The following is a 57,671-nucleotide window of genomic DNA, read 5'->3' as shown; positions in this document are numbered from 1 at the left end:
CTTCAGCACGGTTAATCAAACTTTGAATACTACTATATAAAACTTCAATATTATCGAGCTTAGTTTTTTCTTGTGCTGGCGTTGCCGCAGTTTCTTTAACATAGTCAATGTAACCTGCTTCTAGCATCATTTGGCGAATAATGGGTACAGGTTCATCGTCTTCAATTAGGTTACGGGTAAAGGTATTAATAAAGTCTGCAAACTCTGCAAGCTGTGTGGTGGCTTTTTTCGGAATTGCCATGGTTAAGCGTTGATCGCCTGCAGCTGCCAGTAAAGATAAATTACTTTCTTGTGCAAATAGACCTAACTTTTCAAGTGTTACAGGCCCAATCGCACGTTTTGGCGTATTAATAATACGTAAGAATGCACTGTCATCTTCAGGGTTAATAATGAGTCGTAAATAACTCATAAGATCTTTAATTTCGGCACGTCCAAAGAATGACTGACCGCCTGAAAGTTTATACGGAATTTGCATTTGACGAAGTTGTGTTTCTAGAACACGTGCTTGGAAATTTCCACGATACAAAATCGCATAATCTTTCCAGCTTTTACCATTCATCAATTTATGCGTAATTAGGTCTTTTACTACACGTTCTGCTTCATCGTCATCATTACGACAAGTAATAACACGAATCACCTCACCATGACCTTTATCTGACCATAATTTTTTGTCAAATAAATGCGGATTATTTCCAATAACCGTATTGGCTGCTCTTAAAATACGACTAGTTGAACGATAGTTTTGTTCTAATTTAACAACTTTTAAATTGGGAAAATCGGTCTGCAACAAAGCCATATTTTCAGGCTTTGCACCACGCCATGCGTAAATAGATTGGTCATCATCACCTACGGCAGTAAATTGCCCCATTACCCCTACAAGCAATTTCACCAAAATATATTGAGCTGTGTTGGTATCTTGATACTCATCGACCAAAAGATAACGAACACGATTTTGCCATTTATCTCGAACTTCTGCATTTTCTTGCAATAAACGCGCAGGCATAACAATTAAATCATCAAAATCGACTGCGTTATAAGCACGTAAGTTACGTTCATAAAGTTGATACAAATGCGCAAACTGAACATCTTCCTGAGTTTCACATGTGGTGTGAGCTTGCTCGGGCGGAATAAGATCATTTTTCCAATCTGAAATCATTTTCATTGCTTTCGCAATAAGTTCTTTGCTTTCCGCACCCGACAAATTATCGCGATGCATTAAATCCATCAAAATACGTTTGCAATCATCTGCATCTAAAATAGAAAAGTTATTTTTAAGCGGTGTATTTTTTAGCTCTAATCTGAGCAAATTCAAACCAAAGTTATGGAATGTCGAAACAGATAAACCTTTGGCTTCTTCACGCGTCATCAACTTTGTTACACGCTCTTTCATTTCACGTGCAGCTTTATTGGTAAACGTCATGGCTGTAATGCGATGCGATGGAATACCACAATGTTTAACTAAATATGCAATTTTGCGTGTAATTACAGATGTTTTACCTGAACCCGCCCCTGCAAGTACTAACAAGGGTCCTTGAGTGTATTTCATGGCTTCAAGTTGCTTGTCATTCAATTGACCTGCCAGCGACGACATAGTTTTTCCTCTTTTATATTCGATGTCGATTATAGACATCTCCCCTCAACTTTCATATTGAAAAAATTGAACGATTTATTTTTTATTTCTTGTTCAATAAAAAAACCACCCGAAGGTGGTTTTCTTTTGACTCAATAAAAATTATTGAGTTGCATAAACACTAATTTCTACACGGCGGTTTTGTTCACGGCCTGCAGGAGTAGAGTTGTCAGCGATTGGGTTAGCAGCGCCTTGACCTTGTGCATTAATACGAGTTGTAGAAACACCTTGTGAAGAGATGTAGCTAGCAACAGCTTGTGCACGAGCTTGAGACAATGGAATGTTGATTGAATCGTTACCAGTGTTATCTGTGTAACCAGTTACAAGAATCGCGCTCTTGTTATCTTCAGCCAATACTTGAGCAACTTTGTTTAAAGTTGAATAGAAGTTTGGTTTGATTGCAGATTTGTTTGTATCAAATGTAATGTTGCCCGGCATAATTAGGCCAACAGAACCATCTGGATTACGGCTTACATCAATACCTGAACCTGCAGTCGCTGCACGTAATTTTTTCTCTTTGTTATCAAGATACGCACCACCAACACCACCTAAAACTGCACCAATTGCTGCAGCACGGTTGTTTTGGCTAGAAGTATTTGCATTACCTTTAGAAACACCATAACCCGCTAAAGCGCCAACTACAGCACCAATCGCAGCTTTATCATATTCCACACCACCGATGTTATTACCTGTTGTTTGGCAACCAGAAAGAACCATTGCCCCAACTACTGCTGAAATTGCTAGTGCACGCATTTGCATGACTCCTATGTTAATGTTTTGTTGTCATCAAAAATAATGGAATAATTTTTGTAGTTAGACCATTGATTTTTTGTTAATAATAAGTGGTTTGATTACAATTTGTAATATTTATTTGAATTATTTGACTAAGTTCACCATATTTCCTACATAGTTGAACATTAAAGCTTTTCTATATGGTCAACTCGCTTTATATTTAGCTTAAACACTGCGCAAAAATGGTTTTATCCTAAGGATGAGATATGTCTGCATCATCGCAAAAACAACCTTTATTAAAAAAAATTACAACTGGTCTTACAGTCGGTACGGTTGTTACGGGAAGCACATTCTTCCATGGTCCACCTGTTCTTGCTTTAGGACTTACAAAATTATTTAAAAAATCACGTAAAGTTGATGAAACCAATATTCAAATTACCAATAGCTGGTTAACTGTAAATAATTGGTTAATTGACCACGTATTACCCAATACAGAATGGGATATTTCTGTAGATGACAACTTAGATTTAAACATGCAAGGTCGTTATTTAATGACATGTAATCATCAAAGTTGGGTCGATACAACGGTCAATCAATATTTTGGTTTAACACGTATGCCTTTGACTCGTTTCTTCACAAAATGGGAACTTATTTTCATTCCATTTGTTGGTCAAGCTTTCAAAATTTTAGGCTTCCCAATGATGAAACGTCATTCAAAAGAACAAATTGCAAAGAATCCTGAACTCAAATACAGAGATATTGAAGAAGCTCGAAAATCTTGCGAGCAACTTCTTAGTCAACCATTTACCTTACTCAATTATTTGGAAGGTACGCGCTATACGCCAGAAAAACATGCGCAACAAAAATCTCCATATAAGCATTTACTCAAGCCTAAAGCTGGTGGTTTAGCATTAGCTTTAAATATTTTAGGTAAAGATGTAGATGCCCTTGTTGATATGACTATTATTTACCCAAATGGTGCGCCAGGTTATGGCGAATTTTGGTTAGGAGATGTGCCAAAAATTGCGGTAAATTTACGTAAAATTGATATCCCTGAATGGGTTCATGGCGGAGATTATGAAGATGATCTAGAATATCGAGATCGTTTTCAAAAATGGGTTGATGACTTATGGGCGGAAAAAGACCAACTCATTGAAAAAATGAAACAAAATATTGCATCTGCGGAGTAGTTTTAAACAAAATGAGCATCAATGCGAATAAAAAGCAAATTAAACCAACTTTTAATTTTGTACGACAAGGTTCATGGGGCTGGAAAGTTGCGTTAGCTTATGACGTATTTATGATGTTTCTCATCATTATTAACCTCTTCTGCTTATCTGCAAATGCAATTTTAATGAGTGATTTTGGTGAATGGTTATTTAAAATCATTCAATTACCCGAAATTCTACAGTTTTATAAAAGTGAACTTCGGCCTTGGGTTGTTGTTACAGAAGGTTGGTTTGTTAGCTTTCTCATTATCGAACTTTTTGTTCGTTGGTTTATTGCCATTGTTTTAAAACAGCATCAACGTTGGTTCTTCTTCCCGTTTGTGCATTGGTATGAAATTTTAGCTATTTTACCGCAATTACGTTTTTTACGTTTATTACGTGCAGGTGTTATCGCCTATCAATTACATGATCATGGTTATAAAATTTTCCCTGCAAGTTGGTATAAACAAATTTACTTTTATTATAATTTAGTGATGGAAGAGCTTTCTAGTCGTATCGTTTTAACTGTTTTGAACGGCATTAAAACCGAACTGACAACAAGCACAACACATAAGAAACTCATTGAAAATGTGGTCAATCATCATAGAGAGTTGTTTGCTGTTGCTTTGGCAGATATTCTTCAAGATTCTTTAGGCAAAGAGTTACAGCAACATCGTCAACTTATTGCCAAAGATGTAGGTTTAATTGTAAATAAAGCCATTGAAGATACACCAGAACTTACTCAATTGCTTCGTCTTATTCCAATTGTTGGTGGTCGAATTGAGCAACAAATTCAAAGTATTGGACAGCGTCTAGGAGAAAATATTACACAAGGTTTAATTGATCCTTTTGCAACGAATCAAGCAAATAGTGAATTAACCAGTTATAAATATATCTCTGAACGCATTAGTAAGATACCATTTGAAAATAATACGCATATTGAACAGCTTGTAGAATCTGCCGTATTTGAAAGTTTGGAAGCCATTCAACAACAAGTTAAAGTGAAGCAATGGCAACAAATACTTGAAGAAAGTAAAACAAATAAAAATTGATCAAATGTGAAAAAAATGAAAACCGTGCTAGAGAAATCATTAAAATTGTTCTAGCATTTGCTCCACAAACAAATGTGCTTCGCCCCAAAATAAAGGTCAGAAGATTTAAGGAAAAAATATGGCTGAAATACGGATAAAAGGCAGAATGGTCAATGCAATTCGCATTAGCCTAGACACCAATGATCATGATGCTATCCGCAAGCAACTATCTCCAATGCTTGAAAAAACAGCACCTCAAGGTACGCTGGCTGTTATTGAAAGCTCAGTTGACCAAGAACTCATTGCGCTTATTCAATTATTAATAGACCTAGATTTACAACCAATGGCTGTAACAGAAGGTCCTTTAGCAGAACAAGCTCGTGCAATTCAGTTCCCTGTTCTTCCGCCAGACCGCCAAATGCAACAAGTTAAAGCAACAAAAGAACAAGTAGTTGAAGTAAAAGTAGATACTCCACCCGATCAAGTTCAAGAAGTTGCAATACTACCAACTGTTAAACATATAACGTCATACCATGATGAAATTTTACGTACAGGTCAAAGCCTTGTACAAAATGATGGTGATATCATTCTAAATAGTGGCATTAATAGCGGTTCTGAAGTAATTGCTTCAGGAAATGTACATATTTATGGTAGCGTCCGTGGTAGAGTTATCGCAGGTGCAGGTGGAAACCATGCAGCGCGTATTTTTTGTCACTCACTAGAAGCTGAACTAGTCTCTATTGCAGGAACATATTGTGTTGCAGACGACATTCCACAACATGTGCTAAAAAAAGCAGTTCATATATATTTAAATGATAATCAAGAGCTCGTATTTGACGCCTTGCAATTTTAATGTATAAATAAACACCAAAAAGCCCCAAACAATAGGGGAATTTGAAACCATTACAGGAGTGGATTCGGTGGCGAAAATTGTTGTCGTAACATCAGGCAAAGGTGGCGTAGGTAAAACTACAACTAGCGCATCATTTGCAACAGGCTTAGCTCAACGTGGCCACAAAACAGTTGTTATCGATTTTGACGTAGGTTTACGTAACCTAGATTTAATTATGGGGTGTGAACGTCGTGTAGTTTACGATTTCGTAAACGTATTAAATAACGAAGCTCGCCTACAACAAGCGCTTATTAAAGATAAAGACCTCGAAAATCTATTTATTTTACCCGCGTCACAAACACGTGATAAAGATGCCTTAACAGATGAAGGCGTTGCACGTGTAATGGATGAACTTTCACAAGAATTTGACTACATTATTTGTGATTCACCAGCAGGTATCGAACGTGGTGCAATCTTAGCGATGTATCATGCAGATGAAGCTATTATTGTAACGAATCCAGAAATTTCGTCTGTTCGCGACTCAGATCGTATTATTGGTATGCTTGATAGCAAAACCAAGAAAGTAGAGCAAAATGAAGGGCGTATTCGTAAACATTTATGTATTACACGTTTCAACCCTGAACGTGCAGACAAGCAAGAAATGTTAACAATTGACGATATCTCTAAAGATATTTTACGTATTCCAACACTTGGTGTAATTCCTGAGTGTAAAAGTGTCTTACAAGCATCTAACGAAGGTAAGCCTGTAATCTTATTTACAGAAGATGCTGCTGGACAAGCTTACGATGATTTAGTTGCACGCTTCCTTGGTGAAGATCGCCCTTACCGTCACATTACGGTTAAGCCTAAAGGTTGGTTAGCACGTTTATTTGGAGCATAAGATGGCTGGATTCTGGAGTAAGTTATTTAGTAGCGAAGAAAAACCATCTAGCGCTCAATTGGCGAAAGATCGTTTAAAAGTTATCGTTGCATCTGAACAAGGTCTTGGAAAACGTTTAAGCCAAGACAAAATTGATCAAATGAAAAAAGAAATCATGCAAGTGGTTAACCGCTATGTACGTGGTGTAGATGAACAACACATTCAAATGTCTGTGCGTTCTGAAGCAAACATTGAAATGCTTGAAATGAATATCAATTTACCTGAAGAGCGTTAATTTGATTTTTGATTAGTCAAGCAAATTGAATCAGGGCAAAATATGAGATAGTTTAGGAAATAATAAATTCCACTCTCGGAAAATATTTTGCCCTTTTTTATTGTTTAAAAGATTTCAAGGAGCTAGTAATGGCATTGTCTCAACCAGCAACGTTTAATGAAGAATGGTCAGATGAGCGTGTATTTGCCTATTTAACTCAGCTTCCTCCTGAAGGTGTAAATGCTGATTTTCACGTGTTATATCATGCATTCAAGCACATGCGTCCATTTGACTACACTCGCTTATTAACTCAGTTTGTTGCAGATGGTCGTGACGTAAATGCTACGAATCCTGAAGGTCAGCGTATTCACGACATTATTGCTGAATACCCTCGCCAAAGTGCAGAATTCTTAGAAGTTTTGGCAAAATTTGCTTAAAGACTTTTAAATAAAAAAGACCGCTAATTGCGGTCTTTTTTATTTAATATTTAAAAACTTAAAATTTATTTAGTAAAAATTAGATAGCCACCAAATAGACTAAATAATCCACCAACTAAACCGTCAATCCATCTTGTCGATTTTTGATATGCATTTTTAAAACTTGGTAAGGAAAAAATAAATACCACAAACATGAACCAAACAAAACTTTCTAATGTCACAATAGCCAATAATAAAGTATGTGATTCATTCAACACAGGATTTGCTAAGAACATTGAAAATACACTACCAAAATAAATCACAGCTTTCGGATTTGCTAAATTAGTAAATAAGCCTTGCAAGAAAAATCTCAAATTACTCTGCGGCAACTCAATTTCTTTTAATGGTGACGCTTCATCTTTCTTAGAAAATGCAGATTTGAGTAATTGATAGCCTAACCAGCATAAATAAAGTCCACCCAATACCAATAAAACTTTATGTAACCAAACAAACTTTTCAAGAATATAGTTAAGCCCCAACAAAGCAAATAGTGCCCATAAGAAAATGGCACATGTAATACCTAACACGACAAAAATAGCCTGCTTACGTGAACGACTCACAGCTGTTTGAGAGACAATAAAAAAATCTGGACCAGGACTAACCAAAGCACATAAATGAATAAAAAATAACGTCAATAAAGCCCACAACATTTTATATACTCACAATAAAAAAGCAGTTTGGATGAGCAAACTGCTTTTCGTTTATATTAAATTCAAAATTAAACGATTCAACTCAATAATAGAATTAGACCAAAATATCTCGCTTACCATTTGGCCCCATTGCACTCACAATACCACTTTCTTCCATTTGATCGATGATACGTGCAGCACGGTTATAACCAAGGCTAAATTTACGCTGTAACGACGATGTAGATGCTTTACGGGTTTCTAGTACAAATGAAACACATTGATCATATAAAGCATCTCGGTCTGAACCACCCTCTCCATCTTCAAAACCACGCGATGTTGGTTCTTCATCATAAGGTGTCAAAATCTCATCAATATAGTTTGGATCACCACGCTCACGCCATGCATCACAAATACGGTTGACTTCATCATCTGAAATAAATGCACCGTGTACACGCTCAGGTTCAATTTTACCTGGCCCAAGGAACAACATATCACCATGACCAAGTAAGTCTTCTGCGCCACCGCCATCTAAAATAGTACGCGAATCGAGCTTACTGTTTACACGTAATGCTGCACGTGTTGGAATATTGGCTTTAATTAGACCTGTAACAACATCAACTGTTGGGCGCTGTGTCGCAAGTAATAAATGAATACCCGCAGCACGAGATTTTTGCGCCAAACGTGTGATCATTTCTTCTGCTTTCTTACCCACCTGCATGATCATATCTGCAAATTCATCGGCAACGATTACAATTAAAGGCATTGGCTCTAATCGTGGTGCGCGATTTATTGTTGCAGTGTCATCCGGCTTCCACGTTGGATCAAGTAAATCTTCACCATTGGCAATGGCATCTTCAATTTTACTGTTAAAATCACTTAACTTACGTACTTTCATTAATGACATGAGCTTATAGCGTCGCTCCATCTCATTCACACACCAATTTAATGCATTAACAGCATCTTTCATATCTGTTACAACAGGCGTTAATAAATGCGGAATATCATTGTAGTTCGCAAGTTCGAGCTGTTTAGGGTCGATCATAATTAAACGCAATTGTTCAGGCGTATATTTCAATAACATCGACAATAACATTGCATTCACAGCAACCGATTTACCCGAACCAGTTGTACCTGCAACCAACATATGTGGCGCTTTTGCTAAATCGGCTAATACTGGATTACCCGAAATATCTTTACCCATTGCCATGCTGAGCAATGCATTTGGATCACGATATGCTGGTGTTTCAAGCAATTCAATTAAACGGACCATTTCACGTGTGCTGTTTGGAACCTCAATACCAATATACGGCTTACCCGGAATAACTTCGACAACACGTACCGAAGCCATAGACATAGAACGTGCTAAATCTCGTGAAATATTCGTGACTTTAGATGCTTTCACGCCAGGTGCTAAATCGAGTTCAAAACGAGTAACTACAGGCCCTGGTTGAGCCTCTATCACTTTTGCTTTAACGTTAAATTCTTGAAGTTTAATTTCAAGTAATTCAGATAAACGCGCCAATTGCTCCGCAGTAAAGTTCACCTTTTTATTCGGATCAACTTTATCTAAAATTTCTAAGCCCGGAAGTGTTGGTAAATCACGACGTTTTGCTGCCACTTGCATTGCTCGTGACATTGGTCGACCAAATGAATCTGTTAAAGGTGCATCTAAATCGAAGTCATCTTCTTTAAGTTCAGGTTCTTCAACAGCTACCCCACCTGTCGTGCCCTGCCAAGCTTCACGGAATGCATCTTTATTAGTGCTAATTAACTCTTTTTCATCTTCAGATACCAGCGGTGCTGTTTGCTGTAAATCTGTCTGAATTTGAGCTTTTACAAATGGGCTAGATTGCGCATAACTACTTGTTGTCGTTGTAGATTGTACTGTCGGCTGAACTTCTTTTGTTTCGTCTAACAAGAAATCATCTAAACTATCAAAATCATCAAGTGCAATATGTGTAGTTGCTGCTGTAGAAACCACATTTGAAGCTGTTTGAGTCGCTAAAGATGCAACTGATGCTACAGGAGAACTTACATTTTCCTGAACAATAAAATCTGCACGATTGTCTACATATTTATCTGAATTACTATCTACATGGCTATCCGCATGATTAAATGGCGTATGAACGTCTGTTGCAGTTTTAGCACTTGGAACAGCTGCTAATAACTCATCAAAGATTTCATCATCATCCCAATTAATATTTTGCTTATTCGATGTAGGTTGATACGCATCAACAGGTGTTGTTTGATGTGCTTGAGTTTCATAACCTTGACGAATATCTTGCGATGCTTTTAACAGCTCATTAATATCATTTTTATGCTTTTGTTCTGAGTCATCATGAATCGCACGCCAAACTTCACCAGTTTCAACAACTTTAGGACTTTCTTGTTCTTGCTGATGAGCTTTTTCAAGTTCTCGTTCGAGTTCTAATTCGTCGTCTTTATCAAATTGAGAAGCATATTTTTGATTTTGTTGTTGTTCAAATCGAGATTGATCTTCTCGTTCTTCACGGTCAACCATATCTTCAAATAAGCGATTTGCAGCAGCATCATTCATTACGGTAGATGCAACAGCAATTGGAGCTACAGCAACATTTTCTTGAATTGGCGTTGGTGATGGCACTGTATTTTGATTTTTTTCTTCATTTACTTGAATCGGTTTATGGCTGAAATTGGTTTCAGCTTCAGGTGCATTTCTATAGAACAAATCTTGCATATAAGCAGGAATTGCTTTTATTGTGCTCCATGTTTTATTCCATTTAACGCCAAATGCAAGTGTAAATAAAACAACCCAAAACACTATTAAAAATAAACTCGCACCATAAATGGTTAAAAGCGAAGAAAGGCTTTGACCTAATTCATAACCAATAATACCGCCAGATGCATTTTCAAGCGTATCTGCGGGTACATTCCAGAATAAGTACAAAATACTTGATGTCGATAAAATAATAAAAAATTGTGCCGCATAACGAAATGGCTTATTTAAAAAGCTTCGTGGCCACCACAATTGAATTGCCTCAATAAAAAAGTACAAAGGCACCAATAAACTTGCCCAGCCTAAAAAGCCGAACAACAAATCTGCAAGCCAAGCCCCAACCACACCACTTGCATTCGAAACGGTTTGCGTGTCGCTAGAAACATGCATCCAACCCGGATCAAACGGTGTATAAGTTACTGTTGCAAGGAACAGATAAATCCCAAATGAGATTAAAAATAATGTGATTATAAAGCGTTGTGCATATGCACTCGACACCGCTGTCATAGACTATCCTGTAACCAATTATTCATCGTATTTTTTTTCGCAGACCCAATTCAGATCTACAGATAATTAACTTTATATTATGCACCTGTTCATAAAAAAAAGATGCAAGATAATGTGAGTATGTGTTTAAGATGATTCTATATAGTTCAAATCGATTTATATGATCAATAATATCGACTTTAATCTCACACAACTGTTATACAGTTTCACGTATAATTTCACAAATTTCTAAATAAAAAAGGATGCAACAGATGAGCGCTCGTCACTCACGTTTGGTTATTCTTGGCTCTGGTCCTGCTGGATATAGCGCAGCAGTTTACGCAGCGCGTGCCAATCTTAAACCAACACTTATTGCTGGCTTACAACTTGGTGGTCAATTAACAACGACAACTGAAGTAGATAACTGGCCAGGTGGCGTTGAAGGCTTAACAGGCCCTGCCCTTATGGAGCAAATGCAAGCGCATGCTGAACGTTTTGGTACTGAAATTGTTTATGACCATATCAATGAAGTAGATTTAAGCGTACGTCCTTTTGTACTTAAAGGTGATATGGAAGAGTTCACATGTGATGCGCTTATCATCTGTACAGGTGCTACAGCACAATATTTAGGTCTTGAATCTGAAGCGAAATTCATGGGGCAAGGTGTAAGTGCTTGCGCAACTTGTGATGGTTTCTTCTACAAAAACCAAAAAGTAATGGTTGTGGGCGGTGGTAATACTGCTGTTGAAGAGGCACTTTACCTTTCAAACATTGCATCTCATGTAACACTAGTTCACCGTCGTGACACTTTACGTTCAGAGAAAATTCTACAAGATCATCTTTTTGCAAAAGAAAAAGAAGGCAAAATTAGCATCATTTGGAATCACCAAGTTGAAGAAGTAATTGGCGACAACACAGGTGTAACGACTGTACGTCTTCGATCTACAAAAGATGAATCAACTCAAGATGTAGATGTAACAGGTCTTTTTGTTGCAATTGGTCATAAGCCAAATAGCGAAATGTTTGATGGTCAATTACAACTTCGTGATGGTTACATTCAAGTGCAAAGCGGTACAGCAGGTAATGCAACTCAAACTTCAATTCCTGGTGTATTTGCAGCAGGTGATATTGCAGATAGCATTTACCGCCAAGCAATTACATCAGCGGGTTCAGGTTGTATGGCTGCGCTAGATGCAGAGAAATACCTCGATGCATTAGGTGAATAATCAATTAATTCAGAAATTTAACCACCTTCGGGTGGTTTTATTTTATTCAAAATTCCGCTATAACTCTTAAAATAAAATATTATAAGAGAAATATAATGACAACAAATTGGACAAATGGATATTAAACAGAAGTAAATTACACATATGGTTATTACAAAGAGTTAAGCTCAAACTATCAAATTTTTTGTTTACTACTTAGTGGTATAGACACGCCAGATAACACTCAAGAGCAAAATCATTGTGAATTAGGTTTTGGGCAAGGTGTAAGTGTAAATGTACATACTGCATCAAATTTAGGGACCTTTTACGGTACAGACTTTAATCCTGCACATGCAGCACATGCCAATATTCTTGCTGAAAAAGCAAAAACAAATCATTATTTTTATGATGCTAGTTTTTTAGTTACAACTGCTTGACTGGCTGGGCTGCAAATATGCCTATTCGTGAACTGTTCTATAGCCATTTTAAATTTAATAGTAAAAGTCATAACCCAGTTCAAAAAGTTAAAGACTTATTAGATTTTAGCGAAGCTTTACTCCTTCAAGAGCCAACATTCGCAATTAGAAACCAAAATGCATTACAAAAAGGTGCAAGAACTAAAAAAGCAGAATCCAAATTATTTAATTCACGAATATTTAAACCAAGATTAGCAATGTTTTTCTTTTCAGCAAGTCATTAAAACCTTAGAAGATATTAAATTATCCTATGCAAGTCCTAGCGACCTGAACGTACACCTAGACAATATTAATTTTAGTGACCAACATCAAAATTTTATTAATTCTATTGAACATCCTATTTTTAAAGAACAGTGTCGAGATTACTTTGCAAATATCCAATTTATATGTGATTTATTTGTTCGAGGTAAAAATACGTTAACTCCCCTACAAATTAGGGAAAAGTTAAGAAAAATATCTTTTTTACTTTTAACATCACCAGAGCACATTACAACAACAATTCAAGGATCTCTAGGTCAATTTAATTTAATTCAAGAAATCTACAAACCAATCGGTGAATATTTCCAAAAAAATAACTATCCACCTGTAACGCTAGCCGAAATAGAAAACAATATTACCGAGCTCAACTATAATCAAATTTCAAATGCACTAACCATTTTATGTCATTTAAATATTACTCAACCTTGTTTCAATGAGCCGACCGATCTTATTTTGAAACAATTACAGGACTTTAATTTATATACACTTGAACAAGCAAGTTTCCATCAAAAATACCAAGTATTAGCAAACCGATACTCAGGCATCGGTATTACCGCTGACCATTTCTCTCAATTATTTTATCCTGCACATTTTATTGATAAATTAAAAACAGCAAAACAATTTGCAGAATATGTTTATAAAAACTTGCTTAACTTGAATTTACTCGTCCTCAATGAAAAAGGTGAGCTCGTAAAAGACAAGGCTGAAAGCTTGAAAATCATTCAGAAAAAAGCGCAAACTTTTATCGATTCAGACAAAATTAAAATTGTACAAATCTTAAAGCTTTTTGCTTAATCGTTAACATCATCTACAAGATCGGCTAATATAAAATCTGATTTTGTAGATGATTTCTCTTATGCTTCCACCTTCACAATTTATCTTCCCCAATCCAACTGAAGTCGATCCAGATGGAGAAGGACTAATTTGTATTGGTGCAAATTTATCAGCTTCTACACTTTATGAAGCTTATACACATGGACTATTTCCTTGGTTTTCCGAAGGAGAGCCTATTTGTTGGTGGAGTCCAGAACCTCGCTGTATTATCGATCCTAAACAATATCAGCCGAGTAAATCACTCATTCGAAATATGAAAAAATTTGATTATCAAATTACAGTTAATCATGCTTTTGAAAAAGTGATTCGCTCATGCTCTCTCCCCCGCAGCTACGCAAAGGAAACGTGGATTAGTGAAGATATCATTCAGGCTTATTGTGACCTTTTTAATGTAGGTTATGCTTATAGCATTGAAGTTTGGGATAACACCAAACTTGTAGGTGGACTTTATGGAGTAAACATTGGTTTAGGATGTTTTGGGGAATCAATGTTCAGTACTCAAACTGATGTCTCAAAAATGGCATTTTATGTTCTTATGCTCATTGGTAAAAATAATAATTTACCATGGATAGACTGCCAACTTGTTAATGATCACTTACTTAGCCTTGGTGCAGGTACAATTTCTCGTCAAGATTATTTAAAATCTTTACAAGAAGTTATAAAGCAACCGCAAATAGATTGGCAAACTTATAAAGACAGTGTATTTTCAAGTAAAACAATAGCGCTGAATAATGATTTATTCAAATGATAATTAAGAGGGATCTTTATGAATTCGTATCAACCGAAATCCCTACTCAATGAATTGCAGTACTACATCACACCACCACACGATTGTAGCTACCTCGACAATAAAACTTCTCGCATGGTGTTTTTAGACCCTACGCATAAAATTGATGTTGTCACGCTTTCTGAATTATCTCGCGTTGGCTTTAGACGTAGTGGTGATTTTACATATCGCCCCGAATGTAATTTATGTCGTCAATGCATATCTTCTAGAGTTCCTGCCAAAGAATTTCAAATGAATAGTATTCAAAAAAAGGCCTGGAAAAAAAACCAAGATTTAGATATCAATATTATTTCTACGCATCAAGCTACAGATGAACATTACAAGCTTTATGAAAGATATATCAACGAACGTCATGCAGATGGCGATATGTTTCCACCGACACAAGAACAATTCGAAAAGTTTTTAGTCCTCAGTTGTACTGAAAGTATTTTTATTGAATTTCGCTTAAACGAAAAACTTATTGCTGTTTCTACTTGTGACCAACTTGATGACGGTCTATCTGCTGTTTATACTTTTTTTGAACCATTAGAAAGTAAGCGTTCTTTAGGAACTTTTGCCGTTTTAAAACAAATTGAATATGCAACGAATTTAGGTCTAGATTACGTATACTTAGGCTATTGGGTACCGCATTCGAATAAAATGAATTACAAATCTCAATTCATTCCTTTAGATTTATTATTAGATGGTCAATGGCGACGACTAAATCGCACATTAACCAATGAAGAAATTTTACAACTGGGTAATTCACTTATGACTACATTACCTACAGGTTGGAATCATCCAGTAATTAAATAATTGCTAACAAATGAATTTATTTAAATAATTTAGAAAAATCATCTGTACATGATTTCACCATAATTACGGCATGCTCTTTTGTGCCATCAGTATTTGGATAATAATTTTTACGTAAGTCTATTTGATGAAAACCAGATTTCTCATATAAACCAATTGCCGCCGCATTACTTTCACGCACTTCTAAAAATATCTGCACGGGGTCATTTTTAAGTAATGAGATGGATTCATCTAAAAGCTTATATCCAATCCTCTTTCCTTGCTGACTTGGATGAACAGCCATAAGCAAAAGATTCGCTTCATCTAATACAGGCTGTAAAATACAAAATCCAACAACCTGACCATTTTCTTCATAAACCGTACTTTGATAAGCACTTACAGAATCTTCAAATTGTTTTCTTGTCCAAGGATGGCTTTGTACAAGGTTTTCAATTTGTGTAACCGAATCAACATCTGATTCTTGCATCAAACGAAACATTATTCGTGCTGCTATATTTAAAATAATGAACAAATTATAGAGTTTTTAAAAATGAAAGCGAATATCAAGGCAAAAAAAGCGCCTCAAAGAGGCGCTTTTTTCACACAATCAGCGATTATGCAGTTACTTTAGCAACTACACCAGCACCAACTGTACGACCACCTTCACGGATCGCAAAACGTAGACCTGGGTCCATTGCGATTGGGTGGATTAATTCTACTGCCATTTCTACGTTGTCACCAGGCATAACCATTTCAACGCCTTCTTGAAGAGAGATAGCGCCAGTTACGTCAGTTGTACGGAAGTAGAACTGTGGACGGTAACCGTTAAGGAATGGAGTATGACGACCACCTTCTTCTTTAGAAAGTACGTATACTTCTGCGTCAAATTTAGTATGCGGCTTGATTGCACCTGGTTTAGCAAGTACTTGACCACGTTGAACGTCTTCACGTTTAGTACCACGAAGAAGAACACCACAGTTCTCGCCCGCACGACCTTCGTCAAGAAGTTTACGGAACATTTCTACGCCAGTTACAGTTGTTTTAACTGTATCTTTAATACCAACGATTTCAACTTCTTCACCAACACGTACAATACCAGTCTCAACACGGCCAGTTACTACTGTACCACGACCTGAGATAGAGAATACATCTTCGATTGGCATAAGGAATGGAAGATCGATAGCACGTTCTGGCTCTGGAATGTAAGAATCTAGAGCTTCAACAAGAGCTACTACAGCTGGTTCGCCGTATTGACCTTGGTCACCGTTAAGTGCAGCTAAAGCTGAACCACGGATGATTGGAGTATCATCGCCAGGGAAGTTGTAAGCAGAAAGAAGTTCACGAACTTCCATTTCTACTAATTCAAGTAATTCTTCGTCATCTACAAGGTCGCATTTGTTTAAGAATACAACGATGTAAGGTACGCCTACTTGGCGAGAAAGAAGGATGTGTTCACGAGTTTGTGGCATTGGACCATCAGTCGCAGCACATACAAGGATCGCGCCATCCATTTGAGCAGCACCAGTAATCATGTTTTTAACATAATCGGCGTGACCTGGACAGTCTACGTGTGCGTAGTGACGAATTACTGAATCATATTCTACGTGTGAAGTATTAATTGTAATACCACGTGCTTTTTCTTCAGGTGCAGAGTCAATTGCAGCGTAGTCTTTCGCTTCGCCACCAAAAGTTTTTGCACATACAGTTGCAATTGCAGCTGTTAAAGTTGTTTTACCATGGTCGACGTGACCAATTGTGCCCACGTTAACGTGTGGCTTATTACGTTCAAACTTAGCCTTAGCCATGAGATCTTCCTTTTTAAACAACTCATGGGGATTAGCCCATGAGCATTTGGTTTTAACTATGAATTAGTTTGGGCTTATAGTAATCGAAAGATTACTCGTCGTCACCTTTTTTACCGCCAGCTTGGAATTTAGAAATGATGCCTTCAGCCACGTTACGTGGAGTTTCAGCATATTTAGCAAATTCCATAGAGTAAGTTGCACGACCTTGAGACATAGAACGCATATGAGTTGCGTAACCAAACATCTCAGCAAGTGGAACTTCAGCACGGATTGCTTTAGTACCACCAGGAAGATCGTCCATACCTTGAACCATACCACGACGACGGTTTAAGTCACCCATGATATCGCCCATGTAGTCTTCTGGAGTTTCTACTTCAACTTTCATGATAGGCTCAAGAAGGATAGGATCCGCTTTCATGAAACCATCACGGAAGGCATAAGAACCCGCCATTTTGAACGATAATTCGTCAGAATCGACATCATGGTAAGAACCATCGAATAAAGTCGCTTTAATGCCAACTACTGGGTAGCCAGCCAAAACGCCATTCTTCATACGTTCTTGAATACCTTTGTCAACTGCGCCGAAGAATTCTTTAGGTACAACACCACCTACAACTTCTTCAACGAATTCGTAATCTTTTTCTGATTCTGGATCCATTGGCTCTAAACGTACATATACGTGACCAAATTTACCTTTACCACCAGTTTGACGAACGAATTTACCTTCTTGCTCAACAGACTTTTTGATCGTTTCACGGTAAGAAACCATTGGTTTACCAATGTTTGCTTCAACACCGAATTCACGCTTCATACGGTCAACAATGATGTCAAGGTGAAGCTCACCCATACCAGCAATAATTGTTTGACCTGACTCTTCGTCAGTACGTACGCGGAATGATGGATCTTCTTTCGCCAAACGACCTAAAGCAACTGACATTTTTTCTTGGTCAGCTTTAGTTTTAGGTTCAACTGCAAGTGCAATTACTGGCTCAGGGAATTCCATACGCTCTAGTGTGATTACGTGGTTTTCATCACATAAAGTATCACCAGTAGTAGTATCTTTAAGACCTACACACGCAGCGATATCACCAGCACGGATTTCTTCGATATCTTTACGGTCGTTAGCATGCATCTGTACGATACGGCCAACACGCTCACGCTTCATTTTAACTGGGTTATAACACGGGCTACCCGCTTTAAGAACACCAGAATAAACACGAACGAATGTTAAGTTACCAACGAACTTATCGTTCATGATTTTGAACGCAAGTGCAGAGAAAGGAGCTTCATCAGACGCTTCACGAGAACCTTCAGATTCTTCTTTATCGTCTAAGATACCTTTAATTGCTTCAACGTCAGTTGGCGCAGGTAAGAATTCAATAACAGCATCCAACATACGTTGAACACCTTTGTTTTTGAATGCAGAACCACAAAGCATCGGTTGGATTTCATTCAACAAAGTACGTGAACGAATACCAAATACGATTTCTTCTTTAGTTAACTCACCTTCTTCAAGGTACTTGTCCATGAGCTCTTCTGATGCTTCTGCAGCAGCTTCGATCATGTTAGTACGCCATTCGTTAGCAGTATCAACTAAGTCAGCAGGAATGTCGCCATATTCGAATTGCATACCTTGAGATGCTTCATCCCAAATGATTGCTTTCATTTCGATTAGGTCAACAACACCTTGGAAGTTTTCTTCTGCACCAATTGGAACAACGATTGGCACTGGATTACCGCCAAGACGTGTTTTAACTTGTTCAACAGCACGGAAGAAGTTAGCGCCAGTACGGTCCATTTTGTTAACGAACGCAATACGTGGAACTTTATATTTATTAGCTTGACGCCATACAGTTTCAGACTGAGGTTGTACACCACCTACAGCACAGTAAACCATGCACGCACCGTCAAGAACACGCATAGAACGCTCAACTTCAATCGTGAAGTCAACGTGTCCCGGTGTGTCAATTACGTTAATACGGTGTTGTTCGAACTGGTTGCCCATACCTTTCCAGAAGCATGTTACAGCTGCTGAGGTAATAGTAATACCACGTTCTTGCTCTTGTTCCATCCAGTCAGTTGTAGCTGAACCTTCGTGAGTTTCACCTAACTTGTGGCTCTCACCTGTGTAGAACAAAATACGTTCAGACGTAGTTGTTTTACCAGCATCAATGTGCGCTGAGATACCAATGTTACGGTAACGAGAAATTGGGGTTTGACGAGCCATGATTTCTTGCATTCCTAAATTTTGTTGTTTAAAACAGGACGCTTTAAGTTGCTAGCAACTTAAAGCGTTTTAATGACAAATAGGTGACAACCAACCTGTCAACTTCCTGATTAGGGCCTGTTTTATTTGCTTAGAAACGGTAGTGAGAGAATGCTTTGTTGGCTTCAGCCATACGATGCACGTCTTCACGTTTTTTAACCGCTGCGCCTTTACCTTCAGATGCATCAAGCAACTCACCAGCAAGACGTAAAGCCATAGTTTTTTCAGAACGCTTAGCAGCAGCATCTACTAACCAACGCATAGCCAAGGCAGTACGACGGGATGGGCGTACTTCCATAGGAACTTGGTATGTAGCACCACCAACACGGCGTGCTTTTACTTCGACCATAGGACGAACTTTTTCAAGAGTAGTCTCAAAAAATTCAACTGGGTCTACTTTTGATTTTTCTTGAACGCGGTCTAAAGCACCGTAAACGATACTTTCAGCAATAGATTTTTTACCATCTTGCATTACGTGGTTCATGAATTTAGCGATTGTTTGGCTGCTGAACTTAGGATCCGGAAGGATTTCTCGAGCAGCGACTACGCGACGTCTTGGCATTTTAAACTACCTATAAATATGACACTTCAGGTTTATCCAGCATGAGTACAAAGTGTCATGTACAATTCGCTGGCCTTACTACACGTCGCTTGAATTTCACAAAATTAAATGCAGAAATCAGACAAGCGAGACGATAAAGGATTGCGGTATTACGTTCTTAAAATCTAATTCTTTACGAATTATTTCTTAGGACGTTTAGTACCGTATTTAGAACGAGACTGGTTACGATCTTTAACACCAGCGCAGTCTAATGAACCACGAACGGTATGGTAACGCACACCTGGTAAATCTTTAACACGACCACCACGGATAAGAACAACACTGTGCTCTTGTAGGTTATGGCCTTCACCACCGATGTAGCTAGAAACTTCAAAACCTGAAGTTAAGCGAACACGGCAAACTTTACGCATTGCTGAGTTAGGTTTTTTAGGTGTAGTTGTGTAAACACGTGTACAAACACCACGACGTTGTGGACAAGCCTTCAACGCAGGAACTTTTGATTTTTCAATCAAAGTTGTACGACCCTTACGGATCAACTGATTTGTTGTTGCCATTTGGCAATTCTCCCGTTAATTAAAAGCCCCAAAAAATACTACTTTTTGAGGGCATGCAATTGTATGTCATGTTAATGAAATGGTCAATATTCGGCTACATACCAAATATCGACTATTTCTACATTTAAGCAACTTTTGACTTGTTATTTAAACAGATACAATTCGGCCTGATTCTTTGAATTTTTTGTAACCTGATTTTCTCTTACTATTTATGGCTTTTCTTTAGCGACTTTTGCTGTTGATTGACTCACAACAGGGCGCTTTCTTTGTTGTGCCGTTTTAACCGGTGCTCTTTTTTTCACATCTGTTGCAAAACCTTCTGAACCTATCATCTTATTTTGTGGAGTTTTTCGAACAGCGACCTTCTTTACAGGTGTCTGCATTACAGACTCACCTACCAATTCATCTTTATTTTTTAATTCAACTTCTTCAATATCTTTAACGCTAGCATCAACATTAGCTTTAATTTGATCTATTAATTTAGGTTTAATTTGAGCAACCAAAGCCAAAGACTTTTCATATGCTTCTAATGGAGATAAAGCTGAATCTTTTTGCTCTAACAAATATGCACGCGCTTGAGCAAACACAATTTGCGCTTTTTCATTTACCTCTTCAACAAGCTTCCAACTGTACATTGCACCAACAGATGCACTTGCAATAGGTGCAAGTTTAGTCAACATTGAAAATTTCGGAATGCTATTCAACCATTGCCACTTAGCATCACCTTCTTCATTGGTAAGCCATCGCTTTAATGCTTCAATATCGTTACTTGAACCCACAAGCTTTTGTAGTTGATGTACATCATGTGTTTCTAATGTATTTGAAATGGCTTTTATCGCCATCAAAATAGCTTGTTTTTCTGCAATTAAGCCTAAATCAATTTGTTTGAAAATATATTGAACAATTTCTTGCTCAGTTTCTTTATTTAGCTCGAAGCCATAAGAACGTCCAACTTGATAAATCGTTCTTAAAGACATAACTATAGATACTGGAATATCAACAGCAGAACCAATTACACCCGTTGCACCTGTTACAGCACCTTGCACTGATGCAATCCATTTATTTTGTTCTGCCAAAGCACGACTTATTCTTTCTGAACGGCTGACATCTCGTGTTAATTCTTCTAAATGTTGTACGCCTGCTTCATCCAATACAGCATCTACAGAACTTATATTATTGGTAAATGTATTAAGTTGATCGAATAGATAATCTGAAACTTTATCTGAGAACTGAGGAGCGACAAAATTTGCAACACGATCTACTGTTCCGTAATGCTTTCCAAACAATTGTCTTGAAACCTGAGGCACATGAGTACGTAATAATTGTTGTGGATTTTCATATATATTTGCCTCAAACATACTTTTGGTTCGAGCTGAACCCTCTATAACGTTTGATTTATCTAAAGCTAAGTTTTGTTTAGAAATATCATTGGAGGTTGCTTGTTGAATTATATCAATACCAACTTCACTGAGCTTTTTAGCCACTCCAAAAGCATTTGTGAGGAATCCTCTTGATCGTTTATTATCAGAATCGTTCATACTTCCTCACACTCCCAATTATTCGGTTTATTAAGTAAATACTAGGCTTAGTCTAAGTTTATCTCAATATTATTGTGCATCTTTTACTTAAATATACACATATAAGCTTAATCATCAAACAACCCAATAATAGGCATAATATTTGCCATAAGAATTCAAAATTCTTTCTGCTATTATGATCCCATTGAAAATATATTGAGAAGAGCTTCTACAAAGAACTCATACCTCAACATTGTCACCATATAAAGGATCTGTAGATGAAACGTGTTGTAATCACTGGTATGGGTATTAACTCATGCATTGGTAATACATTAGAAGAAGTGAACCACTCTTTACAAAATGGGATTTCAGGAACACGTCTTAATCCAGTCTACCAAGAATTAAACTTCAAAAGCCATGTAAGTGCTGCTGCAGCTCAAGATTTTGATGGTATTGATCGTCGTTTAAAACGCTTCATGGGCGTATGTGCAATGTATGCATATAACTCTGCTCTTGCTGCGGTTGAACAAGCAGGTTTAACTGCTGAACAACTTGGTGGTAATCCTCGTTATGGTATTGCTGGTGGTTCAGGTGGTGGCTCTACTGCTTCTGTAATTGAAATGAATGAGCTTTTAGAAACTAAAGGCGCACGCAAAGTTGGTCCTTTCTTTGTTCCACGTAACATGACCAACACAATTACAGCGAACGTTGGCGTAGCATTTAAACTACAAGGTGTTGCTCACACAATTACAAGTGCTTGTGCAACTTCTGCCGATGCAATTGGTTATGCATACAACCTGATTCAGTTAGGCAAACAAGATTTAATGCTTGCTGGTGGCGGTGAAGAAGATCACTGGTCACAAAGTTTATTGTTTGATGCAATGGGCGCACTTTGCTCTAAATATAACGATTCACCTGAAACAGCTTCTCGTCCATATTCTGCTGACCGTGACGGTTTCGTTATTGCTGGCGGTGGCGGTTTTGTTGTTCTTGAATCTTTAGAACATGCTCAAGCACGTGGTGCAAACATTCTTGCTGAAGTTGTTGGTTATGCAGCTAACTCTGATGGTGCAGATATGGTTGCGCCAAGCGGTGAAGGTGCAACACGTTGTATCCTTATGGCTTTAGAAGAAGCAAAACAACACGGCGTAGAAAAAATTGACTATGTAAACACACATGGTACTTCTACTCCTGCTGGCGATATCACAGAATTAAACGCAATGGGTCGTGCTTTTGGTGAAGGTAATGTTCCTCCGCTAAGCTCTACTAAGTCTATGACGGGTCACAGCTTAGGTGCTGCGGGCGTTCAAGAAGCAATCTATTCTATTCTTATGATGCAAAATGACTTTATTGCACCAAACATCAACGTGACTGAACTTGATGAAGGTACAAAAGGTTATGACATCGTACTTGAAAAACGCGAAGCAAAATTGAATACTGTAATGAGTAACAGTTTTGGCTTTGGCGGCGTAAATGCTTGCCTTATTTTCAAGAAGTGGGATGAATAATCCCTAAAAAGGATATTCAATGGATGCTCCTTCAGATGCTTTCTTATGGGTTAAAGCATTACATATAATTGCCGTGGTATGTTGGTTCGCAGCTTTGTTCTATCTGCCACGCTTATTTGTTTACCATGCAATGAGTGAGGATGTCGTAAGTCATCAACACTTTGAAGTCATGGAACGTAAGTTATACCGTGGCATTATGTGGCCTGCCATGATTGCAACACTCATCACAGCTCACTTTTTAGTGGATTGGGGTGATGCAAGAATGCATTATCACGAAGCATTGTGGTTTTACCTTAAAGTTGCTTTAGTTGGCTTACTGGTGATTTACCATTTAGTTTGTGGTTATTACCGTAAAAAACTCATCAACAACGCGCACTACAAATCACATAAGTTTTGGCGTTACTTCAATGAAATGCCAACTCTGATTTTGTTTGCAGTTGTTATTCTTGTTGTGGTTAAACCCATCTTCTAAAGTTTGCAAAAATTAAATATCATAAAAAAGCCTCCTAAATTGGAGGCTTTTTTACTTTTGCTTTAAATAAAGATTACGAATTTTATTATGTAATGGCCTAGAGTAGTATTTTAAAGTTAGACAGTTGATAAAAAAAAGAGACTTGTTCAATATCCCATCTTTAAACTTATTTAAGGTATTGCCCATTATTACTTAACACAGCCTTCCATCTCCAAATTAAATCAGCCTTCTTATACACAACAATAGTAAATACAAAAAAGCCATGAGCACTTAAATACTCATGGCTTTAAATTTAGCAATTTTGAATAATTACTGATCTAGTTTTTTAACACGTGGCATATAAAGAACTCTATATGTTACTGCTAAAATAACTAACCATAATGGACTAATAATTAAAGCTTTTAATGTATCTGGCTCTAAACTTAAAATAACCAAAGCAAATAACAAGAATGCCAATACAACATAAGACATTGCTACGCCGCCTGGCATTTTGAATTTTGATTTTTCATGTAGCTCAGGTTTTAACTTACGGTAGCGGATATAACACACCATAATTAAGCCCCAAATACTAATAAATAGAATTACACACAATGAACTTGCGAGTGTGAATGCTTCCATTGTATTGGGTACAAAATATTGGAACGCTGCGCCAATCATAATAAATGAGCAAGAGAAATATAAGCCTTTTGCTGGTACTGCACGTCTAGAAAGCTCTGCAAGCTTTTGAGGTGCCTGACCACCACGTGCCAAACCAAATAACATACGGCTTGTAGAAAATACACCACTATTCATAGATGACATTACAGATGAAAGTACAACCAAGTTCATAATAATGGCAGCAGTTGCAATACCAGCATGCAAGAACAGGCTTACAAATGGACTTTGATCTGCTGGAATTTCAACCCAAGGTGTAACTGCCATAATCATAAGCAACGACAGTACATAGAAAAGGATAATACGTGTTGGAATTGCATTTACCGCTTTTGGTAAGTTCTTTTCAGGGTCTTTAGTTTCCGCAGCCATTGTTCCAAGTAGTTCCACACCCACAAAGGCAAACATTGCAATTTGGAAACCCGCTAAGAAGCCCATTGCACCTTTAGGGAACATGCCGCCATGCGACCAAATATTACTAAAGCTTGCAACTGAACCTGTTGGCGCTTGGAAACCAGTGAATACCATGTATCCACCCACAAAAATTAAAGCAATAATGGCTAAAATTTTAATTAAAGCAAACCAAAATTCAATTTCACCAAATAATTTAACCGTTACAAGGTTAATTGCTAAAATGAAAACAACACAGGCAGCACTAATTAAAGCTTGCCCCATTGGGGTAAATACCATATCAGGTGGTAACCAAAAGCCTAAATAGTTAATAATTGCGGCTAAATCTGCAATACCAACAAGTACCCACCCTAACCAATACGACCAACCAATATAGTAACCAGCACCAGGGCCAATTAAATCGGTTGCCATATCAATGAAAGATTTATAGTGTAAATTTGAAAGTAAAATTTCACCTAAAGCACGCATTAAAAAGAAGAACATGAAACCAATAATCATGTAAATAAACAGAATAGATGGACCTGCAAGAGAAATTGTTTTCCCTGAACCCATAAATAATCCTGTTCCAATCGCACCACCAATCGCAATTAACTGTAAATGTCGATTCGATAATTTGCGTTGCAATTCATTTGGTGATGATTTTGTATCATCAAGACCTGTTGTTTTCATAATAAAACATCCATTTAACCGTCTTTTACAAAGCTAGATAACATACTTTGATTTAAGTCCTAAAACCAAACATTTATGTTATTTTTCACGTTTATTCATGAATCATTTTATGAATAAACGTGCGCATGATTCCTTATAAATAATTTTTCAAATTACTTAATTATGCTTGTGCTGCTGTCACTGCAATTTCAATTAACCAATTTGGATTAACCAAATCTGCCTGAATAGTTGCACGTGAAGGTGTTTCATGACCTTTTAACCAATCAATCCAAATTGAATTTACAGTTTGAAAATCACTTAAATTTTTCACAAATAATTGCGCAGACAAAATGCGTGTTTTATCTGTATTCGCAAGTGCCAATAATTCATCAATTGTGTTTAAAATTTCAGTCGTTTGACCCGCAACATCGTTATCTGTGTTTTTAGGTACTTGTCCAGACAAGTACACAACTTTGTTAAATACAACAACTGAACTCATTACTTCGTTTGTGTTAAATCTTTGAATATCTGATTGAGACATTTTTATTTCCTTTTATTGTGATTGCACAAAGTTCACACGTGCCGTCACAGCACACATCAACTCGTATCCAACTGTTCCTGAAGTTGTTGCAACTTCATCAATTGATAAAACAACGCCTTGGGACGAATATCCCCAAAGCACCACCTCACTTCCAATTTGAGCATTTTTTATAGATGTTAAATCGACAACAAGCATATCCATGCTGACACGCCCAATTGTTGTCGTTCGAATAGAATCTACCAATACAGGTGTTCCTGTTGGCGATATACGCTGATATCCATCAGCATAACCACACGCAACAACACCAATTTTCATGTCATGTTCAGCAACAAAGTTTGAGCCATATCCCACGCTATCGCCTGCTTTTATATTTTGTATAGCAATAATTTCGCTTCTTAAACTCATGGTTGGTTTAAGATTCCAATCCTGAATTGTATGCGTTGGATAATCTGGTGAACTGCCGTAAAGCATGATGCCACTACGAACATAATCCGACTGAAGATGATTTGAATGTCTTAATATTGCTGCGCTGTTGCTAATTGAGGTTTTACCCTCAAGCTTTTGAGTAATCGATTCAAAAATATCTTGTTGATATTTCACACCATCTTGCCCAAAACGTTCACCATCTGCATCTGAAAAATGCGTCATGTGGGTAATAGATTGGACAACGTTCAGCTTTGAAAGCCTTTGCCAAATGTGTGGATATTGCTCAGGTGTAAATCCTAAACGATTCATCCCACTGTTCATTTTTAAGAAAATATCGAATTTAGCTTCAGGGTTGAGCTGTGAAAATTGTTCAAGCCATTGAACTTGATGCTCGCTATGAATTGCGAAACTGATTTGATGTTTTTGGCAAAAGTACAAATCATCGAAAGCAAAAACACCTTCAAGCAAAAGCAGTTGACGCGTACATCCTAAAGCACGTAATCGCTTGCCTTCATCTAAATCAATAAATGCGAAACCATCTGCGGCTTGAAAAGCATGATAAACACGCTCAATACCATGCCCATAAGCATTTGCCTTAACAACAGCAAATACTTTGCTGTAAGGCATATTTTTGCGTGCAATATCTAAATTATGTTGCAATGCTTCATGATGAATAATTGCAGTAATTGGACGTGGCATTTTCTCTTCCTTGAGCGACCAAATAAACCTTATGCAACTGAATAGCGCTGTAGCGATAAGCCTTCTGTACTAATTTCAGGTGTTTTATTGAGCACTAAATCACTCATTAATTTTCCTGAACCACATGCCATCGTCCAACCTAATGTGCCGTGACCTGTATTAAGGAATAAATTTTTAAAGCGAGTTGCACCAATAATTGGTGTGCTATCTGGTGTCATTGGACGTAAACCTGTCCAGAAACTTGCATTTTCTAGGTCACCGCCTGGGAATAAATCTCGTGTCACCATTTCTAAAGTTCCACGACGATCTTCATTCAGGTTCAAGTTAAAACCACTCAGTTCCGCCATACCGCCAACACGAATACGCTCATCAAAACGTGTAATCGCAATTTTATAAGTTTCATCTAAAACTGTAGATTGCGGCGCAAAAGCAGAGTCAATAATTGGCACAGTTAACGAGTAACCTTTTACAGGGTATACAGGCAAATCTAAATCGAGCGGTTTTAAGAAATCACGTGAATAACTACCAAAGGCAAGTACGTATTTATCGGCAGTGAGTACTTCACCATTCACCAATACGCCTTTAATTTCATCGCCTTCTACAATGAGTTTTTCAACATTTGAATTAAATTGAAATTTCACACCTATCTCTTTTGCCTTATCTGCTAAAGAGTTTGTGAAAATATAACAGTCGCCTGTTTCATCGTTTGGTAGGTGTAAACCGCCTACTAATTTGTCTTTCGCTTGTGCAAGTGCAGGCTCTACACGTGCTAAACCTTCGCTATCTAATAATTCGAAAGCAACGCCTGTTTCTTTTAATACTTCAATATCTCGCTGAACAGCTTCTAACTGCGCTTCATTACGAAAAACTTGGAGCGTGCCTTTTGAACGGTTTTCATAAGAAATACCAATATCTTCTCGTAACTTTTTTAAGCAATCGCGGCTATATTCTGCAACACGAACCATACGCTCTTTGTTAATTGCATAACGATCGGCGCTACAATTTTTTAGCATTTGCGCCATCCATTGCAATTGCCACATGCTTCCATCAATATTAATAGCTAGTGGTGCATGATGTTGGAACATCCACTTCACGGCTTTAAAAGGAATTCCCGGAGCAGCCCACGGCGTCGAGTATCCAGGAGAAATTTGCCCTGCATTACCAAAGCTGGTTTCTTCTGCTGGTCCTGTTTGACGATCAAGCACAGTAACTTCTGCTCCTTGCTGCGCAAGATAGTACGCACTGGTCACACCAATAACACCACTACCTAAAACAATTACGCGCATTTCGAATCCCTCGAATATCTTTTAGTTGATTTAACTAGTATATTTTTGGTTAGATAGTTAAATTCACTGAATTAAAACCGTTTATCTAGGTAATTTAATATTTTTGTCCTGATTTTTTGAGAATAAAAGGAAATTATTCATGCGCCCCTTAGATAGAACTGATCGACAAATTTTAAATATTCTGCAAAAAGATGGACGAATTGCAATCAGCGAATTGGCATCTCGGGTAAATTTATCAACAACCCCATGTTCAGAACGTGTAAAACGCCTAGAGCGTGAAGGTATTATTATGGGATACCACGCACGCGTGAACCCACAACTCATTGATCGCAATTTATTGGTATTTTTAGAAATTAAGTTATCTGCAAAATCGGGCGATGTTTTCGATCAAGTGGCACGAGATTTAATTGAAATTCCTGAAGTTTTGGAATGTCACTTAATTTCAGGTGAGTTTGATTATCTGGTTAAAGCACGTTTAAAAGAAATGAGTGCTTATAGACGCTTATTAGGTGATTTATTGAAAAAGCTTCCTTCTTCAGCATCTTCACACAGTTATATTGTGATGGAAGAAGTTAAGGAAAGTTTATATTTAGAGATGAGCTAATTTTTTAGCCCATCTCAATAACAATAATATTAGTTAATTGCAGGTAAATGCTTCAGCACATCTGCAAATTGCTGAATACGAGCTTTAGGCTGTGCTCTATCCAACTCATCACTTGACCCATAACCATATTCGACTGCTATTGCTTCAATGCCATTTTTACGCGCGCCTAAAATGTCATATTCACGATCGCCAATCATTAAGCAATGTTCAGCATTCAAATTTTCTTGTTCCAAAATATAAGCAATAAGTTCAGCTTTATTGGTACGCTCGCCTGTTAATTCACTGCCGTAAATGACTTTAAAGTTTTGCGCTAAATTAAAATGTTCTAAAATTTGCTTGGCATAAATTGTTGGTTTTGCAGTTGCTACATATAAAGTATAGCCACACTCATTTAATGTTTTTAATGTTTCAGCAACTGTTGGATAAACCAAATTTTCAAATAAACCTGTTACAGAAAAACGTTCACGATATCCTAATAAAGCTTGTTCAGCTAAATCATTATCTACAGAAATATTTAAAATTTTAGCCAAAGATGCTTTTAATGGCGGGCCAATAATCCAATCAATATTTACGTCATCTGCAATAGGATGCCCAATTTTATTTAATCCATAACGTGCCGAAGTGGTAATACCTACTTTAGGGTCTGTTAAAGTTCCATCTAAATCTATTAATACTGTTTTAATCACGGAGCAAACTCTGCAAGGCTTGGGGTTTATACATTTTCGATATAAAAGACTATCGAGAGTTGAGTCAATTTTACCTATACTACCTCAAATTGAATCATTAAAGGATGAGCGCGTGCGCCCAACAGTACTTTGTTTTTCTGGATTAGACCCTTCTGGCGGTGCAGGCTTACAAGCAGATATTGAAGCTATTGGTCAAAGTGGCGCTCATGCTGCAATTGCATGTACAGCGTTAACCGTTCAAAACTCTCAACAAGTTTTTGGTTTTGAAGCAACATCAAAAGAGCTACTACTTGCTCAAGCCAATGCCATTGTAGGTGATTTACCAATTACGTGTATTAAATCTGGCATGTTAGGCACAACAGATAATATTGCTGCACTTGCAGAATTTTTAACTAAACACGAAGATTTTAAATATGTTTTAGATCCTGTTTTGGTTGCAAATAGCGGTGGCTCTTTGGGCGATCAAGCAACTTTAGTGAAAGCATTTGCACAACTTATTCCTTTAGCTACAGTTCTCACGCCAAATACTGTCGAGCTTAGAGCATTAACAGGCATAGAAGATTTAGAACAAGCAACAGCAAAACTTTTTGAAATGGGTGCATATGCCGTGTTGGTGAAAGGTGGACATGAAGATACACCCGATTACATTCGCAATGCTTTATATATTCAAGGTGAACTCATTTCTGAAACCAAATGCCCTCGTCTAGAAGGTGAATATCACGGTTCAGGATGTTCACTTGCTAGCTTTATTGCAGGACGTTTAGCATTAGGTGACGCATTAAAAGATGCGGTACATCATGCGGAAACGTGGTTATTTGGCGTACTTAAAAAAGCAGAAGTACCTGTTCCAAATGGTCAAAGAATTCCAAAACGTTTTTAATTTTCTACATCTTAGTAAAAAGCCTATTTAATTTAGGCTTTTTTATTGTCACTTCGGCAAATAAGTTCTCTTTCAAAATAAATATAAAATGATCTGAATGTTGTAACTTAACTTCAAATTGATATTATCGTTAAAAAAACCACTGACCAAATTGATTCAATATGCACAAACATCGCATCTTAATTTTACAAATTTACACTTGTGTCAAAAATGGTAAAACACAACCATATAGCAATATTATTCAACAACTTAAATAACCATATATTCGAGCTTTTGCTCTAATTTAAATATTTTCTATCTTTTCCGAATAAGATAAAAGTATAAAAACAATGTCATGTTCAGCCAATGACCTTGATAGTTTCGGCAATTTACCATGTACGAAATTGGCAAAAACAATCTTGTAAATTGCCAAATATATTTTTTTAATGTCATTTAGGTCAAATATACGTGAACGCAAAAGAGTCTGAAGTATTTAACGCGAGCCGAGATACCATTAGTATCCACTTTGTAAATGCTGCCCTGACTGGGGTAAAACGCCTAGGCATGGATGTAGAAACCTTGCTGTCTCACGTTGGCATTGAAGCAGAATTATTACGTCAACCTAAAGCACGTATATCTCCAGAACAATACACACGTTTTGTGAAAATGTTGTGGATGGTGACCCAAGACGAACATGTTGGTTTCGATCTACAACCACGTCGTTTAGGTTCATTTGCGATTATGTGTCAATTGATTATTCACGCAAAAACCTTAGGCGACGCACTTGAGCTTTCAACTCAATTCTATAAATTATTTGGTGATGAAGGCTGTGTAACTGTGGAGCGTGACAAACACGAAGCACGCCTTGTTCCACTCATTCCAAAAGAAAGTGACCCTTACCATTTCATTACAGAAAGTATGTTGATGATTTGGCATGGTCTTGCATCTTGGTTAATTGATCGTCGTATTCCATTAGAGCGCGTACATTTTGGTTATGAACGCCCGAATCATGCAGATGAATACGATGCATTATTCTTCGCTCCTGTTATGCAATTTGATACACCACGTACCGAAATTACCTTTGCGGCAGACTATTTAGATTTACCAATTCGTCAAACAGAAGAAACACTTGAAGAGTTTTTAAAAGCTGCGCCTGCACAACTTCTCGTGAAATTCAAAAATACCAATTCTTTAACTTCACGTATTCGTGATGTATTAAAGAGCCAAATTGGTGAAGAAATGCCAACATTGAATGATGTTGCATCGATGTTGTACTTATCTCCACAAACATTAAGACGTCGTTTAGCTGCTGAAGGCAAAAGCTATCAAGGTGTAAAAGACGCTTTACGCCGAGATGCCGCAATTCATTTATTGTTGAATCCTGCATTAACCCTTGAAGATGTTGCTCAACAAGTGGGCTTTAGTGAAACCAGTACATTCCACCGTGCATTTAAAAAATGGACAGGTGTAACCCCTGGCTTATACCGCCAACTTCACGGTTATCACTAATTTTTAAGAAAAAAAGCCCATGTTAATCATGGGCTTTTTTTTGCTTACAACTTTAATGACCCTATCGTTCTAAATATTGAAGTTCAAAAAATATCCCGTACACTCAAATAATAAAAAGTTGAAAAATCACAAAAAAGGAATTGAGTATGACTGAGGCTTACATCATTGACGCCATTCGTACACCGCGTGGAAAAGGGAAAAAAAATGGCTCACTTTATGAAGTGAAACCTATTTCATTACTCACAACTTTATTAAATGAACTTAAAGATCGGCATCAATTAGATACATCTAAAGTAGATGATATTGTTTTAGGTTGTGTCACACCCATTGGAGATCAAGGTGCTGATATTGCCAAAATAGCAGCCATTGCAGCAGGTTGGGACAATGATGTGGCAGGTGTTCAAATTAACCGTTTTTGTGCTTCAGGTTTAGAGGCTGTTAATTTGGCAGCACAAAAAGTTCGCTCAGGCTGGGAAGACTTAATTGTTGCAGGTGGCGTCGAATCTATGTCGCGTGTACCTATGGGTTCAGATGGTGGCGCATGGGTATTTGACCCTGAAACAAATATCGCAACCAATTTTGTACCACAAGGCATTGGCGCAGACTTAATTGCAAGTATTGATGGTTATACCCGTGAAGATGTCGATGCATTTGCGGAAAAATCACAAAAAAGAGCAGCCTATGCGCAGACACAAGGTTATTTTGATCATTCGATTATTCCTGTAAAAGATAAAGCTGGCGTAACCATTTTAGCCAAAGATGAGTTTATAAAACCAAACACAACTGTAGAAAGTTTAAGTACATTAAAGCCAAGTTTTGCAAGTATGGGGCAAATGGGTTTCGATACGATTGCACTACAAAAGTATCCTGAAGTTGGCGCTATTTCACATGTGCATCATGCAGGAAATTCATCGGGTATTGTAGATGGCGCCGCACTTGTACTTTTGGCATCTGAAAAAGCAGTAAAAGAACAAAATTTAAAACCACGTGCCAAAGTTTTAGCAACTGCGCTTGTTGGAACAGACCCCACTATTATGCTTATAGGGCCTGTGCCTGCTGCAAAAAAAGCCTTAGAAAAAGCAGGTTTAAAACTTAATGATATAGACCTATTTGAAGTCAATGAAGCTTTTGCTGCCGTGGTTTTACGTTTTATTCATGAATTAAACATTGATCCTGCAAAAGTGAATGTGAATGGCGGTGCAATTGCATTAGGGCATCCTTTAGGTGCAACAGGTGCCATGATTTTAGGTACGCTGTTAGATGAATTAGAACGACAAGGTAAAAAGCGGGGTTTAGCAACCTTATGCGTAGGCGGTGGCATGGGTATAGCCACGATTATCGAGTTGGTATAAGGAGAAAAATATGAGCGCTATTCAATTCCAAAAAAATGCAGATAACATCGCTATTTTAACGCTAGATTCTCCTCATCAGTCTGCCAATACCATGAATGCAGATTTTCGTGCTGCCCTCACAGAAACTGTCGAAAAATTACGAGCAGATGAAAGTATCATTGGTATTGTTTTTCAATCTGCGAAAAAGACCTTCTTTGCTGGTGGTGATTTAGACGAACTTATTCAAGCAAAACCAGAACATGCAACAGAATTCTTCAACATGATTGAAGATATGAAAACTAAACTGCGCTATATAGAAACTCGTGGAATTCCTGTTGTTGCTGCCATTAACGGTACAGCTTTAGGCGGTGGTTGGGAATTAGCACTTTGCTGTCATCATCGTATTGCTTTAAATAATTCAGAATCTACTTTTGGCTTACCTGAAGTCACCTTAGGGCTACTTCCTGGTGGTGGCGGTATTGTTCGTATGACACGCCTACTTGGTATTCAAACTGCTCTTCCTTACTTAATGGAAGGCAAGCAATTTGACATTGAAAAAGCAGTTTCATTGGGTCTCATTCATAATACCGCAGAAAATGAAATAGAGCTTTTGGACAAAGCCATTTCTTGGATTAAGAGCAATCCTCAATCTCAACAAGTTTTTGATGTCAAAGGATATAAAATTCCTGACGGAACGCCTGCTTCACCACACATTGCACAAATGCTTTCAATTGTGCCTGCTATGTTAAGAAATAAAACCAAAGGTTGTTATCCTGCACCTGAAGCCATTTTAGCGACAGTTGTTGAAAGTGCTCAGGTAGATGTAGACACAGCGCTTACCATTGAATCACGCGCCTTTACGTATTTAGCAACAGGTCAAGTTTCTAAAAACATGATTGGTACTTTTTGGCATGGTTTAAATGCAATTAAATCGGGTGCGAGTAGACCGCAAAATATTGCTCAATCTAAGACATCTAAAGTTGGGATTTTAGGTGCAGGTATGATGGGAGCAGGCATTGCTTATGTAACAGCAAGCAAAGGAATTGCGGTTGTTCTAAAAGACACTTCTATTGAAAATGCTGAAAAAGGCAAAGCCTACTCACAAAAATTGCTTGATAAAAAAGTCACTCAAGGACAACTTACATCTGAAAAGCGAAATCAAACTCTTAACCTAATTACAGCCACTGCAGATGCAAACGATTTAAGTGGATATGATTTAATTATTGAAGCTGTGTTTGAAAATTCAGAACTCAAAGCCAAAGTCACACAAGAAGCTGAAAACTTTTTAGCCGATGGCGGCATTATGGCATCAAACACATCTACCCTACCTATTTCTGATTTAGCTAAAGCATCTAAAAATGAAGCAAACTTTATAGGACTTCATTTCTTTAGCCCTGTCGATAAAATGAAATTGGTCGAAATTATTAAAGGAAAAAATACATCTGCGGAAACTTTAGCAAAAGCTTTTGATTTTGTTCTGCAAATTGGTAAAACGCCAATTGTGGTCAATGACAGCCGTGGATTTTTTACCAGTCGAGTATTTTTCACATTTGTCGAAGAAGGAATTCGACTCCTTGCTGAAGGTGTTCATCCTGCACGAATTGAAATGGCAGCTTTAAAAGCAGGCATGCCTGTTGGACCACTCGCAATTCAAGATGAAGTTTCACTCACCTTATCGGAACACGTTGCGAATGAAGCACGCAAAGCAAACCAGTATAAAAACGATAGCTTAACAAGTGCTGAAGAAGTCATTCACACCATGATTCATCACTTTAACCGTAAAGGCAAAGCTTCAGGTGCAGGCTTTTATGAATACCCCAAAGATGAAAAAAAACATTTATGGGATGGCCTAAGCCGTTGGAAAAAAGAAGTGGAAATATCCGAACAAGAAATGATTGATCGCTTTTTATTTATTCAAGCTTTGGAAACTTTACGCTGCCTAGAAGAAGGCGTTTTAACCTCTACAATTGATGGAAATATTGGTTCAATTTTTGGAATTGGCTTTCCTGCTTGGACAGGCGGTGCATTACAATTTTTAAATCAATATGGATTAAGCAAAGTACTAACTCGTGCAAGCGTATTAGAAAGTAAATATGGTGTGCGCTTTAAAGCACCACAAATACTTATCGATAAAGTCAAAAATAATGACTTAATTTAATAGCCTTTTACAGTTTATATAGGTGCTTATTGCACCTATTTTAAGCTCAATTTTGAATAGTACATCTGCACTTTGGCACAAATATACAGCCCTAAATTTGTACTTTTATGATATAAGATTACCCAATTAATGAATTTTTCATCTCAATTGGTATTGATTATGTCCGATCAAACATCTCCAGAAAAATCTCCTTGGGGCTGGAAAGCACTTATTTTATTCACCATTGGTGGCATACTATTTTTAGGCTTTTTCTATTTAGCTGTAAGCAACGAACCTGACTATATGCCAAGTCAAAAAGCAAAAGAGAATACTCAACAACATGCTTTTAAAAATGCACCGGCTATGTCTCAAGAAGCTTTAGATAAAGCTCAAGCAGATAAAGCTGAACGTGAAGCAATGTCTGCTGATATGCACAATATGTCTGCTGATGAACATGCTCAAATGTCTGATGCTTCAAGTGCACATGGTCATTAATATTAAGAATGAAGCATCTTAAAAAAGCGAGGCATATTGCCTCGCTTTTTTAATTCTATATAAACTTTATAATCAAAAATAAAAAACAGTGTTCTTATATTGATCCGAAAATTCATGCGAATCCTGCATAAACTAGAACATTAAAAATGCAAAGATTGAGTCATATAATGCAGTTATTTTATTCGAGTGATTTTTCAATAAATTCAACAAAATTCAATTTAAGTAACACATCCAATATTCTAAGAATAATTTGCGGTTTATTTTTAATTCCTGAAGTCTTTGGTAAGTTTAATGGCTTCATGCAGCTCAATCTAAACATCGTCAATTTCTTTGCAAGCGTTGGGCTAAATCCTCCTGAATTTTGGGTTTATAGCGCCGCACTTGGTGAGCTTTTATGTGGATTAGCATTAGTTTTTGGAATATGCACTCGCTATGCTGCACTTGGCGCGGCATTAATTTTATTTGTTGCTGTCATTGCCTTAAATATTGTTCGTGGGCACTTTGCTTGGACATGGTCTATCGGTGGCGATGAATATCTTATTTTTTGGATTATCTGCTGTTGTATTGTGACTTTAAATGATTTTAAAGCATTAAAAGAATAATTTAGATTTTAAAAAAGCGAGATCAATGATCCCGCTTTTTTATAAGATTCACTTTTAAATTACAGACAAATCCATATCAATATGTGGAATTCCACAATCTAAATAAAACTCGCCTTTTTGCTTAAAACCAAGCCCGTTATAAAAAGGAATTGCATGTTCTTGTGCAGATAAATGCAATTTGTTTCGCCCTTGGTTTTTAGCCACCTGAATAATTTCAAGCATGAGTAATTTCCCAATACCCAAACCACGATGCGAACTTAAAACAGCTACACGTCCAATACTGTTATTTTGCAATAATCGTGCTGTTGCAATGGCTTGATGATCATCATAAACAATAAAGTGCAGACTAATAGAATCTTGCCCATCCCACTCATCTTCAGCAGCAATATTTTGCTCTTGTATAAATACACGTGTACGAATCATTTGAGCATCTAATTTCAACTCATCCCAAGAACCTGAAACAATCTTGTAGTTAGATGCATTTGTTTTTGTCATTTTAGTTCCTTAACACTTACAACCAATATCTTGCTGATCCCATTCATCATTCATTAGAAGCTCCAATGAATGCTTTTGAATACCATACATATCTTTTAAAGCTTGTATTTGTGCAAGTACCGCTTGATCTGGCTCAGTATAGTCTTTGCGTTTTGTAGCCAAAATCATTTTATTTTTACTGGTGTGTTCTAACGCAACAAATTCAAAAACTTTCGTTTCATAACCATAAGCCTTCAAAATTAAGGCACGAATAGTGTCCGTTAACATTTCAGCTTGTTGCCCTGCATGAATGCCAAATTGAAGCATCGGTTGTAAAACTAGTGGTGCTTTTAATTGTGGACGCAATTCTTTATGACAACACGGCGCGCACATAATCATTTGTGCATTTAAACGAATGCCTGTGTGAATTGCGAAATCTGTTGCAACATCGCATGCATGAAGTGCAATCATCACATCTAAACGTTCTGGTGCGTAGGTACGTACATCACCTTGGAAAAAATCAAGCTGATTAAATTGAACATCGGAAGCTAATTTTTGGCAGAACTGAACCATTTTTTCATTCAATTCCACCCCCGTAACATGCGGTGTTTGAATGTGCTTTGTCATATAGTCGTATAAAGCAAAAGTTAAATACCCTTTACCTGAACCAAAATCGACTACATGTAATGCATGATCATCCGTTTTAATTTGATCTAAAGCACCTGAAAAAATTTCTACAAATTTATTAATCTGTTTCCACTTTCTCGCCATGCTTGGAATAATTTGCGCTTTAGCATCTGTAATACCTAAGCCCTGTAAAAACAAGCTATCTTGCTCAACAAAACGGTGCTTAGCTCGATCATGCCCTTGCTGTTCACTTACTTTAACGACAGGTTTATTTTTACTGATACTTAACATGACTTTTTTCTTATTTTTCTTCAATTGAAGTTCTTGTTCAGATGTTATTAAATTCGCTTGTTTACACACATTCAAAAGATCAACAATAACATCCATAGCTTGTTTAATTGGAAAGTTTTTAGTGACATCTTGCGTCTTATATTTATATAAACAGCTCAAAAACTGTTCATTTTGCAATAAAATGACTCTTAGGTTTATTTTTTCTAATTGCTCTAACTCACCTTTATATTGGCTAAAAATAAGTCGATCAAAACCTTGTGTTTCAAGAGCTTGCTGAAAGGTTTCTAAAAATTGCTGTTCTTGAACAGAGAGATTTGCCAATTGAGACATGAGTAAAACCTAAAGTAAATTGCAGTTAAAGTGTAAATGTTCTTACACAAAAATGAAAATTGAATTACTATACAGTTGTATATTTAACAATATGGCATAAGCCTATGAATGCGCCACTCGTTCAAGATTACGATAGTTCCGAAGAAAGAATTAATGTCTGGAGCCATGGAATTGGTGCCTTATTTGCCTGTATCGCAACAGCACTCATGATATACAAAGGTAGCTATTTAAGCATAGGTCAATGGATTGGGCTTTGGGTTTATGGTTTCAGTATGATCCTGCTTTTTACAGGCTCTACGCTATACCATATGGCAAAAACACCAGACAAACGCTTTTGGTATAAAAAATTAGACCATACCGCTATCTATTATTTAATTGCGGGAACTTATACTCCTTTTCTAGCAATTGCCATTCCAACAGATAAAGCGAAGTATTTATTAGTCGCATTATGGGTGATTGCGCTTATTGGTACACTATTCAAGTTAATTTTCATTCATCGTTTTCAAAAAATTTCACTCATTGCATATTTGGTCATGGGTTGGCTTGCAGTGCTTGTAATAGATGATATGCAGACGTATTTAACGAAAGATGCGCTCACTTTTTTAATCATTGGTGGATTATCTTATACGATTGGTGCATTGTTTTATGCATTAAAAAGAGTAAGATACACGCACGCTATCTGGCATATTTTTGTATTGATAGGTGCAGGATCACAATTTCTGTCTATCTATCTCTACGTGATTTAATCATCTCATTCTTCATTACAGTGACCCTGAGCGAGTCGAATTGAGACGGTTGCCGTTGTTTTTTTAAGAAATTATGTTTTTCTAAAAAGATTACGCTTTTAAAACTAAGTTCTTTAATTTTAGTAAGTGTAAGGTCTCCAATGTCGTCTTCCAATACTGTTGCTGCTGAGCAACCAACTAATTCAAAGTTTCGTGTACTTACTGCTAGCTTGGTAGGCACAACAATCGAGTTTTTCGATTTCTATATCTATGCTACAGCTGCTGTCATTATTTTCCCATATTTGTTCTTCCCAACTAGCACAGACCCAATGACGGCAACAATTCAATCTCTTGCGACATTCGCAATTGCTTTTATTGCTCGTCCTATTGGTGCAGCATTATTTGGACATTTAGGTGACCGAATTGGTCGTAAAGCAACACTGGTTGCCGCACTATTGACCATGGGTATTTCAACAGTTTGTATTGGTTTACTTCCAACTTATGCTCAAATTGGAATCGCAGCGCCATTGCTTCTTGCATTATGTCGTTTAGGTCAAGGTTTAGGTTTGGGTGGCGAATGGTCTGGTGCTGTACTTTTAGCAACAGAAAATGCACCTGAAGGTAAACGTGCTTGGTACGGTATGTTCCCGCAATTGGGTGCGCCTATCGGCTTTATTCTTGCAACAGGTTCATTCCTTACTCTCGGTTATTTCATGACTGAAGAAGCATTCATGCAATGGGGATGGCGCATTCCATTCATTTCAAGTGCTTTACTTGTAATTGTGGGTTTATGGATTCGTTTAAAACTTCATGAAACACCTGCATTCCAAAAAGTTTTAGATAAACAGAAAGAAGTAAACATTCCGTTTATTCAGGTATTTAAAAAGCATTCTGGCATGCTTGTATTAGGTACGATTGCTGCAATTTGCACTTTTGTTGTGTTCTATCTTACAACCGTATTTGCATTGCAATGGGGTACAACAAAACTAGGTTATAGCCGTGAAGAGTTCTTACAACTTCAATTAGTTGCTACGCTATGTTTTGCTGCATTTATTCCACTTTCTGCTGTATTTGCAGAGAAATTTGGTCGTAAAGCAACATCAATTGGTGTATGTGTTGTTTCTGCTATTTTTGGTCTTTTCTTTGCAGACTTACTAGAATCTGGTAGCACATTCGTTGTGTTCTTATTCTTGTGTATTGGTCTTGCAATTATGGGCTTAACTTATGGTCCTATCGGAACTGTATTATCTGAAATTTTCCCAACTTCAGTACGTTATACAGGTTCTGCGCTTACATTTAACATGGCTGGTATTTTTGGTGCTTCTTTTGCGCCATTAATTGCAACTAAACTTGCAACAGGTTATGGTTTATACGCTGTGGGCTACTACTTAACAGCAGCATCAACTCTTTCACTTTTAGCATTCTTGCTTATTCGTGAAACAAAACATGATGATGTAAACAACCAAGTTTAATTAGCGTGATTGATCATTAAAAAAACCAGCACAATGTGCTGGTTTTTTTATTTCTTTTTCTATATCTAGCTCAATGTAATTCGATAATATCAATTGTAGGTGGTACTCGAAAACGAAATGGCACACCCACCATTCCTGTTCCTACCGTTACAAATACATCTGCATGTTCATGCTGATAAAGCCCTTTCTTATGACCTAATATCGACACTTTTTTCATAATGTAGTCCGTTAACCACGGAAGCTCAACTTGTCCACCATGTGTATGTCCTGAAAGCATCAGTGGACGTGTTGGTAGTTTAGGCACCATATCTACAGTGTCTGGGTTATGTGAAAGAATAATCCAAGGTTTATCTTGTGGTAAGTCAGGCATATAACGCATATCTGTTTTACCTGCCCACAAATCACCTACACCTAATAATCTGAACTCGTCAAAATCTACAATTTGACCTTCAATATCGAGCACATTATTTTGTTCTAATGCCGTTGCTAATAACTGTTGAATTGGTGGTCCAGGATATTGTTCATCATGATTACCATTCACAGAGTAAACAGGTGCTTGAATGCCTTTTAAAACAGCAAGTTCTTCAACTAATTTATTTTCAGGCTCATAAGTCCAATCCCCTGCTACAACCACCAAATCGGGTTGTTCACGGTTAATTTTATCTACAATAAGTTTAAGTTGACGTTCATGTCCTGAAAATAAACCAATATGTAAATCTGCAATAAGTGCAATTTTTACTGGTTTATTTAAAGGTTTATCTGGATTAATTTTATATTGAGTTGTTTGAACCTGAATAAAAAATGGCTCAATAAAACGTGCGTAAATTAAAAGTCCACTCACAAAAACAATAAATATAGTTTCGTGAATTGAGTAATAACCAACAAATCCTGCGTATAAACTAAATACAAAAACTGGAATAAGTAAATAAGATAAATAAAATGCGAGTAAATGCACAAATGCTTTAAATGGATGAATGGTTTCAGTATTTGCCTGACTCAACCATGCTTGAGAAATACCCCAAATCGCAAGCAGACCCATCACGATATAAAAATATATAATCATTGAACTTGGATCCCACATATTTATTCTCTACATTTTCTTGACGTTATTATTACGCCCCATATCTTTATCTTTTCACAGCTGAGAACTATACTCAAACCAATTTTTATCTATTCTATTTTTAGATATAACTTCAAGGATTGTTCACTTGCAAGATCAACAAAATATTCATCAATCGAATTCTAGCTCAGTAGCCAAAATTCTACTTATGAGTACGCTTGTGCTTGGTGTTCCTGCATGTTCAACACTTCCTAAACAAATGCCACAGCCAATTCAAAATGCATTTGATATCAATACATCTACAACATCACTTGCAAAAATAATTGAACCTTTACGTGAAAAAAATATAGGTTTAACGGGCTATCATGTTCTTTATGACCCACTTGAAGCACTTGCTGCCCGTATTCATCTTATTGATCGTGCAGAAAAAAGCTTAGACTTACAATACTATATTTGGGACAACGACAAAATAGGTGCACTTGCATTACACTCTATTATTCAAGCAGCAGATCGAGGTGTAAAAGTTCGATTATTGGTTGATGATAATAATGCAAAAAAAATGGAAGGCATTTATCTTGCGCTCGATCAACACACCAATATTAGTGTAAAACTTTATAACCCATATCGTTTCCGCCACTACCGTGCAATGGACATGGTATTAGATTTAAAACGCATTAATCGACGTATGCATAACAAAAGCTTTATTGTCGATAATCAACTTGCGCTCATTGGCGGACGTAATATGAGTAATCAATATTATAACGTCAGTGATAATTATCAATTTTCCGATGTCGATGTGATTTTAGCAGGGGCTGCATCTGATGAAATTATTCATTCATTTGATGAATATTGGAATGATGATTATGCCTTCCCTGTACGTCAATTGGTTAATCCAAGACATTACACTTTACGTTACGATGGATTAAAACAACAACTTAGTGAACATTATCAACAAGCAACAGTTCAAAATTATTTAAATTTAGCGTATCGCTCTCAAGCTTTTGAAAAATGGCTCAATGAAAATATTCAATTCGATTGGGTAAAAGCCGAAGTTGTAAGTGATTCACCAAGTAAAATTAAATCAAAAGCATCTAAAGAAGAACATTTAAACTTTCAACTACTTAACCGTTTAGATAAACCTACAAAAAGTGTAGATATTATTTCAGCTTATTTTGTTCCTGAAAAAGAGGGGGCTAAAAAACTCAATGAGTTAGCAGAATCTGGCGTGAATGTTCGTGTTTTAACAAATTCATTTAAAGCGAATGATGTTCCTGTTGTTCATGCATTTTACTCAAAATATCGACAAGATCTTTTAGAAAATAATGTTCAGCTTTATGAGTTTATGCACACACCTTCGCAAAATAATTTATATGAAAATACAGAAGAACTTTCTAAGAAAGCAAAAGTTAAATTAAAAGGCTTAAGCCGTTCTAGCTTGCATGCCAAACTTATGGCAATTGATGAAAAGCAAGTTTTTATTGGTTCATTTAATTTCGATCCAAGATCATCTTATTTAAATTCAGAAATTGGTGTTTTGTTAAATAGTCCAAAATTAGCACTTGGCGTGCATCAGACTATGAGTTCAAACTTACCCAAATACGCTTATAAACTAGTTTTAGACTCTAAAAACAATATTAATTGGAAACATACCAAAGAAGATGGTTCGCTCGAAACTTTGCGTAAAGAGCCTAAATTAAAATGGTATAAAAAAGCAGCCTTAAAATTTGTTTCTTGGCTGCCAATTGAAGGATTTATGTAGTTTCTAGTTTGATTCTGGTGAGGTTACAACTTCTTTTTGCAAAGTCGCTAAACCTTCAACCATTTTCTGTTGAACCAATGCTGTTAAAGTTTCAACCGTATGCCCTTCCACAGAAATTGCAGGCAAAGCCATTAAATGTGCAGTTACTTGCGGCATTTCAATCACTTTCTTTACATGCTCTGCAAAACTAATATTACCAATATACGGCGCAACCATATCTTGTTCACCATTTTGGTTTACATAACAAATCACACATGCCTGAACAGGACGCTGTGCTTCAATTGCAGCACCTAAAATTCGACCATGCACTTTTTTAATTCGAGTACCATCTGTTGTGGTTGCTTCTGGAAAAAATAAAACAGGAATATCTTGCTTTAAAAATTCAGCAATTTGTTCTCGAATACGAACAGAATCACCAGAACCACGCTTAATAAATAACGTTCCACCGCCTTTCGCAAGCTTTCCAAGCAACGGCCATTTTTCAATTTCCGCTTTAGCCAAAAAGAAAACTCTAGCACCCGAACCTAACACGGCAATGTCTAACCATGAAACATGATTACTCACCCAAAGTGCAGGTGTACGTGGAATTTCACCATGCACTTTCACTTCAATATTAAATTCACGGCATAACTTTCTACAAAAATACTGCACATAACGCGTATTTTTAGGATTATTCGAATCTTTATATAAACCGTAACGATAAACCAAATAAAAGCCCTGAAGAACAGTGGCTGTACCTGTTATGAGTTTTTTTGAGTAAAGAAAAAATTTAGAAATCGCATTCATATTTAATATTTAATATATTGAAGTTGCAGGATCAATAAGATGCTCGCATTAAACATCATCATTATTTGGCATTATCTTATACTTTTCATAGCCAACTTGCATTGATTATAAAAAACGAACACAAAAATCATATTTATCAATTTTAATTTATTTAACAAATAAAATATTATTATTTTATCGAAATATTAGATCAATGGTGATTTTCATGAATCCTCAAGACAACGATCAAACTCATACCTCAATCAGCTATTCATCTGCACTGCAATTTATTATTGGTGGCTGTATTTTATATTTTGGTGCCATTATTTCTTTTGCACACCTCTTTGTTGTCGCGCTATAAGAAATAGCAAAGCATCGCTATCAGATATACTCTAGAATATAACTTTATTATGTTTGTAGAGATTCGGCTGAGTGATAGATTTAACAGAACATCAAGTTGGTGAGCGAGTTATTCTCGTAAGCGTCATTGTACAAATGCTCAATGACCTTGATGCAGATGAATTTTCTCTTCTCGCAAAATCTGCGGGTGCCGAAATTTTAGAACATATACACGCACAGCGTATTCGACCAGATGCCAAACTTTTTATTGGTTCAGGTAAAGCCGAAGAAATTGCACAGCGTGTTGAAGAGCTCGATGCAAATTTAGTTATTTTTGACCATGCGCTCACTCCTGCTCAAGCACGTAATTTAGAACGAATTATGAAATGCCGAGTTGTGGATAGAACAGAACTTATTCTTGATATTTTCGCGCAACGTGCACGTACTTATGAAGGTCGTTTACAAGTTGAATTAGCTCAGCTTCAACATCTAGCATCTCGTCTTATTCGTAGCCGTGGCGATTTAGACAGTCAAAAAGGTGGTATTGGTTTACGTGGACCAGGTGAAACATTACTAGAAACAGACCGTCGATTGCTTCAATTACGTATGGGGCAACTCAAATCTAAAATTGAAAAAGTAAAACAAACACGTCAACAAGGTCGTTTAGCACGTCAAAAAGCTGCAATTCCTACAGTTTCTTTGGTCGGATACACCAATGCAGGAAAATCGACACTTTTTAATATTTTAGCCAATAGTGATGTTTACGCAGCAGATCAACTTTTTGCCACACTCGATCCAACCTTACGTGCTTTAGAATGGGATGGTATTGGTAAACTTGTACTTGCAGATACTGTTGGTTTTGTACGTAACCTATCTCACTCATTGGTAGATTCATTCAAAGCAACACTTGAAGAAACACTCGAAGCAACATTATTACTGCATGTGATTGATTCAAACAGCCCCGATATGTTGGAACAAATTGAAGCTGTTGAAAAAGTTTTAACTGAAATTGGCGCAGATGTACCTATTATTCGAGTTTATAACAAAATTGATCAATCCCAAGAAGAAGCAAAAATTATTTATGCTAAACCGCATTTACCAGATCGCGTTTATGTTTCAGCGCATAGCGGAAAAGGTTTAGATTTACTCAAACAAGCCGTTCATGAAGCTTTAATGGGACACCTGCAAAGCTTTGAATTAATGCTTAAACCATCTTACGGAAAATTGCGTAACCAACTTTACTCACTCAATGTAATTCAATCTGAACATTATGATGATGAAGGTAATTTACAGCTTCATGTCATTATGGCTCCACAAAAAATTGAACAGCTTATTAAGCAAGCACATTTACCAATTGGTGAAATATTAGGCGAAAAAGCTAAAATTTTTCAAAGAAAGCTCGAAGAGTTTGAAATTCAGGATAGAATCGATTAAAAGTTGATTAATAACGGATTAGAAGTATAAATAAAATGGAATTTATTAAAGGTATTGATTGGACAGCATGGGTGGGAACAATTCTGCTCATTGTTGGATTTCGTGAATCTGCACTTTGGATTACTACTCAATTCAACCATCCAGAACTTGGCAACTTAGTTGGTTTACTTAGTTTGCTTGTTGTTCTTTTCCTATGGCGTACATTTGGAAAACTTCCAACTCGACTAGTCGATACCAATAATAAAATTATGAAAGAAAGTGCATTTGCTTTCTTGCCCATTAGTGCAGGCTCATTACTCATGATGGTGCATATGGGTGACAAAATTCCTGCATTTTTACTGGTGCTATTTATTAGTACCTTAATTCCCCTATGGGTTTACGCAAAAATGGCCAAGCGTTGGTTATAGGAGAATTAAAATGATTGGAATTCTATACGCTTTTATTATTACCTTTATTGCATATATACTTGCTAAACCCTGCAATAAAAAAATCCCTCAAGTACCCGTTATTGTTTTCGGAATGTTCTTCATTATTGGGCTTTTGTTCATTTTTGGTCTGCCTTATGAAAAGTATATGACCAATGCAAACCCACTTTTCAATAATTTATTGGGTTACGTGACTGTTGCACTTGCTATTCCTTTAGCTGCTATGCGCTACGATGACTTACCATTAAAAGGTATTTTAGGCATTTTAATCTTTGCAAGTTTTAGTGCTGTAGCCTTACCTATGGGACTTGCCTACTTATTGCATATGACTAGCCCAGATATTATGGCATTTGCAACTCGTGCTGTAACAACCCCTATTGCCATTAATATTGCCACCCTTTTACAAGCTCCTATTAGCTTAGTCATTCTTATTGTTATTTTATCTGGCGTAATTGGTGCTGCATTTTCACCTCTTATTTTACGACACATTAACGATGAAAGAGCCTCTGGTTTAGCTTTAGGCCTAGCAGCTCACGCTATTGGAACAGCGCAAGCATGGCAACGTGGAAGTGTTGCAGGTCGTTATGCTGCTTTTGGTATGGCAGTTAATGCCGTATTTACAGCAGTTTGGTTGCCTACTTTCATTTTATTCCTTCAAAACTCTTAAGTTTAAATAATTGTTTTAAATTAAGAAAAAACATATTATGAGCCAAATAACTTTCACATAAAAAGGAACATGAAATGAAAGTGCTTGTGCTTGCAACTTCACTTATTTTCTCTGCAATTGGGAATATTGCATTCGCTAAAGACATCTCTGGAATGTGGAAAAATATTGATGATAAAACAGGATCATCAAAAGCAATCTTAGAGATACGCAAAGAGAAAAATGGCTCGTATACTGCCAAAGTTGTAAAAATCACACCTCGCCCAGGTTACAATCCCAAAGATACTTGTGTTAAATGTCCTGCACCTTATACAAATCAACCTATTTTAGGTATGGATATTTTAAAAGGTTTGCAGCATACAAATGATGGTGCTTACACTAACGGTAAAATTATAGACCCTCTTACTGGCAAAATTTATAGCACGAAAGCAAAATTAAGTAGTAGTGGTACTCGCTTAACACTAAGAGGATATGTTGGTGTTTCTGCACTCGGTCGCAGCCAAACATGGCTAAAAGTAGACTAATTATAAAAGCCACTTACACCAGTGGCTTTTTTATGTTGTTTATAATCTTAACTATTGAATATAAAAATAAATTTCACATACATAATCAATTAAATATTACCACTTTATATATTGACTAAATTGTAAACAATGGGCTATTTTGAACATTACAAAATAAAAATTATCTTCTATCAAAAGGAATCTGATATGAAAAGTAAATTGCTTATAGCTAGCACATTTGGTTTATTTTTAAGTGCAAATGCTTTTGCCAACAATATTGCAGGAAAATGGCTTCAAATAGATGATAAAACAGGAACATCGAAAGCAGTTATTGAAATTCGTAAAGATACCAATAACACTTTTACCGCTAAAATTGTAAAAATTACACCACGACCAGGCTATACCCCTCAAGAAAAATGTAAAGATTGCCCCGCACCTTACACCAACCAACCTATATTAGGTATGGATGTATTGAAAGGTCTAAAACTAGTTTCTGAAAACAACTATGATGGTGGAAAAATAATTGATCCACTTACTGGTAAAATTTATAGTGCGAAAGCCCGACTAAACTCGACAGGTAAACGTTTAACCCTACGTGGTTATATGGGTATTTCTGCAATTGGACGTAGTCAAACCTGGATTCGCCAAGATTAATCGTCTATCTATAAAAATACTAAAAGCCACGTAATTACGTGGCTTTTTTATATAAATTTCAATTATAAATTTTCAATACCTTGTATCTTAATTAAAGCACCTTTAGGTGCAGGAACAGCATTTGCTAGATTCGTTTTAATAGACTGGGCTAAATCACCTTTATAAAGTTTAGAACCTTGATGCGTTAATTTTGAATGCCCATCAAGATAAATTTTTCCACCCATTTTTTCCCATAGATAGCAAAAACCATAATCTTCTGACAAATAACGCTTAGATTCTGGATGTACCATCACATCAAAAAAACGATAATGAAGACCTTTGTTTTCATACCCATGTGAGTCACTCACATATTGCAACTCGGGATATTGTTTCATCATCTTTTCAAATACAGAGCGTTTAATCACCATAAAACCCGTTGGCGCTTCGCTTATTTCAATAAAGCCATCTTCATTAACATTTAATACAGCCTCGTTACTATCAGGATCTGTAGATGCATTAATTGGATATTTTTGATAATTATTTTGAAAATCAGAAGCCGTCATTTGGGCAGGTATGCCACTTGTAGGCCAATCTTCTCGTTTTAAAGGATAAGCTCCTGCAGCAACCTCATAATCAGCCATTAACAGCCTGAAAGCTGCATCTGCATCAAACCCAATATCAGAATCAATCCAAAATAAGTGTGTCCATTCTTTATTTGTAAGAAATTCAGCTACAGCATTATTTCTCGCTCTTGTGATTAAACTTTCACCTCTCATCAAATAAAACTGCAAAGGCATGCCAATACTCATGGCTACATTCTGAAAGTTTAATAAAGATATTAAATAGTTGTGAAAATATTTACCGTCATGACTTGGTGTCACAACAAGTGGGTAACAGTTTTTTAAATCTTCTAGTTCTAACATCTTGTTTTTTCCAATTATTTTTAATTTTTTATATCACTACAAAACTTTATTAATTTTATATATTTATCCATAAAAAAGCCACGTAATAACATGACTTTTTTATAATCGTTTAAATTAATATTACGAAAACATCGGATTATGAACAGCAAACATCCTTTTATCTTCTAAACGATATGCAAGAAGATTATTTCCCCAAACACAGCCACCATCTACATTTTGAATGTTTTCTGAAATTATCTGCCCTTCAAGTGCGGCCCAATGTCCAAAAATAACTTGATGTGTTTTTGTGGCTTGAGATTCAAATTGAAACCATGGTTTAAACCCTTCAGGCATTGGTTCATCTAAAGCATCTTTGAAGCTAAATTCCAAGCGACCTTCTGCATCGGTTAAGCGCATACGGGTTAAATAATTGGTGATACAACGTAAACGCTCATTACCTTTTAGGTTTTCAGACCAAAGTGTTGGTTCTTTGCCATACATTTCTTCTAAAAAAGCATCAACCACGGCAAAATCGTCATGTCCTACTACAACTTCAACTTCTTTGGCATATTGTGCCGCTTGTTCAACCGTCCAATTGGTTGGAATACCTGCATGCGTTAAAACCGTTTGATCATTTGGAAATAAACACAAAGGTTGCTTACGCAACCAATCAATAAGATCATCACTTTCTAAAGCGTTAATCACATCTTGCGTATTGTCTTTCTCTTTGATTTTTTTAATGCCACGCGCAACTGCCAATAAATTCAGATCATGATTACCTAAAACTGTTGCAGCAACACCACGATCAACCAGTTTTTTAATAAAACGAATTGCACCAACCGAGTTTTCACCACGAGCAACTAAGTCACCTGCAAACCAAATAAAATCTTGATCTGAATCGAACTGTATTTCTTTTAAGAGTGCTTTCAGGGCTTCAAAGCAGCCCTGAACATCACCAATCACATAATTATATCGAACGTTTTCACGAGACATTTATGCATCTACCATTTGATCTGCAAGTGCAACAAATTGAGTTAATGTCAAAGTTTCAGGACGTGCCATAGGATCGACACCTGCTTTTTCAAAGCCGTCTTCAGCCAACATGCCTTTTAAGCTATTACGCAAAGTTTTACGACGCTGAGTAAATACATGAGAAACCAAACGTGCTAATGCTTTTTCATTATTCGCAACAATTGGTTTTACATCGTACGGTTCTAAACGGAACACAGCAGATGTTACTTTTGGCGGTGGATTGAAAGATCCTGGTGGCACTTCAAATAAGAAAGTTGGTTTGCAGTAATACTGAATCATCACTGATAAACGACCATATTCTTTGGTATTTGGTGATGCAGTAATGCGATCTACTACTTCTTTTTGAAGCATGAAGTGCATGTCTTTTACTTTATTACCAAATCCTAAGAGATGAAATAACAATGGCGTAGAGATGTTATACGGCAAGTTACCCACGACACGTAACGGGCGACCATCTGCAAATAATTCTGTGAAATCGTACTTTAGCGCATCGGTTTCAATAATAGTTAAACGCTCAGGATGAGGTACTCGACCTGGTAAACCTGCTGCTAAATCACGGTCAAGCTCAACGACTGTTAATGCATCACACTCGCCAATTAAAGGTGATGTTAATGCTGCAAGACCAGGACCAATTTCAACAATATTCTCACCTGCACGCGGATTTACCGAGCGTACAATTTTGGCAATTACACGTTGGTCATGTAAGAAGTTTTGCCCGAAACGCTTCCGCGTGTGATGCCCTTCATCTTTTGGGTTTAAGGCATTAATTTGATACATAAAATTTTTCCAACGTGAAACTAAGCAAATAAAATCAATGGTGTGCAAGATCAAGCGCTAAATCGACAGCAACATGTAAGCTCGAGCTTTTTGCTTGCCCTGTACCTGCTAGGGAGAGCGCAGTACCATGATCTACAGATGTACGAATAAACGGTAAGCCTAAAGTAATATTAATGGCTTCACCAAACCCTTGCGATTTTAACACAGGTAAACCCTGATCGTGATACATCGCTAAAACGGCATCAGCATCTTTTAAATTTTCAGGGGTAAATAAAGTATCGGCAGGTAAACTTAAGCTCATTTGAATACCCTTTTCACGATAAGTTTCAAGTACAGGGTTAATCACTTCAATTTCTTCCATACCTAAATACCCATCTTCACCTGCATGCGGATTTAAACCACAAACTAAAATATTTGGATGTTCAATCTTAAATTTAGTTTTTAAATCGTGAATTAAAATATCAATAACTTGATGTAATCTCTGTTTTGTTATTGCATCAGGAACATCACGTAAAGCCAAATGTGTAGTGGCAAGCGCGACACGTAAAGACTTTGTAGCAAGCATCATTACAACACGTTCAACGCCCGCATATTCTTGGTAAAACTCTGTATGACCACTAAAATGAATGCCAGCATCATTAATAATAGATTTCTGAACAGGCGCTGTTGCAACACCTACACTTTTTCCATTCATTGCATATTCTGCAGAACGTCTTAATTGTTCTAGAACATAGGCTGCATTGTTAGAATTTAGCTGTCCTGAATATACAACTTCATTTAACGGCACATGCTCCACATATAACTGATCTTTAGCAGATGATACCGTTTGTCCTAAATATTCAATAAAATTGATTGAAATATTAAGCTCTTTTGCACGAGCTTTAAGCAGAGTTAAATCGGCTAAAACGACAAGAGGTCGCTCATCTACTCGATTTGCTAAACTTAAACAAATGTCAGGACCAATTCCAGCAGGCTCACCACTCGTTACATATAGAGGAAGCATCGATCCTAACCTCACTTTTAAACCGAAAGAAATAACATTATACATCTTCAATAAAATTGCAGAAGAACAACCTGTAAGCATCAGAAAATATTTATCTTTTTAATATTTTTTGAACGTTTTCTTAGGCTGTTTATCATTATTACAAAACTGCTAAGATTATTCTTTGCACTAAAGGCATTTTAATACTAGAATACAGCGCTTGAAATTCTAATTTTCATTTGTGATTCTTCACGTAATCGTTTAGAATCGCGTCTCCTTTAGTTTGGACAGATTCCATAGTCCAAACCAACTATAATAGGTAGTGGTTTAATGAAAACTCTCAGCGCTAAGCCAGCTGAAGTTCAACACGACTGGTACGTTGTTGATGCTTCTGGCAAAACTTTAGGTCGTCTTGCGACTGAAATCGCTCGTCGTTTACGCGGTAAGCATAAAACTTCTTATACTCCTCACGTTGACACTGGCGATTATATCGTTGTTATCAATGCTGAAGAAATTACTGTGACTGGTAAAAAAGCTCACGATAAGAAATACTATCGCCATACTGGTTTCCCTGGTGGTATTCGCGAAACTAACTTTGAAAAGTTAATCGCGCACAAACCTGAAACAGTTTTAGAAAAAGCTGTTAAAGGTATGTTACCAAAAGGTCCTCTTGGTTATGCAATGATCAAAAAAATGAAAGTGTACGCTGGTACTGAGCATCCACACGCTGCTCAACAGCCACAAGTTTTGGACATCTAAGGGATACAGCACATGGCTACTAACTATGGTACAGGTCGCCGTAAGACCGCAACTGCACGTGTTTTCCTATCAGCTGGTACTGGTAAACTCGTAATTAACAACCGTTCTTTAGAACAGTACTTCGGTCGTGAGACTGCTCGTATGGTTGTTAACCAACCTCTTGAGCTTTTAGAAGCTACTAACAAATATGACCTTTACATCACTGTTGCTGGTGGCGGTATTGGTGGTCAAGCAGGCGCTATTCGTCACGGTATTACTCGTGCGTTAATCGCTTCTGACGAAACTTTAAAACCTGCTCTTCGTCAAGCTGGTTTCGTTACTCGTGATGCTCGTGAAGTTGAACGTAAGAAACTTGGTTTACGTAAAGCTCGTAAACGTCCTCAATTCTCTAAACGTTAATTCGTTTACCGAATCGGACAAAAAAGCCTTGGATTTTCCAAGGCTTTTTTATTGTTTAAAATTCTTTCAACTTTCACACATCATGTTTACTATAATTCTTTCAACAGCTTCGTGATTTTATAGGCTATTTTTAGTATCCTATCTGATTCATTTATTATTGCTGTGAAATATGTCAGTCGAAGCTGCACCACTCCAAGGAATTACGCTATATAGTCATGCAAATGACTTTCGCTCTCATTGGATTCGTTATGTTCTTGCTGAAAAACAAATTAAGCACCACCTCATTATTATTGAAGATGATGACGAAGATGTTGCAAGCCTAAATCCATATAACAAATTACCTATGCTCATTGAAAATGACTTGAAGCTTTTTAGCACAAGTATTATTTCTGAGTACCTAGATGACCGATATAGACAAAATAAACTTTATGCAGATGCGCCAATGCCACGTGCGGAACAACGTCAATATATTTGGCGTTTTGAACAAGATTGGCTAATGCTTGCAGATAAAATGCTTCGTCATCCAGATAGCTTTAATAAAGACGAAAGTGTTAAAGCACAAAAACAACTGAAAGATACACTCGTCTCACTCACACCATTGTTTCAACATTATCCTTATTTTATGTCAGAAACATTCTCAATTTTAGACTGTATGCTTGCACCCATTTTTTTACGCTTACCAACAATGGGGATACATTTACCACCGCAACATTGCAGACCAATTTTACTTTATATGCAACGTATTTTTAGTCGCCCTGCTTTTTTGAAGTCACTCACATTGCAGGAAAAAAATCATTATCGTGAATTATTGAAAAATATTTAGGTCATATTATGTCTGAATCAGAGCTGAATGTAACACCTACCCGCCCATATCTTACTCGTGCAATATATGAATGGATTTGCGACAACAATCTCACACCACACTTACTCGTTGATGCTACACAACCTAATACGCTTGTGCCTGAGCAATTTATTCAAGATGGGCAAATTGTATTAAATACAGCACCACATGCCGTACATGCGTTAAACATGAGCAATGATGCAATTAGCTTTTCTGCACGCTTTGGTGGTGTTTCTCGTGACCTATACATTCCTTTTCAAGCATTAATAGGAATATATGCACGTGAAAATGGACAAGGCTTATTTTTTGATGCAAGTGAATATGATCATATCAATAATGATCAAGATGCTTTAAAATCAAACACTGAAGAGAATAATGCAACAACGAAAAAGAAACCAAGTCTAAGATTATTAGACTAATAAATGGGGTGTATTAATGGCTTTCGATTTGGTCCAATACTTTAATGATCAATTAATATTTCAAAAACCATTACTTTTGAATAATTATGATCGTGAATTACGTGACAAATACATATTAGAAATTAATACACTAACTTTAGGTAAACTTGTTACCCTTTGGCGTGACAACGATGAGATTCAATTCGAAAAGCTCAATACATTAAATGATGCTTATATTTCAGAGATTACTAATAGCCTATTAACGTCTAAGCACAATCAATCCACACTTAAGCCTAATGAGCTTAAAGCTGGAGTTTTAGAGATCCTCACCTTCCAGCTTGAAGAAATATTGCAACTTGAAACAACTGGCAGTTATGGGAAAAGAGGATTAAAAGAACTTCTTTTAGGTCAAATTGAACATCTTTCTGGACATGCAGATGATTGGGTTTGGTCAACAAATGGACTCTTAGAACTACAAGGCTCTAAAACCATTCATCAAGAAGATATATCATTAGATTCAACAATGAAGGAGTTTAATCAAATGGTTCAACAACACACTCACACTGATGACAATCAAGTTTCAACAGAAACTGTAACGCCTACATGGGCTAAAATTATAGAACCTGTAGTTGCTCTCTTAATTCTTTGGATTCTAGCTCAAGCTTTATGCAGTGTATTTGCATAAGCACTTATACTTAACTAAAGGCTACAAAAATGTAGCCTTTTTTTAATTAACTTTTTACAAATAGTTACAATTACATTCTAAGCACCATCATAACTTCTATTTTGTGAGAAGGGTCGAATAAGTTTCACTAAAGGGTTAAACATATCTCAAAACAATTGACCAAAACTATCATAAAATCTATTCTCATTTTTATTTTAAGTTTGCAGATAAAAAATAATTCATTGATCTTTCTAACTTATTCTTTATAAATAAGATTCTACTTAATGATTTTCATATCAGATATGTAGAAATAATATTATTTATAAAAAGAGAGAATAAACATGGCTAAAGTATCATTGGAATCACTAACAAATATTGATGGATTTTATGCAGCAGCATTAGTAGATGGTGAAAGTGGCCTTGCACTGGCTACTCAAGGAGGGGGAGATTTAGATTTAGAATTAGCAGCAGCAGGTAATACCGAGGTTGTTCGCTCAAAACGCCGTGTCGCTCAAGCATTAAACTTAAATGACAGCATTGAAGATATTTTAATTACTCTGGGGAAACAATACCATCTCATTCGTCCACTCGTGAACAATGAGAATGTATTTATCTATCTTGTACTTGATCGTTCCAAAGCAAATCTAGCAATGGCACGACATGAACTGAAAAGTTATGAAAAAGGCTTAGATTTTGCTTAATACAGTGAGATCTCTAAAAGCCCTTTTTTAAGGGCTTTTATTTCCCTTAAGTTTAAGAGGTCAAAATATGAATCATATAAAAATTAACCTAACTGATTTTCCAGCCTATGCTTTATTGTATTGGACCCAAAACCTCTTAAATCAAATGCACACTATCAATACAAATCCTCAAACTTTACTGAACTCAAATATAAATTTTGACGCAAAAAATATTGATAAAATCACAGAGACACTAAACAATTTATATAAAAAACACCATGATTCAAAACTACATATTTATGATTCTCAAGGCACTATCGCTATATTAGATTTAGCAAAAAACAGAGCTTGGGCAAATGATTCACGGTTCAAACTTTCAACAGATTTTACTTTTGATTGTGAAATCGCAAGTATTGATGCCATAACACGTGTGAATCGTAAACAAACATATGTGCTTAATGATTTTATTTGGAATTTATTTTGGAATACACCTGATATAGCTCAACATCTTTGTGCTCCCGATGGGCATTATAAAATTTATTATTGGCCAAAACCAAATGACCAACAGCATAAAAAAATCATTTTTCAACTTTCAGCATGTTTTATTCAAGGCGGGAAAATATCAACTATTGCCGAGCAATTAAACATTCCAATTGAAACTGTTCAACGCTTTATCGGTGCATGCATTACGATCAATAATTTCAAAAAAATTAATGCTTGGGATCCACATTATTCACCAGCAGTTAAACAAGAAACCAAAGAGGAAGTTGGATTTATTAAATCTTTCTTTAGCAATTTAAGACAAAAATTTAATTTATAAAGAGAATATTAATGATCATACAACAATATAAAATTGTTTTTGCTGGAACAATGGGTGCAGGTAAAACCGAAGCAATTCGGACACTTTCAGATATTCCCATTTTAGTGACAGAAGCATTAAATACCGATGTTGAAAGCCACAAAAAAATGCAAACAACTGTTGGCATTGATTATGGTGAAATTACCCTAGATAACGGGCTTGTGATTGGTCTATATGGTACACCAGGTCAACAACGGTTTGATTTTATGTGGTCTATTATTTGTGAAGGTGCTATAGGGGCAATTATTCTTATTGATCACACACTCGATAATTCCATTGAGGAATTAGAAAGCTATTTAGAAATTTTCCAAGAATATAACAATGACATTGCCATTGGTATCACGCATGCCGATGAAGCACCTGAAAAATCAACATTTATGTATCAAGACTGGTTAATTAAAAATGACCTTTACCATCCATTATTTATTGTTGATGCACGTGTAAAAGATGATATTAAATTACTCTTAGAAGCACTCATTACATCCATAGAAATCAATTACAACATTACGGGATAATGGAGATTTAAATGTTTGCAGTTAAAAATGAAAGAAAAACACCTGATCATGTAATTCAACATGCAAAAAATGAAATTCAGCATATTATTAATACAGTCAGTGGTGTTAATTTTATTATGCTTTGCTCAACAGATGGATTTGAGCTAGCGACGTTATATAAGCTAAATACCTTCAATAACACCAAAATTGCAGCAGTAAGTAGCTCTTTACATGCGATGGTTAGTGCACTAATGAATGAATTACAACTCACTGGATGCCAATCTATTACTTTAGATGCTGATAATGGTAAAGCATTGCTTACTTCAGTTAACGGTCAATATCCTATGATTATTGTAACTTTAGCTAATAAAGACATTCTTCTTGGACAATTATTACATGAATTAAAAAATGCGAGTATATCTATTACCAATGCTCGAGATTAGTAAATAACAATCTCATAACTATTTTACTTATCTATTCCCCTACAGCCTTGTCTATTTACTACATATTGTTTTATATCAAATTTACTTTGTTTTAATTATTTTAACGC

At 36.6% G+C, this 57,671-nt stretch carries 59 protein-coding genes and 1 pseudogene (1 of these 60 running past the window's edge); 37 read left to right on the top strand and 23 right to left on the bottom strand.

The annotated features are described in order from the left end of the window. Positions 1-1,591, bottom strand: partial view of a UvrD-helicase domain-containing protein gene (locus SKM54_RS10425; protein WP_154772385.1) — the 5' portion only. Its footprint begins 452 nt before the window's first position; 1,591 of the gene's 2,043 nt are visible here — the first part of the coding sequence; it begins with the start codon at positions 1,589-1,591; its stop codon lies beyond the left edge, outside the window. 141 nt (positions 1,592-1,732) lie between these two features. Next, positions 1,733-2,383: an OmpA family protein gene (locus SKM54_RS10420; protein WP_154772384.1), complete on the bottom strand. Its 651-nt coding sequence runs from the start codon at positions 2,381-2,383 to the stop codon at positions 1,733-1,735. 245 nt (positions 2,384-2,628) lie between these two features. On the opposite strand from SKM54_RS10420, the gene SKM54_RS10415 reads away from it, so the two are divergent. The 6 genes from SKM54_RS10415 to SKM54_RS10390 all read left to right on the top strand — a co-directional run bounded on the left by SKM54_RS10415 (position 2,629) and on the right by SKM54_RS10390 (position 7,024). Continuing rightward, a complete protein-coding gene (locus SKM54_RS10415) occupies positions 2,629-3,552 on the top strand; it encodes an acyltransferase (RefSeq protein WP_321092167.1) in 924 nt (307 codons plus the stop codon). A gap of 11 nt (positions 3,553-3,563) precedes the next feature. After that, positions 3,564-4,622, top strand: a complete 1,059-nt coding sequence (locus tag SKM54_RS10410; RefSeq protein ID WP_321088739.1) for a preprotein translocase subunit SecA — start codon at positions 3,564-3,566, stop codon at positions 4,620-4,622. 118 nt (positions 4,623-4,740) lie between these two features. After that, positions 4,741-5,454 carry a septum site-determining protein MinC gene (gene minC / locus SKM54_RS10405; RefSeq protein ID WP_321095296.1) on the top strand — a complete coding sequence of 238 codons (714 nt, stop codon included), beginning with the start codon at positions 4,741-4,743 and terminating at the stop codon, positions 5,452-5,454. Positions 5,455-5,521: 67 nt separating this feature from the next. After that, the gene (gene minD, locus SKM54_RS10400; RefSeq protein WP_171501238.1) at positions 5,522-6,334 is read left to right on the top strand and encodes a septum site-determining protein MinD; all 813 of its coding nucleotides are present in this window, start codon (positions 5,522-5,524) and stop codon (positions 6,332-6,334) included. A 1-nt stretch (position 6,335) separates the two neighbouring features. After that, positions 6,336-6,608, top strand: a complete 273-nt coding sequence (gene minE, locus SKM54_RS10395; protein WP_154772380.1) for a cell division topological specificity factor MinE — start codon at positions 6,336-6,338, stop codon at positions 6,606-6,608. A 128-nt stretch (positions 6,609-6,736) separates the two neighbouring features. Then, on the top strand, positions 6,737-7,024 hold the full coding sequence (locus SKM54_RS10390; protein WP_154772379.1) for a PA4642 family protein: 288 nt from the start codon (positions 6,737-6,739) through the stop codon (positions 7,022-7,024). Between the two features lie 65 nt (positions 7,025-7,089). On the opposite strand, the gene SKM54_RS10385 is transcribed toward SKM54_RS10390, so the two are convergent. After that, the gene (locus SKM54_RS10385; protein WP_321090275.1) at positions 7,090-7,713 is read right to left on the bottom strand and encodes a LysE family transporter; all 624 of its coding nucleotides are present in this window, start codon (positions 7,711-7,713) and stop codon (positions 7,090-7,092) included. Between the two features lie 94 nt (positions 7,714-7,807). Further along, positions 7,808-10,954: a DNA translocase FtsK gene (locus tag SKM54_RS10380; RefSeq protein WP_321095295.1), complete on the bottom strand. Its 3,147-nt coding sequence runs from the start codon at positions 10,952-10,954 to the stop codon at positions 7,808-7,810. A 251-nt stretch (positions 10,955-11,205) separates the two neighbouring features. Here SKM54_RS10380 and trxB point away from each other — a divergent pair, with 251 nt between their 5' ends. The 4 genes and pseudogenes from trxB to SKM54_RS10360 all read left to right on the top strand — a co-directional run bounded on the left by trxB (position 11,206) and on the right by SKM54_RS10360 (position 15,288). Beyond that, the gene (gene trxB, locus SKM54_RS10375; protein ID WP_154772376.1) at positions 11,206-12,159 is read left to right on the top strand and encodes a thioredoxin-disulfide reductase; all 954 of its coding nucleotides are present in this window, start codon (positions 11,206-11,208) and stop codon (positions 12,157-12,159) included. A gap of 95 nt (positions 12,160-12,254) precedes the next feature. After that, positions 12,255-13,667 (top strand): annotated as a pseudogene (locus SKM54_RS10370) (methyltransferase regulatory domain-containing protein). 61 nt (positions 13,668-13,728) lie between these two features. Beyond that, positions 13,729-14,454 carry a leucyl/phenylalanyl-tRNA--protein transferase gene (aat, locus tag SKM54_RS10365; RefSeq protein WP_321095294.1) on the top strand — a complete coding sequence of 242 codons (726 nt, stop codon included), beginning with the start codon at positions 13,729-13,731 and terminating at the stop codon, positions 14,452-14,454. Between the two features lie 18 nt (positions 14,455-14,472). Then, positions 14,473-15,288 carry an arginyltransferase gene (locus SKM54_RS10360; protein ID WP_154772374.1) on the top strand — a complete coding sequence of 272 codons (816 nt, stop codon included), beginning with the start codon at positions 14,473-14,475 and terminating at the stop codon, positions 15,286-15,288. 16 nt (positions 15,289-15,304) lie between these two features. On the opposite strand, the gene rimI is transcribed toward SKM54_RS10360, so the two are convergent. From rimI to SKM54_RS10330, 6 genes are all read right to left on the bottom strand, one after another. Next, on the bottom strand, positions 15,305-15,763 hold the full coding sequence (rimI, locus tag SKM54_RS10355; protein ID WP_154772373.1) for a ribosomal protein S18-alanine N-acetyltransferase: 459 nt from the start codon (positions 15,761-15,763) through the stop codon (positions 15,305-15,307). A gap of 115 nt (positions 15,764-15,878) precedes the next feature. Continuing rightward, positions 15,879-17,069, bottom strand: coding sequence for an elongation factor Tu (tuf, locus tag SKM54_RS10350; RefSeq protein ID WP_154771964.1), 1,191 nt, complete (start codon positions 17,067-17,069; stop codon positions 15,879-15,881). Between the two features lie 91 nt (positions 17,070-17,160). Then, positions 17,161-19,296, bottom strand: a complete 2,136-nt coding sequence (fusA, locus tag SKM54_RS10345; protein ID WP_321088562.1) for an elongation factor G — start codon at positions 19,294-19,296, stop codon at positions 17,161-17,163. Positions 19,297-19,426: 130 nt separating this feature from the next. Continuing rightward, positions 19,427-19,897: a 30S ribosomal protein S7 gene (rpsG, locus tag SKM54_RS10340; RefSeq protein ID WP_004279240.1), complete on the bottom strand. Its 471-nt coding sequence runs from the start codon at positions 19,895-19,897 to the stop codon at positions 19,427-19,429. Positions 19,898-20,076: 179 nt separating this feature from the next. Continuing rightward, positions 20,077-20,451 (bottom strand): 30S ribosomal protein S12, encoded by a 375-nt coding sequence (rpsL, locus tag SKM54_RS10335; protein ID WP_004648013.1) that lies wholly within the window; start codon positions 20,449-20,451, stop codon positions 20,077-20,079. 209 nt (positions 20,452-20,660) lie between these two features. Beyond that, positions 20,661-21,989, bottom strand: a complete 1,329-nt coding sequence (locus SKM54_RS10330; RefSeq protein ID WP_321095293.1) for an EcsC family protein — start codon at positions 21,987-21,989, stop codon at positions 20,661-20,663. 257 nt (positions 21,990-22,246) lie between these two features. Here SKM54_RS10330 and SKM54_RS10325 point away from each other — a divergent pair, with 257 nt between their 5' ends. Beyond that, positions 22,247-23,476 (top strand): beta-ketoacyl synthase N-terminal-like domain-containing protein, encoded by a 1,230-nt coding sequence (locus SKM54_RS10325; RefSeq protein ID WP_321090361.1) that lies wholly within the window; start codon positions 22,247-22,249, stop codon positions 23,474-23,476. A gap of 19 nt (positions 23,477-23,495) precedes the next feature. Next, positions 23,496-23,948, top strand: coding sequence for a CopD family protein (locus tag SKM54_RS10320; RefSeq protein WP_321095292.1), 453 nt, complete (start codon positions 23,496-23,498; stop codon positions 23,946-23,948). Positions 23,949-24,257: 309 nt separating this feature from the next. Here SKM54_RS10320 and SKM54_RS10315 read toward each other — a convergent pair whose 3' ends face one another. The 4 genes from SKM54_RS10315 to SKM54_RS10300 all read right to left on the bottom strand — a co-directional run bounded on the left by SKM54_RS10315 (position 24,258) and on the right by SKM54_RS10300 (position 28,610). Further along, a complete protein-coding gene (locus SKM54_RS10315; RefSeq protein WP_321088566.1) occupies positions 24,258-25,679 on the bottom strand; it encodes an amino acid permease in 1,422 nt (473 codons plus the stop codon). Between the two features lie 160 nt (positions 25,680-25,839). After that, positions 25,840-26,199, bottom strand: coding sequence for a RidA family protein (locus SKM54_RS10310; protein WP_154772366.1), 360 nt, complete (start codon positions 26,197-26,199; stop codon positions 25,840-25,842). Positions 26,200-26,211: 12 nt separating this feature from the next. After that, positions 26,212-27,324, bottom strand: coding sequence for an alanine racemase (gene alr, locus SKM54_RS10305; RefSeq protein WP_321095291.1), 1,113 nt, complete (start codon positions 27,322-27,324; stop codon positions 26,212-26,214). Between the two features lie 29 nt (positions 27,325-27,353). Then, positions 27,354-28,610: a D-amino acid dehydrogenase gene (locus SKM54_RS10300; protein WP_154772364.1), complete on the bottom strand. Its 1,257-nt coding sequence runs from the start codon at positions 28,608-28,610 to the stop codon at positions 27,354-27,356. A gap of 139 nt (positions 28,611-28,749) precedes the next feature. Between SKM54_RS10300 and SKM54_RS10295 the strand changes: the two genes are divergently transcribed. Further along, positions 28,750-29,214: a winged helix-turn-helix transcriptional regulator gene (locus SKM54_RS10295; protein ID WP_311918271.1), complete on the top strand. Its 465-nt coding sequence runs from the start codon at positions 28,750-28,752 to the stop codon at positions 29,212-29,214. A 29-nt stretch (positions 29,215-29,243) separates the two neighbouring features. On the opposite strand, the gene SKM54_RS10290 is transcribed toward SKM54_RS10295, so the two are convergent. Next, entirely contained in the window at positions 29,244-29,900 is a 657-nt protein-coding gene (locus SKM54_RS10290) for an HAD-IA family hydrolase (protein WP_321095290.1), read from the bottom strand. Between the two features lie 112 nt (positions 29,901-30,012). On the opposite strand from SKM54_RS10290, the gene SKM54_RS10285 reads away from it, so the two are divergent. The 6 genes from SKM54_RS10285 (at position 30,013) to SKM54_RS10260 (ending at position 36,833) form a co-directional block, all read left to right on the top strand. Beyond that, complete coding sequence (locus SKM54_RS10285) at positions 30,013-30,780, top strand: hydroxymethylpyrimidine/phosphomethylpyrimidine kinase (protein ID WP_321095289.1); 768 nt, start codon at positions 30,013-30,015, stop codon at positions 30,778-30,780. Between the two features lie 447 nt (positions 30,781-31,227). Next, complete coding sequence (locus SKM54_RS10280) at positions 31,228-32,268, top strand: AraC family transcriptional regulator (RefSeq protein WP_321095288.1); 1,041 nt, start codon at positions 31,228-31,230, stop codon at positions 32,266-32,268. 146 nt (positions 32,269-32,414) lie between these two features. Further along, entirely contained in the window at positions 32,415-33,620 is a 1,206-nt protein-coding gene (locus tag SKM54_RS10275) for an acetyl-CoA C-acetyltransferase (RefSeq protein WP_321095287.1), read from the top strand. Between the two features lie 10 nt (positions 33,621-33,630). Then, on the top strand, positions 33,631-35,757 hold the full coding sequence (locus SKM54_RS10270; RefSeq protein ID WP_321095286.1) for a 3-hydroxyacyl-CoA dehydrogenase NAD-binding domain-containing protein: 2,127 nt from the start codon (positions 33,631-33,633) through the stop codon (positions 35,755-35,757). Positions 35,758-35,916: 159 nt separating this feature from the next. Beyond that, positions 35,917-36,231, top strand: a complete 315-nt coding sequence (locus tag SKM54_RS10265) for a hypothetical protein (RefSeq protein WP_248102519.1) — start codon at positions 35,917-35,919, stop codon at positions 36,229-36,231. Between the two features lie 167 nt (positions 36,232-36,398). Further along, positions 36,399-36,833: a DoxX family protein gene (locus SKM54_RS10260; protein ID WP_321095285.1), complete on the top strand. Its 435-nt coding sequence runs from the start codon at positions 36,399-36,401 to the stop codon at positions 36,831-36,833. Between the two features lie 54 nt (positions 36,834-36,887). On the opposite strand, the gene SKM54_RS10255 is transcribed toward SKM54_RS10260, so the two are convergent. Both SKM54_RS10255 and SKM54_RS10250 read right to left on the bottom strand, forming a co-directional pair. After that, positions 36,888-37,328 (bottom strand): GNAT family N-acetyltransferase, encoded by a 441-nt coding sequence (locus SKM54_RS10255; protein WP_321095284.1) that lies wholly within the window; start codon positions 37,326-37,328, stop codon positions 36,888-36,890. Between the two features lie 9 nt (positions 37,329-37,337). Continuing rightward, positions 37,338-38,555: a class I SAM-dependent methyltransferase gene (locus tag SKM54_RS10250; protein ID WP_248102510.1), complete on the bottom strand. Its 1,218-nt coding sequence runs from the start codon at positions 38,553-38,555 to the stop codon at positions 37,338-37,340. 104 nt (positions 38,556-38,659) lie between these two features. Here SKM54_RS10250 and trhA point away from each other — a divergent pair, with 104 nt between their 5' ends. Both trhA and SKM54_RS10240 read left to right on the top strand, forming a co-directional pair. Further along, on the top strand, positions 38,660-39,301 hold the full coding sequence (gene trhA, locus SKM54_RS10245) for a PAQR family membrane homeostasis protein TrhA (protein ID WP_321095283.1): 642 nt from the start codon (positions 38,660-38,662) through the stop codon (positions 39,299-39,301). Between the two features lie 140 nt (positions 39,302-39,441). Then, positions 39,442-40,752, top strand: a complete 1,311-nt coding sequence (locus tag SKM54_RS10240; protein ID WP_321095282.1) for an MFS transporter — start codon at positions 39,442-39,444, stop codon at positions 40,750-40,752. A 70-nt stretch (positions 40,753-40,822) separates the two neighbouring features. Here SKM54_RS10240 and SKM54_RS10235 read toward each other — a convergent pair whose 3' ends face one another. After that, positions 40,823-41,833 carry a metallophosphoesterase gene (locus tag SKM54_RS10235; RefSeq protein ID WP_321088579.1) on the bottom strand — a complete coding sequence of 337 codons (1,011 nt, stop codon included), beginning with the start codon at positions 41,831-41,833 and terminating at the stop codon, positions 40,823-40,825. 187 nt (positions 41,834-42,020) lie between these two features. Here SKM54_RS10235 and SKM54_RS10230 point away from each other — a divergent pair, with 187 nt between their 5' ends. Then, positions 42,021-43,571, top strand: coding sequence for a phospholipase D family protein (locus SKM54_RS10230; protein ID WP_321095317.1), 1,551 nt, complete (start codon positions 42,021-42,023; stop codon positions 43,569-43,571). A gap of 3 nt (positions 43,572-43,574) precedes the next feature. Here SKM54_RS10230 and SKM54_RS10225 read toward each other — a convergent pair whose 3' ends face one another. Continuing rightward, positions 43,575-44,357 (bottom strand): lysophospholipid acyltransferase family protein, encoded by a 783-nt coding sequence (locus tag SKM54_RS10225; RefSeq protein WP_321088580.1) that lies wholly within the window; start codon positions 44,355-44,357, stop codon positions 43,575-43,577. Between the two features lie 205 nt (positions 44,358-44,562). Here SKM54_RS10225 and SKM54_RS10220 point away from each other — a divergent pair, with 205 nt between their 5' ends. The 6 genes from SKM54_RS10220 (at position 44,563) to SKM54_RS10195 (ending at position 48,355) form a co-directional block, all read left to right on the top strand. Further along, positions 44,563-44,697: a hypothetical protein gene (locus SKM54_RS10220; RefSeq protein WP_321088581.1), complete on the top strand. Its 135-nt coding sequence runs from the start codon at positions 44,563-44,565 to the stop codon at positions 44,695-44,697. A 71-nt stretch (positions 44,698-44,768) separates the two neighbouring features. Further along, on the top strand, positions 44,769-46,109 hold the full coding sequence (gene hflX / locus SKM54_RS10215; protein WP_321095281.1) for a ribosome rescue GTPase HflX: 1,341 nt from the start codon (positions 44,769-44,771) through the stop codon (positions 46,107-46,109). Positions 46,110-46,144: 35 nt separating this feature from the next. Further along, positions 46,145-46,516: a hypothetical protein gene (locus SKM54_RS10210; RefSeq protein WP_248102507.1), complete on the top strand. Its 372-nt coding sequence runs from the start codon at positions 46,145-46,147 to the stop codon at positions 46,514-46,516. Positions 46,517-46,526: 10 nt separating this feature from the next. Next, positions 46,527-47,201: an LrgB family protein gene (locus SKM54_RS10205; protein WP_321092502.1), complete on the top strand. Its 675-nt coding sequence runs from the start codon at positions 46,527-46,529 to the stop codon at positions 47,199-47,201. Between the two features lie 74 nt (positions 47,202-47,275). After that, the gene (locus SKM54_RS10200) at positions 47,276-47,722 is read left to right on the top strand and encodes a DUF2147 domain-containing protein (RefSeq protein ID WP_321088583.1); all 447 of its coding nucleotides are present in this window, start codon (positions 47,276-47,278) and stop codon (positions 47,720-47,722) included. Between the two features lie 186 nt (positions 47,723-47,908). Then, complete coding sequence (locus SKM54_RS10195; RefSeq protein WP_321090343.1) at positions 47,909-48,355, top strand: DUF2147 domain-containing protein; 447 nt, start codon at positions 47,909-47,911, stop codon at positions 48,353-48,355. A 62-nt stretch (positions 48,356-48,417) separates the two neighbouring features. Here SKM54_RS10195 and SKM54_RS10190 read toward each other — a convergent pair whose 3' ends face one another. The 4 genes from SKM54_RS10190 to pdxA all read right to left on the bottom strand — a co-directional run bounded on the left by SKM54_RS10190 (position 48,418) and on the right by pdxA (position 52,048). Then, positions 48,418-49,257, bottom strand: a complete 840-nt coding sequence (locus SKM54_RS10190; RefSeq protein ID WP_321095280.1) for a hypothetical protein — start codon at positions 49,255-49,257, stop codon at positions 48,418-48,420. Positions 49,258-49,377: 120 nt separating this feature from the next. Further along, on the bottom strand, positions 49,378-50,229 hold the full coding sequence (locus SKM54_RS10185) for a symmetrical bis(5'-nucleosyl)-tetraphosphatase (RefSeq protein ID WP_321095279.1): 852 nt from the start codon (positions 50,227-50,229) through the stop codon (positions 49,378-49,380). Next, positions 50,230-51,045: a 16S rRNA (adenine(1518)-N(6)/adenine(1519)-N(6))-dimethyltransferase RsmA gene (rsmA, locus tag SKM54_RS10180; protein WP_321095278.1), complete on the bottom strand. Its 816-nt coding sequence runs from the start codon at positions 51,043-51,045 to the stop codon at positions 50,230-50,232. Positions 51,046-51,079: 34 nt separating this feature from the next. Beyond that, positions 51,080-52,048, bottom strand: a complete 969-nt coding sequence (gene pdxA, locus SKM54_RS10175) for a 4-hydroxythreonine-4-phosphate dehydrogenase PdxA (RefSeq protein WP_321095277.1) — start codon at positions 52,046-52,048, stop codon at positions 51,080-51,082. A 309-nt stretch (positions 52,049-52,357) separates the two neighbouring features. Between pdxA and rplM the strand changes: the two genes are divergently transcribed. The 9 genes from rplM to SKM54_RS10130 all read left to right on the top strand — a co-directional run bounded on the left by rplM (position 52,358) and on the right by SKM54_RS10130 (position 57,564). Continuing rightward, on the top strand, positions 52,358-52,786 hold the full coding sequence (gene rplM, locus SKM54_RS10170) for a 50S ribosomal protein L13 (protein WP_153372433.1): 429 nt from the start codon (positions 52,358-52,360) through the stop codon (positions 52,784-52,786). 12 nt (positions 52,787-52,798) lie between these two features. Then, positions 52,799-53,185: a 30S ribosomal protein S9 gene (gene rpsI / locus SKM54_RS10165; protein WP_067731057.1), complete on the top strand. Its 387-nt coding sequence runs from the start codon at positions 52,799-52,801 to the stop codon at positions 53,183-53,185. A gap of 169 nt (positions 53,186-53,354) precedes the next feature. Continuing rightward, the gene (locus tag SKM54_RS10160) at positions 53,355-54,008 is read left to right on the top strand and encodes a glutathione S-transferase N-terminal domain-containing protein (protein ID WP_321092494.1); all 654 of its coding nucleotides are present in this window, start codon (positions 53,355-53,357) and stop codon (positions 54,006-54,008) included. An 8-nt stretch (positions 54,009-54,016) separates the two neighbouring features. Continuing rightward, positions 54,017-54,445: a ClpXP protease specificity-enhancing factor gene (locus SKM54_RS10155; RefSeq protein ID WP_321090336.1), complete on the top strand. Its 429-nt coding sequence runs from the start codon at positions 54,017-54,019 to the stop codon at positions 54,443-54,445. A gap of 16 nt (positions 54,446-54,461) precedes the next feature. Next, positions 54,462-55,109 (top strand): hypothetical protein, encoded by a 648-nt coding sequence (locus SKM54_RS10150; protein WP_321088591.1) that lies wholly within the window; start codon positions 54,462-54,464, stop codon positions 55,107-55,109. Positions 55,110-55,429: 320 nt separating this feature from the next. Then, positions 55,430-55,789 (top strand): roadblock/LC7 domain-containing protein, encoded by a 360-nt coding sequence (locus tag SKM54_RS10145; RefSeq protein ID WP_321090333.1) that lies wholly within the window; start codon positions 55,430-55,432, stop codon positions 55,787-55,789. A 67-nt stretch (positions 55,790-55,856) separates the two neighbouring features. After that, a complete protein-coding gene (locus tag SKM54_RS10140; protein ID WP_321092490.1) occupies positions 55,857-56,588 on the top strand; it encodes a hypothetical protein in 732 nt (243 codons plus the stop codon). An 11-nt stretch (positions 56,589-56,599) separates the two neighbouring features. After that, a complete protein-coding gene (locus tag SKM54_RS10135) occupies positions 56,600-57,142 on the top strand; it encodes a GTP-binding protein (RefSeq protein ID WP_321090331.1) in 543 nt (180 codons plus the stop codon). An 11-nt stretch (positions 57,143-57,153) separates the two neighbouring features. Continuing rightward, on the top strand, positions 57,154-57,564 hold the full coding sequence (locus SKM54_RS10130) for a roadblock/LC7 domain-containing protein (protein WP_321090330.1): 411 nt from the start codon (positions 57,154-57,156) through the stop codon (positions 57,562-57,564). Positions 57,565-57,671 lie beyond the last annotated feature (107 nt).

Origin of the sequence: Acinetobacter faecalis (genome assembly GCF_034187745.1) — a bacterium.
In the GTDB taxonomy this organism is placed as follows: domain Bacteria; phylum Pseudomonadota; class Gammaproteobacteria; order Pseudomonadales; family Moraxellaceae; genus Acinetobacter; species Acinetobacter faecalis.
This window is presented reverse-complemented; position numbering and strand designations above follow the sequence as displayed.

Bases quoted from the DNA above. Each gene is read 5' to 3' on its own strand.
- SKM54_RS10420 (WP_154772384.1), bottom strand. From the start codon at position 2,383: ATGCGTGCACTAGCAATTTCAGCAGTAGTTGGGGCAATGGTTCTTTCT.
- SKM54_RS10415 (WP_321092167.1), top strand. From the start codon at position 2,629: ATGTCTGCATCATCGCAAAAACAACCTTTATTAAAAAAAATTACAACT.
- SKM54_RS10410 (WP_321088739.1), top strand. From the start codon at position 3,564: ATGAGCATCAATGCGAATAAAAAGCAAATTAAACCAACTTTTAATTTT.
- minC (WP_321095296.1), top strand. From the start codon at position 4,741: ATGGCTGAAATACGGATAAAAGGCAGAATGGTCAATGCAATTCGCATT.
- minE (WP_154772380.1), top strand. From the start codon at position 6,336: ATGGCTGGATTCTGGAGTAAGTTATTTAGTAGCGAAGAAAAACCATCT.
- SKM54_RS10390 (WP_154772379.1), top strand. From the start codon at position 6,737: ATGGCATTGTCTCAACCAGCAACGTTTAATGAAGAATGGTCAGATGAG.
- SKM54_RS10385 (WP_321090275.1), bottom strand. From the start codon at position 7,713: ATGTTGTGGGCTTTATTGACGTTATTTTTTATTCATTTATGTGCTTTG.
- SKM54_RS10380 (WP_321095295.1), bottom strand. From the start codon at position 10,954: ATGACAGCGGTGTCGAGTGCATATGCACAACGCTTTATAATCACATTA.
- trxB (WP_154772376.1), top strand. From the start codon at position 11,206: ATGAGCGCTCGTCACTCACGTTTGGTTATTCTTGGCTCTGGTCCTGCT.
- aat (WP_321095294.1), top strand. From the start codon at position 13,729: ATGCTTCCACCTTCACAATTTATCTTCCCCAATCCAACTGAAGTCGAT.
- SKM54_RS10360 (WP_154772374.1), top strand. From the start codon at position 14,473: ATGAATTCGTATCAACCGAAATCCCTACTCAATGAATTGCAGTACTAC.
- rimI (WP_154772373.1), bottom strand. From the start codon at position 15,763: ATGTTTCGTTTGATGCAAGAATCAGATGTTGATTCGGTTACACAAATT.
- tuf (WP_154771964.1), bottom strand. From the start codon at position 17,069: ATGGCTAAGGCTAAGTTTGAACGTAATAAGCCACACGTTAACGTGGGC.
- fusA (WP_321088562.1), bottom strand. From the start codon at position 19,296: ATGGCTCGTCAAACCCCAATTTCTCGTTACCGTAACATTGGTATCTCA.
- rpsG (WP_004279240.1), bottom strand. From the start codon at position 19,897: ATGCCAAGACGTCGCGTAGTCGCTGCTCGAGAAATCCTTCCGGATCCT.
- rpsL (WP_004648013.1), bottom strand. From the start codon at position 20,451: ATGGCAACAACAAATCAGTTGATCCGTAAGGGTCGTACAACTTTGATT.
- SKM54_RS10330 (WP_321095293.1), bottom strand. From the start codon at position 21,989: ATGAACGATTCTGATAATAAACGATCAAGAGGATTCCTCACAAATGCT.
- SKM54_RS10325 (WP_321090361.1), top strand. From the start codon at position 22,247: ATGAAACGTGTTGTAATCACTGGTATGGGTATTAACTCATGCATTGGT.
- SKM54_RS10320 (WP_321095292.1), top strand. From the start codon at position 23,496: ATGGATGCTCCTTCAGATGCTTTCTTATGGGTTAAAGCATTACATATA.
- SKM54_RS10315 (WP_321088566.1), bottom strand. From the start codon at position 25,679: ATGAAAACAACAGGTCTTGATGATACAAAATCATCACCAAATGAATTG.
- SKM54_RS10310 (WP_154772366.1), bottom strand. From the start codon at position 26,199: ATGTCTCAATCAGATATTCAAAGATTTAACACAAACGAAGTAATGAGT.
- alr (WP_321095291.1), bottom strand. From the start codon at position 27,324: ATGCCACGTCCAATTACTGCAATTATTCATCATGAAGCATTGCAACAT.
- SKM54_RS10300 (WP_154772364.1), bottom strand. From the start codon at position 28,610: ATGCGCGTAATTGTTTTAGGTAGTGGTGTTATTGGTGTGACCAGTGCG.
- SKM54_RS10295 (WP_311918271.1), top strand. From the start codon at position 28,750: ATGCGCCCCTTAGATAGAACTGATCGACAAATTTTAAATATTCTGCAA.
- SKM54_RS10275 (WP_321095287.1), top strand. From the start codon at position 32,415: ATGACTGAGGCTTACATCATTGACGCCATTCGTACACCGCGTGGAAAA.
- SKM54_RS10270 (WP_321095286.1), top strand. From the start codon at position 33,631: ATGAGCGCTATTCAATTCCAAAAAAATGCAGATAACATCGCTATTTTA.
- SKM54_RS10265 (WP_248102519.1), top strand. From the start codon at position 35,917: ATGTCCGATCAAACATCTCCAGAAAAATCTCCTTGGGGCTGGAAAGCA.
- SKM54_RS10260 (WP_321095285.1), top strand. From the start codon at position 36,399: ATGCAGTTATTTTATTCGAGTGATTTTTCAATAAATTCAACAAAATTC.
- SKM54_RS10255 (WP_321095284.1), bottom strand. From the start codon at position 37,328: ATGACAAAAACAAATGCATCTAACTACAAGATTGTTTCAGGTTCTTGG.
- SKM54_RS10250 (WP_248102510.1), bottom strand. From the start codon at position 38,555: ATGTCTCAATTGGCAAATCTCTCTGTTCAAGAACAGCAATTTTTAGAA.
- trhA (WP_321095283.1), top strand. From the start codon at position 38,660: ATGAATGCGCCACTCGTTCAAGATTACGATAGTTCCGAAGAAAGAATT.
- SKM54_RS10240 (WP_321095282.1), top strand. From the start codon at position 39,442: ATGTCGTCTTCCAATACTGTTGCTGCTGAGCAACCAACTAATTCAAAG.
- SKM54_RS10235 (WP_321088579.1), bottom strand. From the start codon at position 41,833: ATGTGGGATCCAAGTTCAATGATTATATATTTTTATATCGTGATGGGT.
- SKM54_RS10230 (WP_321095317.1), top strand. From the start codon at position 42,021: ATGAGTACGCTTGTGCTTGGTGTTCCTGCATGTTCAACACTTCCTAAA.
- SKM54_RS10225 (WP_321088580.1), bottom strand. From the start codon at position 44,357: ATGAATGCGATTTCTAAATTTTTTCTTTACTCAAAAAAACTCATAACA.
- SKM54_RS10220 (WP_321088581.1), top strand. From the start codon at position 44,563: ATGAATCCTCAAGACAACGATCAAACTCATACCTCAATCAGCTATTCA.
- SKM54_RS10210 (WP_248102507.1), top strand. From the start codon at position 46,145: ATGGAATTTATTAAAGGTATTGATTGGACAGCATGGGTGGGAACAATT.
- SKM54_RS10205 (WP_321092502.1), top strand. From the start codon at position 46,527: ATGATTGGAATTCTATACGCTTTTATTATTACCTTTATTGCATATATA.
- SKM54_RS10200 (WP_321088583.1), top strand. From the start codon at position 47,276: ATGAAAGTGCTTGTGCTTGCAACTTCACTTATTTTCTCTGCAATTGGG.
- SKM54_RS10195 (WP_321090343.1), top strand. From the start codon at position 47,909: ATGAAAAGTAAATTGCTTATAGCTAGCACATTTGGTTTATTTTTAAGT.
- SKM54_RS10190 (WP_321095280.1), bottom strand. From the start codon at position 49,257: ATGTTAGAACTAGAAGATTTAAAAAACTGTTACCCACTTGTTGTGACA.
- SKM54_RS10185 (WP_321095279.1), bottom strand. From the start codon at position 50,229: ATGTCTCGTGAAAACGTTCGATATAATTATGTGATTGGTGATGTTCAG.
- rsmA (WP_321095278.1), bottom strand. From the start codon at position 51,045: ATGTATCAAATTAATGCCTTAAACCCAAAAGATGAAGGGCATCACACG.
- pdxA (WP_321095277.1), bottom strand. From the start codon at position 52,048: ATGCTTCCTCTATATGTAACGAGTGGTGAGCCTGCTGGAATTGGTCCT.
- rplM (WP_153372433.1), top strand. From the start codon at position 52,358: ATGAAAACTCTCAGCGCTAAGCCAGCTGAAGTTCAACACGACTGGTAC.
- rpsI (WP_067731057.1), top strand. From the start codon at position 52,799: ATGGCTACTAACTATGGTACAGGTCGCCGTAAGACCGCAACTGCACGT.
- SKM54_RS10160 (WP_321092494.1), top strand. From the start codon at position 53,355: ATGTCAGTCGAAGCTGCACCACTCCAAGGAATTACGCTATATAGTCAT.
- SKM54_RS10155 (WP_321090336.1), top strand. From the start codon at position 54,017: ATGTCTGAATCAGAGCTGAATGTAACACCTACCCGCCCATATCTTACT.
- SKM54_RS10150 (WP_321088591.1), top strand. From the start codon at position 54,462: ATGGCTTTCGATTTGGTCCAATACTTTAATGATCAATTAATATTTCAA.
- SKM54_RS10145 (WP_321090333.1), top strand. From the start codon at position 55,430: ATGGCTAAAGTATCATTGGAATCACTAACAAATATTGATGGATTTTAT.
- SKM54_RS10140 (WP_321092490.1), top strand. From the start codon at position 55,857: ATGAATCATATAAAAATTAACCTAACTGATTTTCCAGCCTATGCTTTA.
- SKM54_RS10135 (WP_321090331.1), top strand. From the start codon at position 56,600: ATGATCATACAACAATATAAAATTGTTTTTGCTGGAACAATGGGTGCA.
- SKM54_RS10130 (WP_321090330.1), top strand. From the start codon at position 57,154: ATGTTTGCAGTTAAAAATGAAAGAAAAACACCTGATCATGTAATTCAA.